Origin of the sequence: Streptomyces massasporeus (assembly GCF_014648995.1) — a bacterium.
Taxonomy (GTDB): Bacteria; Actinomycetota; Actinomycetes; order Streptomycetales; family Streptomycetaceae; genus Streptomyces; species Streptomyces massasporeus.
Genome location: NZ_BMSE01000008.1, coordinates 162,976 through 218,646 on the forward strand (window position 1 = coordinate 162,976; position 55,671 = coordinate 218,646).

Genomic DNA, 55,671 nt, shown 5'->3' on the forward strand with positions numbered 1-55,671 from the left:
GAGATGGGCGGCGACCAGCACGGCCGGATCCTGCGCACGAACGACGCGCTGTGCCGGCTGCTGGGCCGCCCCGCGTCCGCGATGCGCCGCTACTCCTTCTCCGACCTGGTCCACCCCGAGGACATAGGCACCCTGCTGCGTACCTCGGCGGAGGGCGGGCGCGCGGAGCTCCGCCTCGGCCGCCGCGACGGCACGTACGTGTGGGTGTCGCTGCGCAACAGCGTCGTCGCGGACGCCGCCGACGGGCCGCGCTTCCTGCTCACCCACGTCGAGGACATCGAGGAGCGCAAGCGCCGCGAGCTCCAGCTCGCCCACCGCGCCTCGCACGACTCGCTCACCGGCCTGCCGAACTCCGCGGAGCTGCGCTCCCGCCTGTCGTCCCGGCTCTGTCAACGCGCGTCATCCCCGCACGCCGCCGTGGAATCCATCGACGCGGCCTACGGCCATCCCGCCTTCGACGTGGTCGGGCCCGGCTTCGACTTCCGGCAGGGCGCCGAGCCGTACGACGCCTACGACCACCATGTGCACACCGTCGCCCCGGACGGGAATCACGACGACGGCACCAAGGGCCTCGCCGTGCTCTTCTGCGACCTCGACGGCTTCAAGTCGATCAACGACCGGTTCGGGCACAACGCGGGTGACGCGGTTCTCATCGAGGTGGCCCGGCGGCTGAGCGGCGGCGTCCGCGACGGGGACACGGTCGCCCGGCTCGGGGGTGACGAATTCGTCATCCTGGCCGACGGGCTCGGCCGGGCCGACGCGCAGGACCTCGCGGTCCGGCTCCGCAACGAGATCATCCAGCCCATCCGTGCCGAGGGGCGGGCCGTCCGGGTGGGCGCCAGCTTCGGCATCGGATGGGCACACTGTGGAATGACGGCGGACGAAGTGTTGAAATCCGCTGACGAGCGGATGTACGTCGAGAAACGATCTCGTCCCAAACAACACAGACGCGCCGGGTGAAGCCCAGGTCAGTGAGTTGATGCGGTCTGAGTCACCCGTTTGGGTCTCTGGGAGCGGGTAGGCTCGCTTACTCACCCGTGTACCGCATGCACCGCACCTGACTGAGGAGACCAAGGGATGACGCCCGGCAACAACGGCGCGAGCACGCCCGAGGACGACGACCCGTTCGGCTATCTCTACGCCGACGGGCAGGCCAACGGAGCCCAGCCGCCGTCCGGGGGCTACGGCTACCCGAACTCGGTCAACCGGGTGCGAGCGGTCGGCACGCGCCAGTACGGCCAGCAGCCGCAGCACGCCCAGACGGCGCCGTACGGCCAGGTCCCGCAGCAGGGCACCTACAGCCAGCCGAACGCGCACTACGCCGCACCGGAGACGCTGCCCGGCGGTGCCACCACCGCCCAGCAGCAGATACCGACCGGTGGCGGTGGCGGCCGGGGTGGCCGCGGCCCGAACCACAAGGGCCTGCTGATCGGTGCGATCGCGGTGGTGGCCGCGGTCGTCATCGGCATCGGCGTGGCCATGCTGGGCGGCGACAAGGACAAGGACGACGCGTCCGACGAGGTGGGCACCGACCCGACCCAGTCCCAGGAGTCGAAGCCGAGCCCTTCGAAAAGCAAGGGCGGTGGGAGCAAGGTCGACCTGCCGGAGACCGACGCGAAGGCGTTGCGGCTCGGGCCGGGCGTTTCGACCGCGTCGGACTTCAAGGGCTCGAAGGCCGACGGCGGCGTCTATGTGACGGGCTTCAACCATGTCGGAGCCAAGGTGACCTGGACGATCAACGGCATCGAGGAGGCCGGCGACTACCGGCTCTACGCCCGCTACAGCGTTCCGGGAGTCGACGCCAATGCGACGCTGATGGTGAATGGCAAGGCGAACACCCAGCCCATGGGCCTGAAGAATTTCATCGGCTCACCGAAGGGCGACTGGGACAAGGGGTGGCAGACCTCCTGGGCTCCGATCACCCTGACCAAGGGCACCAACACGATCGAGCTCGCCTGCAACGAGGGCAATCAGTGTGACGCAGTTCTCGACCAACTCTGGGTGCAGTAGGACTCGGACAGCTGAACGGTCCGCCGGTACACATCGGCGGACCGTCCCTGTGAGGCTCGGGCTACGCGACACTAACTTCCGTAGACTGCAATCCCGGTGACGGTGCCACGGGTGTCGTCCGAGTAGGTGTGCGGCCTCAGAGTGAGCAGCTTGGTGCCGACTCCGCAGCCGGTGCCGGGGGTGATGTGCCAGAACTCGATGCTGTAAGACGTCTGGTTCGAGACGGACCGGGCAGTCTTGAAGGTATCGCAGCCGGGTGTCACAGACAGGACGGTCCTGGTCCCAGTCCTGTTCTTGCCCGACCATCCGCAGACCTTCCCTTGCGGGCAGGTCTTGGGATCAGCCGCCGCAGCCGGTGTGGCGAAAGCGCCGGACAGCAGTGCACCGACCACAGCCCCCGTCATCAGGCTTTTCTTGAGCATGCTCATATGAGATTCCCCTTGCATCTTTCGGTGCCGGTCATGCACCGAACGAATGATCATCTAATCCTCCCGCTGAGATGGGGGGAGGGGGCGTTTCTCGGCCAAACCGCATGGCAGGCCTACTCAGCGAGGGTGCACAGCTCTTACGACGCCGGCGCCGCGCTGATCATCGACACCCGTCCCAGCAATTCCTCGTACGTCGCCCGGTCGAACTCGCCTGCCACGGGTGCCAGGACCGTCGCCGCGGACAGTGCGGTGGCTCGGGTCAGGCGGGCGGGCCAGGGGAGGCGGTCCACCAGGCCTGACAGCAGGCCAGCTACCGCGGCGTCACCGGCGCCGGTGGGGTTGCCGCGGGTGTGGGCGGGTGGGGTGGCTCGCCAGCGGCCGTCTCGGGTGAGGGCCAGGAGGCCCTGCGGGCCGAGGGACGCCACGACCGCGCCCGCGCCTCGGCGGCGGGCGTCCTGGGTCGCGCGGAGTGGGTCGTGGGAGCCGGTGAGTTCCGCCAGTTCGTCGGCGTTCGGCTTGATGATGTCGGGGCGGGCCGCGACGCCCCGGCGCAGGGGTTCGCCGCTGGTGTCCAGGAGGACCGGGACCGCGAAGGAGCGGGCCGTGCGGACCAGGCCCGCGTACGCGCCCACCGGGACGCCCGGCGGCAGGCTGCCGCACAGGGCCACCGCGGAGGCGGAGGGGAGCAGGTCCTCGTAGGCCTCCTGGAAGGCGGACCACTCCGTGGGCGTGATCATCGGGCCCGGTTCGTTCAGCTGCGTCGTGTCGCCGGTGCGCTCGTCGACCACGGCGACCGTGCGGCGGGTCGCGCCCGACACCGGGACCAGCGCGTCCACCACACCCGGCACCGCCGCGAGCTTCTCCCGCACGACCCGGCCCGTCGCCCCGCCCGTGAACCCCGTCACCGTCACCTCGTGCCCGAGGGCCGCGAGGACCCGGGCCACGTTGACGCCCTTGCCGCCGGGGCGTTCCGTCACCTCGGAGACGCGGTGGGAGGCGTGCGGCCGGAGGGACCGTACGCGGTAGGTGATGTCGAGAGCGGTGTTCAGCGTGACCGTGAGGATCACCGGGCTGGCCTCCCCAGACGCGCTTGTTGCCGTGAACGTTCCCTGATCATGCCAAAGAGACGGCGGTCGGCCCAGTCCTGGAGTCGGCCACCGTCTCTCGACTGCGGGATAGATCAGCCCAGTTGGGGAGGGACCACCCATTCGCCCCGGCGCATGACGCCCTTCAACTCGTACGCGGAGTCCAGGATCAGCAGGTCGGCGTACTTTCCGGGCTCCAGTGAGCCGATCGTGTCGGCCATGCCGAGCAGGCGGGCCGGGTTGGCGGACAGGGCCGTCACCGCGTCCTCGACGGAGAGGCCGTCGACCGTGACTGCCCGCTTGAACGCACGGTCCTGGGTGAGGGTCGAGCCGGCGATCGTGCCGTCATCCACCAACCGGGCCACGCCGTCCGCGACCTCCACCTCCAGGGGGCCCAGCCAGTAGCGGCCGTCGCCGAAACCGGCCGCGTCCATCGCGTCCGTGATGAACGCGACCCGGCCGGCGCCCGCGTGATGGAACGCCAGTTGCAGCGCGGCGGGGTGGAGGTGCGTGCCGTCGTTGATCAGCTCGACCGTGATCCGCTCGTCCTCCAGCAGCGCGGTGATCGGGCCGGGGGAGCGGTGGCCGAGCGGCGGCATCGCGTTGAAGAGGTGCGTGGCGACCGTGGCACCCGCGTCGATGGCCTCCACCGTCTGCTCGTAGGTGGCGTCCGTGTGGCCGATCGCCGCGATCACGCCGTGGTCGGCGAGGAGGCGTACGGAGTCCAGGCCGCCGGGCAGTTCGGTGGCCAGCGTGAGCATCTTCGCCCGGCCCCGGGCCGCGTCGACGAGCTTGCGGACCTCCGCGGGGTGGGGGTCGCGCAGGAGGGCTTCGGAGTGCGCGCCCTTGCGGCAGGGGGAGATGAACGGGCCCTCGAAGTGGACGCCGGCGATCTCGCCCTGCTCGGCGAGTTCGCTCAGCAGGCCCGCGCGGTGGGTGAGGGAGTCCATGTCGCCGGTGACGGTGGAGGCGACCAGGGTGGTCGTGCCGTGCAGGCGGTGGGTGTGGATGCCCTTGAGGATGTCGTCGACCGAGCCGGAGGTGAAGGAGGCTCCGCCGCCGCCGTGGTTGTGCAGGTCGACGAAGCCGGGGATGACGTAGTGGCCGGATGCGTTGATGACCTGGGCGTTTTCCGGTGCCGACCGGGTGATGCGGGTGCCGTCGATGGCTACCTGGCCGTTGTGGACGGTTTCGGTCGGGAGGACCACGGTCGCGCCGGTCAGGACCGTGGGGTGTCCGGCCGTTGCGGGGTGCGGGTGCGTTGGGGCTTGTCGCGCAGTTCCCCGCGCCCCTGAGGCGTCGGTCATCAGGGGGTTACCTCCATGCGGTCGGTGTGGTCGAGGAGATCCCATGCGAGCAGGCCCGCGCCCAGGCATCCGGCTGCGTCACCCAGCGCCGCGGGGACGATCGACGGCTGCTTCTGGAAGGTGATGCGAGCGCGGATCGCTTCCCGCAGGGGTGTGAACAGGGTTTCCCCCGCTTCCGCCAGGCCACCACCGATGATCAGAATGCGGGGATCCAGCAACGTCAGGGCAGTGACCAGGCCGTCGGCCAGGGCGTCGACCGCCTCCTGCCAGACCACCCCGGCCCTCGGGTCTCCGGAGTCCACCGCCTTCGCGCAGTCCGCCGCGTCCGCGTCCGGGTCGCCCGAGGCCGCGGCCCAGGCCTCGCTCACGGCCGCCGCCGAGGCGAAGCGCTCCAGGCAGCCGTGCTGCCCGCACGGGCAGGGGGCCCCGCCGGGGCGTACGACGATGTGGCCGATCTCGCCCGCGAAGCCGTGCGCGCCCGCCTCGACCCGGCCGTCGACGCCGATGGCGCCCGCGATGCCGGTGCCCAGCGCCACGAACAGGAACCGGTCCGCGCCCCGGCCCGCGCCGACCCGCCCCTCGGCGAGGCCGCCGGTGCGCACGTCGTGGCCGAGGACGACCGGCGCGCCGAGCCGCTCCGCCAGCAGGTCGCGCAGCGGGACGTCGCGCCAGCCGAGGTTGGCCGCGTAGACGGCGACGCCGTGCGCCTCGTCGACGATGCCGGGGACGGCCACACCCGCGGCGGACGCGGGCGTGCCGAAGCGCTCGGCGCCGTACGCGCGCAGCTCGGCAGCGAAGTCGAGGATGCCCGCGACGACGGCGTCCGGTCCCTGGGCGCGTCCGGTGGCCCGGCGGGCCCGGTGCAGTACCTCGCCCCCCGGCCCGGCCAGCGCGGCCTTCATTCCGGTGCCGCCCACGTCGAGGGCGATGACATGTCTCACGGAGAACAGTGTGACCCGGGGACCCGCAAGAGGTCTAGTCCACTCACGTGGTGTAGACCTTGTTCCGCATATCGAAATGTTTCGGCGGCGGTGACGCCGGGGTTGGGGAAGAGCAGCGGTGCAGCGTCGGCGGATGGCAGGAACGATCGCGGTGGTGTCCGCACTGGGCATGACGGCGGTCCTCGGCGGCTGCGGCGTCACGGGCGGATCGGCCGACGTGACCCTGAAACTGGTCGCCGCCGACTACGGCGACAGCGCGGCCAACAGCTCGAAGAAGTACTGGGACAAGCTCGTCGAGGAGTACGAGGCCGACCACCCTGACGTCAAGGTCGACGTCAGCGTCTACTCCTGGAACGACGTCGACCGCAAGGTCAGGGAGATGGTCGCCGCCGGTGACCCGCCGGACATGGCGCAGATCGGCGCGTACGCCGACTACGCCGCCCAGGACCAGCTCTACAAGGCCGACGACCTGCTCTCCATACGCACGCAGGCCGACTTCGTGGGGCAGTTGGCCTCCGCGGGCCAGGTGAAGGGCGTGCAGTACGGGCTGCCGTTCGCCGCCTCCACCCGCGTGCTCTTCTACAACAAGACCCTCTTCGCCAAGGCCGGCATCAGCGCGCCCGAGTCCTGGGACGACCTGGCCGCGGACGCCGAGGCGCTCAAGGCGAAGGGCGTGAAGTACCCGTACGCGCTGCCCCTCGGCCCCGAGGAGGCGCAGGCCGAGACCATGCAGTGGATGCTCAGCGGCGGGGGCGGCTACACCGACGGCGTCGACAGCTACGGCCTCGACTCCCCGGAGAACATCGACACCTTCTCCTGGCTGAAGGAGGACCTGGTCGGCAAGGACCTGACCGGGCCGGTCGCGCCCGGCGAGCTGAACCGGGCCGCGGCGTTCGCCGCCTTCGCCAAGGGCCAGGTCGGGATGCTCAACGGCCACCCCTCGCTGATGAAGATCGCCGCGAAGAACGGCGTCAAGTACGGGATGGTGCCCACGCCGGGCAAGGAGGGCCCCAGCAGGTCCACCCTCGGCGTCTCGGACTGGATGACGGCGTTCCGCAAGAACGGCCACCGCGACCAGGTGGGCGACTTCCTCGACTTCGTCTACAGCGAGAAGAACGTGCTGGCCTTCTCCCGCGAGTACGACCTGCTGCCGGTCACCTCCTCCGCGTCCGGCACGATGGCCGCCTCCGACGAGGACCGGCACCTCAGGCCGTTCCTGGAGGAGCTGCTGGCCTCCGAGCTCTACCCGGTCGGCAAAACGTCCTGGGCCGACGTCAGTTCCCAGGTCAAGCAGCAGATCGGCAAGGCCGTCGCGCCCGGCGGCAGCCCCTCGGGCGTACTCGGCCACCTCCAGGCGGCGGCGGTCCGGGCGGAGAGCGCGGAGTAGCTCCGCTGTCGGTGGCAGGCGTTACGGTGCCGTGCATGGACGAGGACACGGGTGAGCAGGGGCTCGGGCGCAGGGAGTGGGACATTCTCGCGCTCGAACGCCGGGGCTTCTCCGGGCCCGGTGCGAAGGAGCGGGCGATACGTGAGGAGCTGGACCTCGCGCCTGTTCGCTACTACCAGCTGCTCAACGCCCTGCTGGATGACGCTCGGGCGTTGGCGCATGATCCTGTGACGGTGAATCGGTTGCGGCGTGTTCGGGAGCGGCGTCGGTCCGAGCGGTGAGGGGCGGGGGGCTTCTCGCCGTCGCGGGGTGCGGGTGCGTCGTGGTTGTTCGCGCAGTTCCCCGCGCCCCTGAGGGAGCGACCCTCTAGCCGATCCGATGCGCCAGCGCGGCCAGCAGCTCCACGACCCCCTCCGGGCCGTCCACCACCAGGTCCGCCCGCTCTCTGAGTTCGGTCACCTCGTCGCTGCCGCTGCACACCAGCAGGCCCGGGGTGCCGGTCGTGCGGAGGGTGTCGACGGCGGAGTAGGCGGGCAGGTCGCCCAGGTCGTCGCCGGCGTAGAGCACCGATCCGGCGTCGATCTCGCGGGCGAACCCGCTCAGGGCGACGCCCTTGTCCATGCCGGGCGGGCGCAGTTCGAGGACCATGCGGCCGGGCTCGACGATCAGGCCGTGCCGGGCCGCCAGGTCGGTGAGCGGCTCGCGCAGGGCGTCGAAGGCGGCCTGCGGGTCGGCGGCCCGGCGGGTGTGCACGGCCACCGCCCGGCCCTTCTCCTCGACCCAGGTCCCGCTGCCGTCGAGCAACCCGGGCAGCTCGGCGCGTACGGCCGCGACGCCGGGGTGCGGCTCGGGCGCGGTGACCTTGCCGCTGCGGGCGTCCCACCGCTCGGCGCCGTAGTGCCCGAGGACGACGAGGTGCTCCAGACCCGGCACGTCCGCGAAGCCGCCGTTGCGCACCGCGACCTCGGCCGGCCGGCCGGTGATCACCGCCACGGCGGCCACCTTCGGCGCGAGGGCGGCCAGCGCGGACAGCGCCCGGGGATGGGCCCGGGCCAGCTCCGGATCGGCCACGATCGGCGCGAGCGTCCCGTCGAAGTCGAGCCCGATCAGTGCCTTGCCGGGCTGCGCGAGGAGGGCGTCGAGGCCGTCCTGCCCGGCCTTCGTGGCGGGGATGGGAAGGCTGCTCATTCGGCCCTCAGCCCCTCAGCGCGTCGAGCTGGTCGACGAACCACTGCGCCGGTGGCAGTGCCGTCGCCGCCGCGGCCAGGCGCTTGCTGCGTTCGGCGCGTTCCTCCGGGCGCATCGACAGGGCCTCGTGCAGGGCCGCCGCCGTGCCCGTGACGTCGTAGGGGTTCACCGTGATCGCGTCCTCGCCCAGCTCCTCGTGCGCCCCGGCCTCCCGCGACAGCACCAGCGCGCAGCCCGCGTCGGAGACCACCGGGACCTCCTTGGCGACGAGGTTCATGCCGTCGCGGATGGGGTTGACGAGGGCCACGTCGGCCAGCCGGTAGGCGGCCAGCGAGCGGGCGAAGTCGTCCTTGAGGTTGAGCAGGACCGGGGTCCACCCGGGCGTCCCGTACTCGGCGTTGATCTCGTCGGCGAGCCGCTGCACCTCGGCCGTGTAGTCCCGGTACACCGCGAGGTCCTGCCGGGAGGGATAGGCGAAGGCGACGTGCACCACCCGCTCGCGCCACTCGGCGTGCGCCTCCAGCAGCCGGCGGTAGGCCAGCAGGCCGCGCACGATGTTCTTGGACAGTTCGGTGCGGTCGACCCGGACGATGGTGCGGCGGCCCTCGCCGATCTCCTGCCGCAGCGCGGCCATCCGCTCCTCGACGTCCGCCTCGTGCGCCCGCTTGCGGAGGAAGTCCGCGTCGGCGCCGAGGCCGTGCACCCCGACCCTGGTGCCGCCGAGCCCGCCCGCGAACCGCTCGGCGCACTCGGTGAACGCCTCCGCCCAGCGCTCGGTGAGGAAGCCGAGGCGGTCCGCGCCGAGCATGCCGCGCAGCACCTGCCCGGCCACGTCGTCCGGCAGCATCCGGAAGTACTCGGGCGGCGCCCACGGCGTGTGCGAGAAGTGCCCGATGCGCAGGTCGGGCCGCAGCTCGCGGAGCATGCCCGGCACCAGCGTCAGGTGGTAGTCCTGCACCACCACCGCCGCGCCCTGCGCCGCCTCCTCGGCCAGCGCCTGAGCGAACGCCCGGTTGTACGCCTCGTAGGACGCCCACTGCCGCCGGAACTCCGCGTCGAAGACCGGCTCCAGCGGCGTCTGGTAGAGCATGTGGTGCACGAACCACAAGACCGAGTTGGCGATGCCGTTGTACGCGTCGGCGTGCACGTCGGCCGGGATGTCCAGCATCCGCACGCCGTCCTCTCCCGCCCGTCGCCCGCCGCCACCCCTCTGCGGAGGGGCCTCCGGCCCCGCCCCTACCATTCCGCGCCGGACCGCCTCCCGGTCGCCGTCGGACAGCGCCGAGCACACCCACAGCGCGTCCGCGTCGGAGCCGATCGCGGAGAGCCCGGAGACCAGCCCGCCGCCGCCCCGTTTGGCCTCCAGCGAACCGTCCTCGCCCACCGTGTACGAGACGGGACCCCGGTTGGAGGCCACCAGCACCTGCGCAGCACCGTTCGTCGAAGCCATAAGCCTCAACCTAGCCCGGCCCCCCAACGCTCAAACGTGCGGATCTGCCGAGTCCGGCCGAAAGCCGCCCCGGTCAGGCCGCTCTCCGCGCCTGGTACTCGGCGATGTCCACCATCGGCGGACGCTCCTCGGTGTCCACGGAGTACGTCCGCGGCTCGAAGCCGTCCTCGCCCCGCTCGAACTGCGTCAGGGACGGCCGGATCAGATGCCCGCGGGCCAGCCGCAGCTGGGCCGTGCGGTAGATCGCGGCGGCCATCCGGCCCAGCGCCTGCCCGTCCTGGTGCCGGTGCTTGCGCACCCCCACGTCCACCTGGGCGAGGGCGTCCAGGCCCGCCAGGTGCAGGGCGTCGACCAGCATGCCCAGCTCCACGCCGTATCCGACGGGGAACGGCAGCTGCTCCAGCAGGGAGCGGCGGGCCGCGTACTCGCCGCCGAGCGGCTGGACGAAGCCGGCCAGCTGCGGCCAGTGCATGTTGAGCAGCGGGCGCGCCATCATCTCGGTGACCCGGCCGCCCTGCCCCGCAGCGCCGGCGAGGGGACGGTCGTACATGGCCTTCACCAGGTCCACGTCCGGGTCCGTGAGCAGCGGGCCGACGATCCCGGAGACGAAGTCGGACGAGAAGTCCCTGAGGTCGGCGTCGACGAAGCAGACGATGTCCCCGCGGGTGACGAGCAGTGAGCGCCACAGCACCTCGCCCTTGCCGGGCACGGCGGGCAGGCGCGGGAGTATCGCGTCCCGGTGCACCACCCGCGCACCCGCGGCGGCGGCCACCTCGGACGTGCGGTCGGTCGAGCCCGAGTCGACGACGACCAGCTCGTCGACGAGCGGCACCTGCCGCATCAGGTCGTGGCGGATGACGGAGGCGATGTCCCCGACCGTCGCCTCCTCGTTCAGCGCGGGCAGCACCACGCTGACCGTCTGGCCCGTGCGCTGCTTCGCGGCGAGCATCTGGTGGAGGGGGCGTTCGTTCGCTGACCAGGAACGGGTGCTCAGCCAGCGCTCGACTTCTTCCAGCACCGTGGCGGCTCCTCTGCGTACTCTCGGCGGGACGGACTGCCCGCCGCGGTAGCGGCTGACAGGTACAGTCATCTCGCGGTTCGGACGACTATCTCAACTGTCCTGGTCGTCGGTTACAGTCTTGAACAAGGCGGATGACCATCGCATGTCCGGGGTCACCCGCCGCCTACAACCACATACAGCTCATCCAGAGGGGCAGAGGGAAACGGCCCGATGAAGCCCCGGCAACCCTCCAGTCGGTACTCGTAGGTCACTGTCGACCACAGGCGCGAGGCTCCCGGCTCGGGAAGGTGCCAAATCCGTCTCACGGCGAGATGCGTCGTGAGGAAGATGAGGAGAAAGGGCCTCGCCTCACATGGCTGCGCAGACTGTTGCAAGCACCACTGAATCCACCGTAGACCTCGGCCCCGCCGCCGCGCTGAGCTGCCGCGAGTGCGGTCACCGCGTGCCCCTCGGCCCGGTCTTCGCGTGCCAGGAGTGTTTCGGCCCGCTGGAGATCGCCTACGACTTCTCGGCCTACGAAACCGAAGAGCTCCGCAAGCGCATCGAAGCGGGACCCGCGAACATCTGGCGCTACGCCCCGCTGCTGCCGGTCCCGGCCGACGTGGCGGACAAGCCGAACATCAACCCCGGCTGGACCAAGCTCGTCAAGGCCGACAACCTCGCGCGCGAGCTGGGCGTCGACGCCGGCAAGCTGTTCGTGAAGGACGACTCCGGCAACCCGACGCACTCCTTCAAGGACCGCGTCGTCGCCCAGGCCCTGGAGGCCGCCCGCGCCTTCGGCTTCACCACGCTCTCCTGCTCCTCCACCGGCAACCTCGCCGGTGCGGTGGGCGCCGCCGCGGCCCGCGCCGGCTTCCGCTCCTGCGTGTTCATCCCGCACGACCTGGAGCAGGGCAAGGTCGTCATGGCCGCGGTCTACGGCGGCGAGCTCGTCGGCATCGAGGGCAACTACGACGACGTGAACCGCTTCTGCTCCGAGCTGATCGGCGACCCGGCGGGTGAGGGCTGGGGCTTCGTCAACGTCAACCTCCGGCCGTACTACGCGGAGGGCTCCAAGACCCTCGCGTACGAGATCTGCGAGCAGCTCGGCTGGCAGCTGCCGGACCAGCTGGTGGTGCCGATCGCCTCCGGCTCGCAGCTGACGAAGATCGACAAGGGTCTTCAGGAGCTGATCAAGCTCGGGCTGGTCGAGGACAAGCCGTACAAGATCTTCGGTGCGCAGGCCGAGGGCTGCTCGCCGGTGTCCGTCGCCTACAAGGCCGGGCACGACGTCGTCCGCCCGCAGAAGCCGAACACCATCGCCAAGTCCCTCGCCATCGGCAACCCGGCGGACGGGCCGTACGTGCTGGACATCGCGCGGCGGACCGGTGGTGCGGTGGAGGACGTGAACGACGAGCAGGTCGTGGACGCGATCAAGTTGCTCGCGCGGACCGAGGGTGTGTTCGCGGAGACCGCCGGTGGTGTGACGGTCGGCGTGACGAAGAAGCTGCTTGAGAACGGGCTGCTCGACCCGTCGAAGTCGATCGTCGTGCTGAACACGGGTGATGGGCTGAAGACGCTGGATGCGGTGGCGGGGACCGGGCTCACGGCGACCATTCGTCCGAGCCTGGAGTCGTTCCGTGAGGCCGGGCTCGTCTGAGCGTCGTTGTTCGCTGCGGGCCCGCGGGGGCTGGTCGCGCAGTTCCCCGCGCCCCTGAGGGCGATACCCAACCGGAGGTTTGAAGGTCATGAGCGTCACCGTTCGCATCCCCACCATCCTGCGTACCTACACCGGTGGTCAGGCTGAGGTGTCCGCCGATGGTGGGACCCTCGGCGAGGTCATCGCTGACCTGGAGAAGAACCACACCGGGATCGCCGCCCGGGTGCTGGACGACCAGGGCAAGCTGCGCCGGTTCGTCAACGTGTACGTCAACGACGACGACGTGCGGTTCGAGCAGGGTCTGGAGACGGCCACGCCGGACGGTGCCGGTGTGTCGATCATTCCCGCCGTCGCCGGCGGCTGAACCGGTCGAGTGGCCCGTTATTACCTTCGGTAACGGCCGTCACTGAGAGTTCATCGAATTGCCCCCTCCGTGAGAGAAGCGGAGGGGGCAATTCTGCGTGATTGAGCGCGGTACAGTTGGGGAACGCGGTCCTGATCCCCTGATCGGAACCCTGAATTCCCGCTGCGAGCCCGACAAGATGTAGCCAAAGTGTGCGCATCTTTTGCGGCTTTTGTTCCCTTTGTGTGGCCCGACTTGCCCTGAATTCGGGCGAATTCTCCCCACATTCCGGACCCGGCGCGTCCAGAATTCTCGTCCGATTGACCTGTTGCAGACGGCAGTTGGACAGATACATTCAGCCGCGGTCGACGCGTTCCGGCGCACGCCCCCAACCGTGGGGGGTGAGGTCTGACCCGGGTTCACGAAGTGTGGATCTGTGCAAGGGCCAGTAATAGGGGAGTTAGGCATGGCTCAGGGCACCGTCAAGTGGTTCAACGCGGAGAAGGGGTACGGCTTCATCGCGGTCGACGGTGGTGCGGATGTTTTCGTCCACTACAGCGCGATTCAGATGGACGGCTACCGCACCCTTGAAGAGGGCCAGCGGGTCGAGTTCGAGATCTCGCAGGGCCAGAAGGGACCGCAGGCCGACATGGTTCGCGTCGCTGCCTGAACGCGCACCACGACCAACGCTCACGCGACCGGTCTTCTCAGAAGGGCCCGTACCCCCCGGGGTGCGGGCCCTTCGGCCTGTTCGAACAGCCTGCGGGACGGTGTTCGCGGGCGGCTGACGCCCCCGCCCGATCCCCGGGAGGCGCTTGCGCCCGCCCGTCACCCGACCACCACCCCTCAACGAGCACTCGCTACGCGAGCGCGCCTTGCACTCTCGGGGGTCGAGTGCTAATCATTGCGTTAGCACTCTGAAGGTGAGAGTGACAACGTAAGGACCGGGTCGGTGAGGCCCGCAGGCCGGGTGGGAAGGAACCACAAGGCTGGCGAGCCGTCCGTCGCGGGCGCGGGCGCGGTCCGAAGTAATCACCCCCAGTCCTGGAGGGACCACTTCACATGGCCAAGATCATCGCGTTCGACGAGGAGGCGCGGCGCGGCCTCGAGCGCGGCATGAACCAGCTCGCGGACGCCGTCAAGGTGACGCTCGGCCCCAAGGGCCGCAACGTCGTCCTCGAGAAGAAGTGGGGCGCGCCCACGATCACCAACGATGGTGTCTCCATCGCCAAGGAGATCGAGCTCGAGGACCCGTACGAGAAGATCGGCGCCGAGCTGGTCAAGGAAGTCGCCAAGAAGACGGACGACGTCGCCGGTGACGGTACGACCACCGCGACCGTTCTCGCCCAGGCCCTGGTCAAGGAGGGTCTGCGCAACGTAGCCGCCGGCGCCAACCCGATGGCCCTCAAGCGCGGTATCGAGCGCGCCGTCGAGGCCGTCTCCGCCGCCCTGCTGGAGCAGGCGAAGGATGTCGAGACCAAGGAGCAGATCGCTTCCACGGCCTCCATCTCCGCCGCCGACACCCAGATCGGCGAGCTCATCGCCGAGGCCATGGACAAGGTCGGCAAGGAAGGCGTCATCACCGTCGAGGAGTCCCAGACCTTCGGTCTGGAGCTGGAGCTCACCGAGGGTATGCGCTTCGACAAGGGCTACATCTCGGCGTACTTCGCCACCGACATGGAGCGTATGGAGGCCGTCCTCGACGACCCGTACATCCTGATCGCGAACTCGAAGATCAGCAACGTCAAGGACCTGCTGCCGCTCCTCGAGAAGGTCATGCAGTCCGGCAAGCCGCTGCTGATCATCGCCGAGGACGTCGAGGGCGAGGCCCTGTCGACCCTGGTCGTCAACAAGATCCGCGGCACCTTCAAGTCCGTCGCCGTCAAGGCCCCGGGCTTCGGCGACCGCCGCAAGGCGATGCTGCAGGACATCGGCATCCTCACCGGCGGCGAGGTGATCTCCGAGGAGGTCGGCCTCAAGCTGGAGAACGCCACGATCGACCTGCTGGGCAAGGCCCGCAAGGTCGTCATCACCAAGGACGAGACCACCATCGTCGACGGCGCCGGCTCCGCCGACCAGGTCGCCGGCCGGGTCAACCAGATCCGCGCCGAGATCGAGAACAGCGACTCGGACTACGACCGCGAGAAGCTGCAGGAGCGCCTGGCGAAGCTCGCCGGCGGTGTCGCGGTCATCAAGGCCGGTGCCGCCACCGAGGTGGAGCTCAAGGAGCGCAAGCACCGCATCGAGGACGCCGTGCGCAACGCCAAGGCGGCCGTCGAGGAGGGCATCGTCGCCGGTGGTGGCGTGGCCCTGCTGCAGGCCTCCTCGGTCTTCGAGAAGCTGGACCTGCAGGGTGACGAGCAGACCGGCGCCAACGCCGTGAAGCTGGCCCTGGAGGCCCCGCTCAAGCAGATCGCCGTCAACGGTGGTCTCGAGGGTGGCGTCATCGTCGAGAAGGTGCGCAACCTGCCCGTCGGTCACGGCCTGAACGCCGCGACCGGTGAGTACGTCGACATGATCGCCGAGGGCATCATCGACCCGGCGAAGGTGACCCGCTCTGCCCTGCAGAACGCCGCCTCCATCGCCGCGCTGTTCCTCACCACCGAGGCCGTCATCGCCGACAAGCCGGAGAAGGCCGCCGCGCCCGCCGGTGGCGGCATGCCGGGCGGTGACATGGACTTCTGATCGACCTCAGGGTTGATCAACGGTCTTACCGAGGGCGGCACTTCCTGTTCCGACAGGGGGTGCCGCCCTCGGGCGTGTCCGGGGGCGCGCCGTCGGGAGGGTCCGGGGTGCGCCCTCTCGCCTGTCCGGGCCCCTCGCGTGTCCGGGATCACAGCGAGGACGGGATGCCGCGGCCGGGCCGGGTGGTTGAACCATGTGTCCTATGCGTATGCACATACCATCCGGTACCCCCAAGGGAGCCCCCCACGTGACTGTCGCCGCCTCCGCATCCCGCGCCGCCGAAATCCTGTCCCGGCCCGTCTCGCTGGGCGGCCTGACCGTTCCGAACCGGATCGCGATGGCGCCGATGACCCGCATGTTCTCCCCGGGCGGCGTGCCCGGCGACGACGTCGTCTCGTACTACGCCCGCCGCGCCGCCGCCGGAGTCGGCCTGATCGTCACCGAGGGCACCTACGTCGGCCACGACTCGGCCGGGCAGAGCGACCGCGTGCCGCGCTTCCACGGCGAGGAGCAGCTCGCGGGCTGGGCGAAGGTCGCCGAGGCGGTGCACGCCGCGGGCGGCACGATCGTGCCCCAGCTGTGGCACATCGGCATGGTCCGCAACCAGGGCGAGCCCCCCGTCGCCGACGCCCCCGCCGTCGGTCCCTCCGGCCTGCGCATCGGCGCGACGGAGCCCACCGGCAAGGCCATGACCCAGGCTGACATCGACGCCGTCATCGGCTCGTTCGCCGAGGCCGCCGCCGCGGCCGAGCGCATCGGTTTCGACGGCGTGGAGATCCACGGCGCCCACGGCTACCTGCTCGACCAGTTCCTCTGGGAGGGCACCAACCGCCGCACCGACGCCTACGGCGGCGACCGGGTCGCCCGCGCCAAGCTCTCGGAGGAGATCGTCGCGGCCGTCCGCGAGACCGTCTCCGCCGACTTCCCCGTCATCTTCCGCTACTCCCAGTGGAAGCAGGAGGCCTACGACGCCCGCCTCGCCGAGACGCCCGAGGAGCTGGAGGCCATCCTGGCCCCGCTCGCGGCGGCCGGTGTCGATGCCTTCCACGCCTCCACCCGCCGTTACTGGGTGCCCGAGTTCGACGACTCGGACCTCAACCTGGCCGGCTGGACCAAGAAGCTGACCGGCAAGCCCACCATCACCGTCGGCTCGGTCGGCCTGAACGGCGACTTCATCAAGGCCTTCCAGGGCCAGGGCGCCGAGATCGGCGACCTCGACAACCTCCTGGACCGTTTCGAGCGCGACGAGTTCGACATGGTCGCCGTCGGCCGCGCGCTGCTCCAGGACCCCGAGTGGGCCCGGAAGGTGCTCGACGGCCGCGTGGAGGAGCTGGCGCCCTACAACCCGGCGTCGCTGAAGTCCCTCAGCTGACCTCCGTCACCTGAGGCCCTGGATCTGCTTGCGTCAGTCAAGGACACTGACTGAGCGCCTGTTCACCGGCACCGGGTGAGGAGATCCAGATGACGACGACCGAGTCCCGCCCGCCGCACGACGGTTCCGCAGGGCAGCCCGGACCGGTGGTGCGCACCACCGCCGGTGCGGTCCGGGGCCGGAGGGAGGCGGGGCTCGCGGTCTTCCGCGGTATCCCGTTCGCGGCGCCCCCGGTGGGCGAGGCCCGCTTCCAGGCCCCACGCCCCGCCCAGCCCTGGGACGGCATACGCGACGCCTACGCCTTCGGCCCGCCGCCCCCGCAGGACCTCGGCAACCTGGGCGGCCCGGGCCTGCTCGATCTTCCCGAGGGCGACGAGTGGCTCACGGTCAACGTCTGGACGCCCGAGCCCGACCCGGCGGCCCGCCGGCCGGTCATGGTGTGGATCTACGGCGGCGCCTACAAGCTCGGCCACTCCGGCAGCCCCGGCTACGACGCCCGGCGCATCGCCGCCGACGGCGACGTGGTGGTCGTGTCCCTCAACTACCGGCTGGGCATGGAGGGTTTCGCGTTCATCGAAGGCGCTCCCGCCAACCGCGCACTGCTCGACCAGGTGGCCGCCCTGGAGTGGGTGCGGGACAACGTCGAGGCGTTCGGCGGCGATCCCGACCAGGTCACGCTCTCCGGGGAGTCCGCGGGCGCCGGCTCGGTCGCCTCACTGCTCTCCATGCCCCGCGCGGCCGGGCTGTTCCGGCGGGCGATCGCCCAGAGCGTGCCGGGGACGTTCTTCTCCGACGCGCTCGCCCGGGACATCGGCACCGCCCTCGCCGCCGAGCTGGGCCTGCGCCCCACCGTCGCCGACCTCTCGACGATCGCCCCGCACCGGCTGACGTCGGCGGGCGAGACGCTGAGCGCCAAGATGCTCCAGCGCATCGACCGCTGGGGCCAGGCGGCGCCCACGGTCACGCCCTTCTCCCCGGTGGTCGACGGCGAGGTGCTGCCGACGAGCCCCTGGCAGGCGCTGAGGTCGGGTTCGGCCAAGGACATCGACCTCCTCGTCGGCCACAACCGCGACGAGTACCGCCTCTTCATCGCCATGTCCGGCCAACTCGGCCAGATCTCCGACGAGCGGGCGGCCTCGGCCCTGAGCCTCTTCGCCCCCGGCGGTGAACAGGCGTACCGCGACGCCTTCCCCGACGCCTCCCCGAGCGAGCTCTACGAACGCGTCCAGACGGACTGGCTGTTCAACATGCCCTCCCTGCACCTGGCCGAGGCGCAGCGCGCGGGCGGCGGCAGCGCGCACGTCTACGAACTGACCTGGCCGGCCCCCGGCAACGGCGCGCTCGGTGCCTGCCACGGCCTGGACATCCCGCTGCTGTTCGGCACGTACGGGGCGGACCTGGGGCTTCTGCTGTTCGCGGGCGCGGAGCCGTCCGCCGAGGCCCTCGCGCTGTCGTCCCGCTTCCGCGCGTCCTGGACGTCCTTCGCGAGGACGGGCGACCCGGGCTGGCCGGCGTACGACGACGCCGAGCGGCTGGTGCAGGTGCTGGACGCGGAGCCGGAGGTGCGGGCGTACCCGGAGGAGCGGTCGCGGCGGCTGTGGGAGGGCTACGAGTTCCTGCCCCTGCCGCTGCTGTGAGTCCGGGCCGCTACAGGTTGCCCATGGGCTCGATGTCCACCCGCACCGGCGTCCCCCACACCCGCAGCACCTCGTAGTCGGTGAACTCGTGGACCAGCCGGTACGCCATGGCGGCCCGGGGAGCCTTGCGCTGGGCGTTGATGAAGAGTTCGGCCTCGCGCCGGTCCCGGCGCGGGGTGCCGCACAGCTGCCAGGCCTGGCCGTTCCACAGCTCCGCCAGCCAGCGCTGCTGGGGCTGGGGACGGTCGCCGCGCACGCCGTAGCGGGACGGTGCGGGTTCGGCCTGCGGCTGCTGCGGGGCGGGTCCGTTGAACTCGTTCCGGCGGGCGGCCCGGCGCCGCGTCTCGCACAGCAGGCACAGATCGGGGGCGGCTTCGTCGACCGGGCCGTTCGGGTGCTCGGGGCAGCGGGTACTGGGCGCGGCCGTGGTGACGCTGTCCTCCAGCAGGTCCAGCGCACGCTTCAGGTCGGCCTTGACCTCGTGCAGCTTGGCGTCCGGGGTGTCGGCGGACAGGGCCTCCCCGTGCTCCCCGAGGAGCCGGAGGGCGCGGCCGAGGGCGGTCAGCTGGGCGTGGTTCATGAGTCCATTGTCCTCAGTCGGCGTAGTCGTGGCGTCGCCGGGACATCGCCGCGCAGATCCCGGCCGCGTGGGCGTGGACCGTGGGGGCGGAAAGGGGTGCGGCGGATTGCGCGGGGGCGCGTTCGCCCCGGCAGGCGCTGCAACGGCCCCCCGGCAGGGTTTCCGGGCGGCCCGGGGCGCCGCAGTTCGCGCACTCCAGGACCCGTAGGGGCGGGCGTGGAGCGGGTGGGGGTGGAAGTTTGCTGGTCAGGCGGTTTCGGACCAGGGCTGCGGCGTGGTGGACGGGCGTCGGCAGGCCGGCTGTGAGTGCACGCAGTACGTCGTCCTCCGAGGCGCCCGTGCGAACCAGTCCGTCACGAGTGGGGCGAGGGTCGCGCAGTCGGTCTGGGAGAGGGACAGGACGGGCGCGGATGCGGTTGAGGGCCGTGCCCAGGGCGCACTGTCCGTAGGGGAGCTGATTGGCCAGCGTCTTTACGGAGATGTCCGCGCTGTCGGGGAGCCGGTCCAGGTAGGCGGCGATGGCGGCTTCGCGGGGTGGGAGGTGGGCGAAGGCGTGGTTCGTGCCGGGGAGTTGGCCGGGGGTCGTACGTTTTCCGTAGCCCGGGTTGGCCATGGGGTGCGCGGACGGGGAGGCAGCACTAAAGTTGGCGTCAGCCATGGGATCGACGTCTTTCGATCTCGATGGTTAAGCCCCCGCAGGTGTTGGTGCACCGGGCGGGGGCTGTTGCTTGTCCAGGAACGTTAGAGGTAGGTGACTGTCCGTGGTAAAACGGATGCGTCGCGTCAACTCGCCGGGTGGGAGGGTGGGTTGAGGCCCTCCACCCAATCCTTGAAAAGAGAGCTCGAAGCCCGGGTCCCGAAGCTCAGGCCGTCTCGTCCTTGAGGTTCTCGACGAAAGCGGACCAGGCGGCGGCCCGGAACACGAGCTTCGGGCCGTGGGGGGTCTTGGAGTCGCGGACGGGGACGACATCCGGGAATGCCTGGGTGACTTCCAGGCAGTTGTCGCCGGTGCCGCCGCTGTAACTGGACTTGTACCACTCAGGCGTGTTCCTCATGGTCGTAATCCTGCGCCATCGCCTCGAGGAGGGCCAGAGACTTCTCAGGCGAGAGCGCCGAGGCCGTGAGGAGCTCGAAGTAGAGCCGGTAGCGTGCGACGGTGGCGGGGTCGTCCTCCAGTTGTCCGGTGTCGACCCCTTCCAGGTAGGCGAGCGGAGGGGCGTCGTCGAAGTCCATCACCCTGACGCACCCCTGCATCCCCGGGTGAGCCCCTGCGTCGAACGGCAGCACCTGAACGATGACGCGGTTCCGGCGGATCAAGCCGATGAGGTGGCGTAGTGCCCCCGCCATCACCGCCGGCCCGCCCGTCGCGCGGCGCAGTGCGGCCTCGTCAATCACCGTCCACAACAGAGGCTGTGTTGGATCGCGGAGGATCCGCGCCCGCTCCATCCGGCCTGTCACCAGCGCCTCGATGGCCTCTTCTGCCGCTGAGGGCTGGTAAGCGCGGCTGACGGCTCGTGCGTAGGCGGGTGTCTGGAGCAGTCCGGGAATCAGCATCGATGTGTACTCCCTGATGGCCGCGGCTTGCGTCTCCACCTCTGCTGCTTCCGCGAAGTGCTCGCGGTACTTCGACTTCGCCGCCGCCCCGCAGTTCCGCTGGAAGAAATCCCCCGTCCCCAACTCCTCGTCCAGCAACCGCGCATACTCCCGCTGCAACCTCCGCGTCCCCGCCTCCAACTGCCCGATGAACGAGCCGCTCACGAACAGCCGTTGGCCCAGGTCCTCCTGGCTGAGGCCGGCCTTCTCGCGGGCGTGGCGGAGTTCGGCGCCCAGGAGGGCCCGAGGGGAGGAGGACGGGTCGAGGTCCCTGGAACCGGGCATGGGCAACTCCCTGTCGTACGGATCGGGTTGTTGGACCGCCGTATCTGGCCAGGTTAGGGACGTGTCGGCCACGCTGTGTGGTGAACCGCAAACTCAGCGTGGAGGTAGGAACGGTGCGTTCGACCGAAGAGATCGTGCAATCGCTGCGGGACGCCCTCGCCGGGGTCGGGGTCGTGCTGCCGTCGCTGGGCGTCGATCCCGTGACCGGCGCGAGCGACGAGCCGTTCGCGCTGGTCGATCTGGGGCGGTGCAACGTGCGGACGGCCGAGCACCTCACCGACGTACTGCGCTCGCTGCCCGTGGGCGAGACGCTGCGGGCGCGCGTGCGGCAGGTCAACCGGGAGTTGAAGTCACGGTGAAGTAATGGCCAACGGTGGATGTACAACCATTCGCCCTTCACCACCGTCGAACAGGCGTATCGCGCATACGCCGGCGTTCGCCCCACCGCACGCCACTCCGGAAATCACATCCTTTCCCCAGAGGAATCCTGTCTTATGACGTTCCGTTGGCTGTGCGGTGTCCTGCGTGTGCGCGGGAAGACCGACCTTCTTCTCGTGTTCCTGTTCGCCGCCGGCTTCGCCGCCCTGCCCGTGTTCGCGCTGCTCCCCTCGCTGTGGGGCTTCGCCGCGGCCTCGGCCGTGACGTACGCCGCGGACGAGGTGCTGCACACCCGCTCCCAGGCCTTCGTGCGGCGGCTGGCCGCGTTGCAGCTGACCCGCACGATGCGGTTCGCCGTGCGGACGGTGATGCTGCTCGCGCTGGCCGAGCGGATGGACGCGCCGGGCGCGGTGCTGGTGGCCGCGCTGGCCGTGTTCGCCGCCCACTTCACCCTGGTGATCCTGTTCACGGCGGTGCACCACGCCATCCGGCGGCGGCGCACGCTGCCGGTGGTGGTGCGCAACCTCGACATGAGCGGGGCGGGCATCCCGAAGTCGCCCCCCGCTCTCCTCTACCGGCGTTTCCTGCGCAAGCTGCTGCACCTGGACCTGCCCGCCCACGCGGGCCTGCTCGCCGCGCTGGTGGCCGGGGCGTGGCAGCCCGCGGGCATCGGTTTCGCGCTCACCGCCGGGCTCGCGGTCGCGGCCGTGGTGGCGCTGCTCGGACAGCTTCGCCGGGCCCGCCGGATGCCGTCGGGGGACGAGGCGATCGCCGAGGTCAACCGGCAACTGGCCGGATACCGGCCGGAGGTGGCGCTGTACTTCAGTTTCGCGGCCGTGTCCCGGGACTTCATGTACCAGGTCAACATGTGGATCGAGACGCTGGAGCAGCTCGACCGGCGGCCGTTGATCATCCTCCGGGAGCGGGCCTCGTTCCGCTTCCTGAGCCGTACGTCGATCCCGGTCCTGTGCGTGCCGAAGGCCGACGACGTGGCACAGCTGGAGCTGCCCGAGCTGCGGGTCGTGCTCTACCCGGGCAACGCGGGCAAGAACGTGCACATGCTGCGCGTCGCCGAGGCCAAGCACGTCTTCATCGGGCACGGCGACAGCGACAAGCTCGCCAGCAGCAACCGGGTGAGCAAGGTGTACGACGAGATCTGGGTGGCCGGGCGGGCCGGGCGCGACCGCTACCAGCGGGTGCGGCACGCGATCAGCGACTCGGCGATCGTCGAGGTGGGCCGCCCGCAGCTGTCACCGATCCGGCTGCACGCCGACCATGTGCCGGGCCCGCTGCCGACCGTGCTGTACGCGCCGACCTGGGAAGGCTGGAGCGACGACGACTGCCACACGTCCCTGATCCCGATGGGCGTGCCGCTGATCGAGAAGTTGCTCGCGGAGAACGTACGGGTCCTCTACAAACCGCATCCCCTCACCGGCAAGCGCTCCCCCGCGGCGGCCGAGGCGGACCGGGCCATCCGGGAGCTGCTGCGCGCCGACAACGAGCGGCGCGGCGCCCAGGAGACCGAGGCGGCGATCGCCGCCGTCCGTCCGCGACTCGCGGAGATCCAGGAGCGGCTCGGTGAACTGTCCGGGCGGCTCGCCGGCGACGACGCCCAGCAGACCCGCGAGGCCCGCCCGTCCGGCCTGGACGGAGAGGCCGAGTGGCACGAGCTGCGCGCCGAGTGGCACCGGCTGTTCTGGGAGAGCCGGGGCCCGCTCGGGCACCAGGTGATCGTCAAGCAACTGCCGACGCTGTACGCGTGCTTCGACCAGGCCGACATCCTCGTCAGCGACGTCTCCTCCGTGGTCGCGGACTTCGTGGCGAGCCTCAAGCCGTATGTCCTGACCAACGCCGGCGACCTGCCCGACGAGGAGTTCCGGGCGGCGTACACCACCGCCGGGGGCGCCTACCTCCTCGACCGGGCCTGCACCCGGCTGCCGGAGATCCTCGACTCGGTGCGCGCCCCGGGGCACGACCCGATGGCACCCGAGCGCCGGGTCCTCAAGGAGTACGTCCTCGGCCCGGACCGCCCCACCTCGATGGAGCGGTTCAACGCGGCGGTCAACGCCCTGGCGGACAAGGCGACGGAAGAACAGGCCGAGCGCCTCGGCGAGGGGCAGCGGGTGATCGCCGAACTCACCGCCTGAGTGGGTGTAGATCCAGTATTCCGGCTGCGACGGCCTCGTGTCACCGTACTCCGGAATGATCTTTTCGGGTCTCATGCGACTTTAGGGTTCTGTCAACCAGCTTGAGCAGCAGAGGAGTTGACTGTGACCCGCGATCTTGCGGCGCTCGGCGGCGAACTGACGGCCATGGCCGCCGCCGACCATGAGATGGCCGTCTCCGGAGCCGCCCACAGTGACGACCCGGCCGAGCAGCTCGCCTGGCGGCGGCTCACCGCCCGGCACGCAGACCGGCTCGGCGAGATCATGGACGAGGTCGGCTGGCCCACCGCCGACCTCGTCGGAGAGGACGCCGCCCGGGCCGCCTGGCTCGTCGCCCAGCACGCCGACCGGCAGCTGGACGTGCAGCGACGGGCCCTGCGGCTGCTGGAACAGGCCGTGGAGGCGGACGCGGCCGGCGCTCGTGAGCTGGCGTTCCTACGGGACCGCACGCTCGTCAACGAGGGGCGGGAGCAGGTCTACGGCACCCAGGTCGCCGGAGTGGGGGACGACGGCAGCCCGATCCCCTGGCCCTGTGCCGAGCCCGACCGTGTGGACGAGCTGCGCGCAGGGGTGGGCATCGAGCCGTTCGCCGAGTACGTCGCTCGGTTCCAGTGAGTTGAGGCCTCGCGCCCGTTGTATATCGTGGCGGGCGCAATCGAACGGGCGGCTGGCAGGGGGATCGCGGACATGGGTGCGTCCGAGGCGGCTGTGGCGGCCGATGGTGCCGGTGAGGCGGCCCCGCGGGCGGGTCTGTCCGGTGGCCGCAAGGCAGTCGGTTCCGTGTCGTGGGCCGTGCTCGTGCCCGCCCTGCTGCTGCTCGGTTCCGCGATCGGGCAGTGGGTGACCTGGCTCGGGGTCGTCGTCGTCATGGCGGTCATCGCGGTCGCCGCGTGGGTCATCGGCGGAGTCTGGCACCGGGCGGGGGCGGCGACGCTCGTCTCCTTCGGCGGGTTCGCGTTGATGCTGTTCGCCGGGCCCGCCGTGTACGAGGCGTACATGACGACGGTGGGAGAGCCCGTCGACGCCGTGGTGACGCGGGTGGCCGACCGGGACCAGCGGCGCGGGCCGGACATGTTCTGCACGGTCCGGGAGCTCGGCGGGGACCGCAGCACGTACGAGGTGTCCCAGCAGGAGAACTGCTTCGGCCAGGCCGAGCCCGGAGACCGCGTCGAGATCCGCGAGGATCCTCTCGGGTTGCTCGACCCGAGGCTGCCCGACAGTCCCGATCAGCGGAACACCACGGAGATCACGCTCGCCGTCACCGCCGGACTGACCCTGCTCCTCGCCGGTGGCACCTTCTACGGCGGTCAGCGCCGTAGGGACCGGTGAGTCAGCCGACCGCAGCCAGGGCCGCCCGCAGGTGACCGTCGGACTCCGTCAGGAGTCTGGCCGCCGTCGGGCCGTCCACGTCGGCCAGGATCGTCAGGATGGCGTTCTTGACCTCGCCGTCCGTGGCGGTCAGGGCCCGCTCGATGTCCTCGTCGGCGGCGCCGGTGGCGAGCGCGACGATGCGGTGGGAGCGGGCGCGGAGCTTGTCGTTCGAGGCGCGGACGTCGACCATCAGGTTCCCGTAGGTCTTGCCCAGCCGGATCATCGTGATCGTCGACAGCATGTTGAGGACGAGCTTCTGCGCCGTGCCGGACTTCAGGCGGGTGGAACCGGTGAGCAGTTCGGGCCCCACGACGATCTCGATGCCGTGGTCGGCGGCGGCCGCGAGCGGGCTGCCGGGGTTGCAGGCGAGGCCGATGGTGAGGCAGCCGCGGGCCCGGGCGTGCTCGACCGCGCCGATGGCGTACGGGGTGCGGCCGGAGGCGGAGATGCCGACCACCGTGTCGTCGGGGGTCAGGGCGAGGGCGCCCAGGTCGGCCCTCGCCAGGTCCCGGGAGTCCTCCGCGCCCTCGACCGAGGTGACCACGGCGTCCGGGCCGCCCGCGATCAGGCCGACGACCCGGGAGGGGTCGGTGTTGAACGTGGGCGGGCACTCCGAGGCGTCCAGGATGCCCAGCCGGCCCGCCGTGCCCGCGCCCGCGTAGACCAGACGCCCGCCCCGGGTCATCCGCTCGGCGACGGCGTCGATCGCGGCGGCGATCTGCGGCAGCCGGGCCGCGACCGCCCCGGCCACGGTGGCGTCCTCGCCGTTCATCAGCCGGGCGATGTCGAGGGTGGGCAGCCGGTCGATGTCCGCGAGCTCCGGCCGGAAGGCCTCGGTGGTCAGGGACTCCAGCTCGGTCCTGAGGTCACGGGGGTGGGAGGTGGAGGTCATGAACGGCTCTTTCCGTGTCTTTCCGGTGCTGGGCGGGGCGGCTGCCTCAGGAACGGTGCCGGTGGGCCAGCGCCTCGTACGACGCCGACAGCGCGGGCGCCGCCTTCTCGTACGTCCGCTGCGCCACCCCCACGAACAGGCAGTCCACCACGAGGAGCTGACCGGTCCGGGACGACATGGCCGCCGGACGCAGCTCGCTCTCGCGTGCGGTGGACGTGGTGAGGATGTGATCGGCGTACTGCGTGACCGGGCCGTTCGGACGGCCGGTGATCGCCACCGTCGTCGCCCCGCGCTCGAAGGCGACCCGCAGGGGCTCGATGACGTCCCCGGTCGACCCGGAGTGCGTGATGGCGATCGCGACGTCGCCCGCGCGCAGCTGCACGGCGTTGGTGACGGCGAGGTGCGGGTCGCTGTGGGCGTGCGCGAGCATGCCTATGCGCAGCAGCTTCTGCGTGAGGTCCTGGGCGACCAGGCCGGACGCCCCGACGCCGTACACATCGGTGCGGCGGGCCGCGGTCAGGGCGGTGACGGCCGCGCCCAGTTGGACGGTGTCGAGGCCGGCGGCGGTGTCGGCGAGGGTCTGCTGCTCGTCGTAGGCGAGCTTGGCGACCACGTCGGCGATCGGGTCGTCCACCGCGATGTCCGTGGTGATCGCGGGGGCGCGGCCCGACTGCTGCTGCGCGGCGAGGCCGGCGAGGGCCAGGCGCAGGTCCCGGTAACCCGGATAGCCCAGCAGGCGGGCGGTGCGTACGACGGTCGCCTCGCTGGTGCCGGTGAGTTCGGCGAGGCCGGTGACCGTGAGGGCCGCGCAGCCGGCCGGGTCGCCCGCGACGGCCTCGGCGACGCGCTGCATGGAACGCGTCATCGACGGGCCCAGGGTGCGGACCTTGGCCGCGAGGGCGGCCGGGGCGGGCGGGGCGCCGCTCGCGCCCGAGGGACCGCCACGCTCGCGGGCGAAAATTTCCTTCACGTCTCGGGTCACGATTGAAAGATATTTTCGGGGCGGCAGCGGGGTCAAGAGTGCGCACAATGGGTGCATGGATCCCATCAGCCCCCTGGAGCAGGCGCTGCACGCCGCGCGCGCCCTCGTGCTGGCCGACCTCGTCGCGGGACGCGTCGCCGAAGCGGATGTCGTCTCTCTGGTCGAGGAGTCCGTCAAGCAGCGGCGGTGGTGGGTCGAGCAGTGGCCCGAGGGTGCCCGGTACGTGGCCGGCCTGGTCGCGCAGGACGTCCAGGACTCCCTGCTGGAGCGGTACGGCCGCTGGCCGCTGTGCCCGGTGTGCGGCGCGGGCGAGCCGCACGCCCTCGATGTGGAGCCGGAGTTGGGGCCCGACCCGCACTGGGTGTGCAGCGAGGCGGGCGTGAAGGTCGCCGCCGTGGGATCGCTGGGCGAGGCCATCGGCGGACCGGCGTCCTCGTGAGGCCCGCGTGACGATCTACATCGACCCGCCGACCTGGCCCGGCCACGGCCGCCTGTGGTCCCACCTCGTCAGCGACGTCTCCTACGAGGAACTGCACACCTTCGCCGCCGGCCTCGGCGTCCCCCGCCGGGCCTTCGAACGCGACCACTACGACATCCCCGACCGCCGGTACGCCGACGCGGTGCGGGCCGGGGCCGTCGAGGTCAGCAGCCGCGAGGTGGTGCGGCTGCTGCACGCGGCGGGGCTGCGGCGGCCCAAGGGACGCTATCCCTCGCCGGGTTCGCGCAGCTCGTAGGCCAGCTGCTCGGGGTCCTCGGCGACCTGGGTGAAACCGGCCCGCGCGAGCACGTTCTGCGAGGGCAGGTTGTCCCGCTCGACGTTCGCGACCACGGTCCGGACCTCCGGCCGGCCCAGCGCCCAGGACGACAGCGCGCGCAGCGCCTCGGTGGCGTAGCCGTGGCCGCGGGCGCCGTCGACCAGGTCGTAGCCGACCTCGACCCGGCCCGCCTCGTCCGGGACGCTGTGGAAGCCCATGGCGCCGATCGCGCGCTCGTCCCCGCGCCGGACCAGCACGTACATGCCCCACTCCGGCCGGTGGACCCCGTCCTCGTACTGCTTGTACACCAGCCCGGCGCCGACCCGGGTGCCCTCGATCGGGCCGCCCTCGATCCACTCGAAACCGCCGTCGCCGACCGTGGACAGATCGATGGCCGCGGCCGGGGTGATGCCCTGGAGCGTGATCCGCTCGGCGTCGATCACCAGGTTGTTGTTCCAGCGCCACTCGGTGAGCGGGGCGCGGCCGGCCGGCTCCCCGCGGCCGGTGGCCCACAGCAGGGTCGGCCACGGGGTCGGTCCCGGCTGGACGTGCGGGAAGATCCGGGTGAGCACGAAGTCGCACAGCTCGGGCGCCGGTTCGTACGGCACGCCCAGCCCCTCGGCGATGTCGTGCGTGTGCAGCAGCACCTCGACCACGCCCATCGCGGCGAACCCCTCGCGGTTCGCGCTGCGGAACGGATACGGATGGAAGGCCCGTACGTGCCGCGGGGCGGTACGGATCGCGGCCGCGAGCAGGGCCCCCGTCGTGCCGATCACCCGCAGTACGTCCGCGTTGCCCGTGTCCTCCTCCATCGACAGCTCGAACGGCGAGTACCCGTCCTGCTCCCGCCCCGCCAGCTGCCCCGCGTACGCGATGAGATCCTCGGCGATGTGCACCGCCGTCCGCCGGCAGTCCCACTCCAGCCGCCCGGCCCGCACCCCTTCCCAGCCCCGGTCGGCGACCGCCCCCAACAGCCCCACGCACTCGGCGACGGCCTGCTCCACCTGTTCCGCACCCGTTGTCCACATGGGGGGCAGGCTACGAGGGGTCGTGGGGCGGGGGCGACAGCATTTCCAGCTCGGCGGTGAGGTTGTAGCGGGCCGTGGCCTCCCACTCGGCGGTGCCGTGGGGCGTTCGGAACAGGCGTGGGAGGTCGAGCAGTTGGCGCAGGATCGTCGCGCGGCCCTCGCGGAAGGCGTCGCTGGGGACGAAGTGGTACTCCTCGCGGACGGCCGTGGTGTAGGCGGCGTACGCCGACGGGGGGGAGGCGAGGATCGCGAGGTCGGCGTCGCACAGGACCTGGCCGTCGGGGTCGTCGTCGGCCGCGTCGTGGGTGACGGTGAGGCGGACCAGGCGGGCCACCTCGGCGGTCTTCGCGTCCGGCACGCCGGCTTCCGCGAGGGCGCGTTCGGCGAGGCGGGCCGAGCGCTCCTCGTTCTCGGAGCGGTCGGGCAGGTAGACCGCGTCGTGGAACCAGGCGGCCAGCCGGACCACGTCCGGGTCGCGCGCGTACCGCTCCAGTTCGTCGACGCGGTCCAGGACCGCCGTGAGGTGCTCGACCGTGTGGTAGCGGCGCTGCGGCTCCTGCCAGCGGGTGAGCAGGGCGTCGGCGTACGGCGCGGGGTCCGGGCCGCCGGCCGGGCCCCGGGCCGCTTCCAGGGTGCGGGCGAAGCGGGTGCGCAGGGAGTCGAGGTCGAACATGGGGGCATTCTCCCGCTGGGCGGGGTCGGGCGCCTAGCGTGGGGGCATGACGACTCCTGCTGATGTTCCTGACGTACGGGACCCCGAGCAGCCCGGGCGGCTGCTGACGATCGAGCGTGAGGCGCTGATCCCGCTGCTGCGGGGCCGGGCCGGGGAGGATTTCGCGCGGCCCGTCGCCGCGTGTCCGGGCTGGACGGTGCGGGACGTGCTGGCGCACTGCTCGGCCGCGCTCACACGGGCGGTGGAGGGCCGGTTCGAGGAGGGCGTGTTCTCGCCCGAGTGCAACGACCGGGACATCGCCGAGCGGGCCGGCTGGAGCGACGCGCAGGTCGTCGACGAGCTGGAGCGGGGGATGGGCGCGGCCGGGCCCGTGATCGCCGGGGCCGGCGGGAAGCTGGACGGTCTCGCCCTCGGGGAGTGGGTGCACGCCGGTGACGTGCGTGAGGCCCTCGGGGAGCCGGGGGCGTACGGCGGGGCCGGGCTGCCGGACGCGCTCGCGCTGCTCGCGCGGATCACCCGCGAGCGGGGGCATGTGGCGCTGCACGCCGACCTCGACGACCTGGACGAACCGCTGCGGCTGGGGGAGAGCGGCGGGGAACGGCCCCCGGGCCGCTTCATCGGGGACGGGCCGACGCTCGTACGGCTGTACACGGGACGGCCGGTCGACGGGGTGCCGGCGTTCGAGCTGGCCGGGGTGGAGGCGAAGGAGCTGAACATCTTCGGCTGACGCGGGCGAAGGGGCCCGGGGGCTTGGGATCCGGCGGGAGTGGGCAGCGTAGTCTTGATTGGACTAGACCTGTCGCAACCGTCAGGCGTCCGTACGCCGACGCCGTGCCGACGAAGGGGCCCCATGAGCAAGCGTGCAGTCCTGGAGGTGATCGCCCTCGGCGTCGAGGACGCGGTCGCCGCCCAGGCGGGAGGCGCGGACCGCCTCGAGCTGGTCAGCGACATGGCGGCCGACGGGCTCACTCCGTCGGCCGCCACCGTCGCCGGGATCCGGCGTGCGGTCGACATCTCCCTGCGGGTGATGATCCGTCTGGCGGACGGGTTCGCGGCCGGGGACGTCGACCGGCTGGTGCGGGTGGCCGGTGAGCTGCGGGAGGCCGGGGCGCAGGAGTTCGTGCTGGGGTTCCTCGACGCCGGGGGTGTGGTCGATCTGGCGGCCGTGGAGCGGGTGGTGGCCGTCCTGGACGGTTGCCCCTGGACCTTCCACCGGGCCATCGACCGGGCCGCGGACCGGGACGCCCTGCGCAAGCAGCTGGACGGGATGCCGGGGTTGGACACGTACCTGACGGCTGGGGCCTCGGGTGGGGTCGACGACGGGCTCGGCGTGCTGCTCGCGGAGGCGGCCCGGCAGGGACAGCCGGGGTACGAGCAGCATCTCCTGGTGGGGGGCGGGCTCCGGCTCGACCACGTGCCGACGCTGCTGACGGCCGGGGTCGACGGCTTCCACATCGGCGGGGCGGCTCGGCCGGAGGGCTGGGAGGCACCGGTGTCGGCGGATGCCGTCGCACGGTGGCGGGCCGCCCTGGACGCCGTCTGAACGTCCCCGGCCCCCGCCCCTACGGGGAAGCAGGGGACGTGCCCGTGCGTTGGGCCGTTGCATGAGCCTGCGCTTCTCACTGATGGGTCCGGTACGAGCCTGGCACGACGAAGAGGAGATCGATCTGGGGCCGCGCCAGCAGCGGGCAGTGCTGGCGGCGTTGCTGCTGAACAACGGCATCCGGCTGAGCAACGACCAGTTGATCGGCATGGTCTGGGACGACCCGACGCCGAGCGCGGTGATGGCGTTGCGGACGTACGTGTACAAGATCCGCAAGACCCTTCCGGAGCTGAACCTGAAGTCCAGGGACGGGGGGTACACGGTCCGCGCGGAGATCGTCGACGATTGCGGCGGAGAGCCCCTGGAAGGCCTCCGGAGTGCCTACTTCGACGCGCAACGGGTGCGGCTCGGCGACTACCGGCTCAAGGCGCGGGAGGACTGCCTCGAACGTGAACTCGACGTGCTGGAGCTGCAGAAGCACGTCGCCGCCTTCCCGCTCAGGGAACGACCGCGCGCTCTCCTGATGCGCGCGCTCTACCTGGAGGGCAGGCAGGGCGAAGCACTCGACCACTTCCACCGGGCGCGCGCACTCCTCGACGAGGAACTCGGCCTCGAACCAGGGCCGGAGCTGCGCGAGGTCCACGCGCGGATCCTCAAGGGCGACCTCACCCCGCCGCGCAGACCGGAGCAACTGCTCCCGGATCTGGTCGACTTCACCGGCCGTGCCGAGGAGATCGCGCTGGCTCTCCGGACGGTGCCGGGCACGGTGGGCATCACCGGTATGCGGGGCAGCGGCAAGACCGCGCTGGCCACCCGGATCGGCCACCTCGTCAAGGGCCGCTTCCCGGACGGTCAGATCTTCGTCAGGGGCGGGGACGTCGCCGGCGAGCTGTTGCGCGCGGTCGGCGTGGAGAACCCCGTCGGCGACAAAGCCGCACTGTGGCGGGAGAAGGCGCGGGGCAAGCGTTTCCTCGTCGTGGTCGACGACGTGCAGGACGCGGCGGCCGTACGCGATCTCGCCACGCCCGGCTCGGCGATGATTCTCACGAGTGTCCGCCGGTTGAACGAGCTGCCGGGGGTGACCTGGCTGAAGACCGCCGGGCTGGCCGAGCGGGAGGCACGGGACTTCTTCCGCAAGGTCCTCGGCCCGGTGCGCGCGGACGCGGAACCCGGGCAGGCCGAGGTGCTGCTGGAACGCCTCTCGCGCCTGCCCGGCCCGATCAGGGTGATGGGCGGCAAGCTCAGCTCGCGTCCGCACTGGACGATCGGGATGGTCCTGCTGCAAATGGAGCGGGAGAGCAAGCTCGACGGCGTGATCCCCTCCGACTGCGCTGCGATGTTCGGCCCGTTGATCGCGGCCGAGGAGCAACTGAGCGATCCGGAACGGCACATGCTCACGTGCTTCGCGCGCCAGGACGCCGAGGTGATCGACAGCCGCCATGCGGCGGACATGTCCGGGGCCGACCCCGGCGAGATCGAGATGGTGCTGGAGTCGCTCACTGGCGTGCATCTGATCGAGCCGCTCGTAATCGGCCGCTACCGGCTGCCGCACTTCGTGCGCCTCTACTTCAGGCTGCGCACACTGGCCCTGACCACCTGATTCATTTCGATGTCCGCGCGATCTGACCAGGCCGTATATCCGGAAGTTATGCTCCGACGATCTGGCGCCGCCACGTTTGCAGACATGTCAACCAACGAACTGCAGGACAAGAAGGCACTCGTCACCGGCGCCACGTCGGGGATCGGCCGCGCGATCGCGGTCAAGCTCGCGGAGGCGGGTGCCACCGTCTACGTGACGGGGCGCAGGGCCGAGCTCGGCAAGGAGACCGTCGAGCTGATCGAGCAGGCGGGCGGGACGGGCCACTTCGTCGTCGCGGACGTCGCGAACATCGACGACGTCCGCAAGCTCGCCGAGGAGGTCGGCGAGGTGGACATCCTGGTGAACAACGCGGGCGTCTTCCCGTTCTCGTCGACCCCTGAGCAGTCGCTCGACAGCTACGAGCAGGTGTTCGACATCAACGTTCGTGCGTCCTACTTCCTGACGGCCGCGCTCGCGCCGGCCATGGTGACCAGGAAGAAGGGCGCGATCGTCAACGTGTCGTCGGTCGCCGCGCAGATCGGCACCCCGGTCGGCTCCGTCTACAACGCCTCCAAGGCCGCGATGGACGCGCTGACCCGGTCGTGGGCCGTCGAGTTCGGCGCGGCGGGCGTTCGTGTCAACTCCGTGGCGCCCGGCCCGATCCGGACCGACATGGCCGTCGACACGGTGGGCGATATGTTCGAGGCGTTCAGCCGGAGCACACCGCTCGGCCGCGCCGGCGAGCCCGAGGAGATCGCCGAAGCCGTGGTGTTCCTGGCCTCCGACAGGGCCGGTTACATCACCGGCGCGGTGCTCACCGCCGACGGCGGCCTGGTCGCGACCTGAGCGCAGGAGCGCCTGCTCGGCGCTGAGGGGCCACGCCCGCGGGCATCACCGCCAGTGATGCCCGCTGTACAGGCCCGATGCTTCAGTGAAGGGTGGTCGACGCCAACTGCGGCGGCAGCCCGGCGGCGTGCGTGACGATCAGGCCCGACACAGCTCGCGTCAGCGCCACATACAGACGTCGCAGGCCCGTCCGTTCGTCCGGTTCGCCGTCGACCACCGCCCGGGGTTCGTCCAGGACCACGTAGTCGTACTCCAGGCCCTTCGCGAGGGACGCCGGGACCAGGGTCAGGCGGGTGTCCTGGGTGGTTTCCTCGCCGGGGCCGAGGTACGGGATCCCGGCCTGCTCGAGGGCCTCGGCCAGCTCCGGGACGCGGGCGTCCGCCGCGATCAGGCCCGTCGAGCCCTCGTGGCGCAGCAGCTCGCCGCACGCCTCGACCACGTCCTTCGGGCCGGAGACCGGCCGGACCTCGAAGTGGCCCGGGTTCTCGCGGATCGACGCCACCGGGGTGAGGCCCGGGGCGATGTGCGGGAGCAGCCGGGAAGCGTAGGTGATGACGTCCGTCGGGACACGGAAACCGGCCGTCAGCTCCTCCACCAGCGCCTCCGGCTTGCCCAGATGCGTCAGCGCCTCCTGCCAGCCCCGGGTCGCCCACGGCGTCGTGCCCTGCGCCAGGTCGCCGAGGACCGTCGCGCTGCCGGTGGTGCAGCGGCGGCCGACCGCCCGGTACTGCATGGGGGAGAGGTCCTGCGCCTCGTCGAGGACGACGTGCCCGAGGGAGTGCGTGCGCTGGATCAGATCCGTCGCCTCGTCGATCAGCACGGCGTCCGCCGCCGACCACTTGGCCGACTTCACGCTGCGCGCCGGCTTCGCCCAGAGGATCGCCTTCTGCTCGTCCTCGTCGAGGATCCCCTCGGCGTGGACGGCGAGGAACTCCGCGTCCGACAGCAGCCGCAGCACCAGCTTCGCCGGGTCGACCGCCGGCCAGACCGCCTTCACCGCCGCCTTGACCGCGCTGTTGCGGGCCACCGCGTCCTGCACCCGGTCGTCCGGCGCTTCACCCGACCGCTCCATCTGCACCAGCACGGCGTGCGCGATGCGCTGCGGCAGGGCCTCGCGGGCGGCGCCGTAGCGGATGTCCCGGTCGAGCAACTCGCGGACGAGCTCCTCCAGTTCGTACGCCGGGATCCGCCAGCGGCGGGAGCCGCGCACGACCACGACCGGCTCGGTCGGCATCGTGACGTGCGCGTAGAGGGCCCGGCGCAGCACCCGCGCCAGCCGGGCGTCGCCCTTGACGACGGCGGCCGTCGCATCGTCCGTGCCCTTGATCTCGACGTGGGCGACGAGGTCGTCGACGGTCGCCTGCTGCACGGCCAACTCGCCCAGTGCGGGCAGCACTTGTTCGATGTAGTGCAGGAAGGACCGGTTCGGCCCGATGACCAGCGTGCCGGTACGCGCGAGCCGCTCGCGGTGGGCGTAGAGGAGGTAGGCGACCCGGTGCAGGCCGACGGCGGTCTTCCCGGTGCCGGGGCCCCCTTGCACGCACACCGTGCCGGACAGGCCGGAGCGGACGATCTCGTCCTGCTCGGGCTGGATCGTCGCGACGATGTCCCGCATCGGGCCGACGCGCGGCCGTTCGATCTCCTGCTGGAGCAGCTTGCTGGTCCGGGAGGCCTCGGCCGGGTCCGACAGGTGCTCGTCCTCGTAGGCCGTGATGTCGCCGCGGGTGTAGCCGAAGCGGCGGCGCAGCGCGACGTCCATCGGGTCCTTCTTGGAGGCCCGGTAGAACGGCTGCGAGACCGGCGCGCGCCAGTCGATGACCATGGGGTCGCCGTCGTGGTCGTGCACGTGCCGGCGTCCGATGTAGAAGCGCTCCCCGTCCGCCCCCTCGGCCTGCTCGGCGCCCGGCGCGTGCAGGTAGTCGAGCCGGCCGAAGAACAGCGGGGTGTCGCTGAGGTCCGCGAGCGCCTTGATGCGCTCCTCGATCTGCCGGGCCAGCACCTCGGCGTTGACCCAGTTCGCGGTGACGTCGGTGATGTCGAGGGCTTCGACGTCCTCGCGCATGGCACGCAGGGCGGAACGGGACGCGGAGAGGTGGGAGCGCTCACGCGAGAGCGGGTCGTCGACGGGCGTGGACAAGGGGGTGCCTCCGGAGGGACCTGCTGAAGAGTGGGCGGTAGATGCCGTCCGGTTTCCGTCCGGTCGGCGGCACTCCGCTAGGGAGGCGGGCAAGAGCGGAGATCTTAGACGAGCGGGGGCACCGGCCGCGAACGGTTTTCCGCCGCCTCCTTTCCCGTCCCCTAGGGGACAGGGCCCTCCTCCCTGAGGGGAGCGGGTCGCCCCACAGGCGTACGCGGACCGCCGCACAGTTCGGTCCGGAGACCGACGCAGTCTTTACGGTCGAAAACGCACCATGGAGACATGAGCGCAGCAACCATCCACCCCGCCCCGGCACCGGGCCGCCCGCCCGGCGCCACCGCCGTGGCCGGCAGTCACAGCCACCGCCTCGGCGATGCCCTGCGCGCCGTCAAGGTCTTCGTGGGCGCCGCCTTCGACGTGGTCGTACTCGGTCAGTACGGAGAGGAAGTCGGCGTGGTCCGCCGCAAGTGAGAAGGCGTGGTCCGCCGCACGTGAGGTGGCCCGGTCCGCCGCGAGCGGGCGGGCCGGCCCCCAGCGTCAGCTCTCCGTCAGCAGCTCGTCCGCGTCCATGATCCGGTACGCGTACCCCTGCTCCGCCAGGAACCGCTGTCGGTGGGCGGCGAAGTCCTGGTCGATCGTGTCGCGGGCGACCACCGAGTAGAAGTGCGCCTGGTGGCCGTCGGCCTTGGGGCGCAGGACCCGGCCGAGGCGCTGGGCCTCCTCCTGCCGGGAGCCGAAGGTGCCCGAGACCTGGATGGCGACCGTCGCCTCCGGCAGGTCGATCGAGAAGTTCGCGACCTTGGACACGACGAGCACGCTGATCTCGCCCTCCCGGAAGGCGTCGAAGAGCTTCTCCCGCTGCGCGTTCGACGTCTCACCCTTGATCACGGGCGCCCCGAGGTGCTCACCCAGCTCGTCGAGCTGGTCGATGTACTGCCCGATGACGAGGATCTGCTGCCCGGCGAAGCGGCGGACGATGGCCTCCGTGACCTTCCGCTTGGTCGCCGTCGTCGCACAGAACCGGTACTTCTCCTCCGCCTCGGCCGTGGCGTACGCGAGCCGCTCGGAGTCCGTCAGATTGACCCGGACCTCCACGCAGTCGGCGGGCGCGATGTAGCCCTGCGCCTCGATCTCCTTCCACGGCGCGTCGAACCGCTTGGGGCCGATCAGGGAGAACACGTCCGACTCCCGGCCGTCCTCGCGCACCAGGGTGGCGGTCAGGCCGAGCCGCCGCCGCGCCTGGAGGTCGGCGGTGAACTTGAAGACCGGCGCGGGCAGCAGATGCACCTCGTCGTAGACGATCAGCCCCCAGTCCCGCGAGTCGAACAGCTCCAGGTGCGGGTAGACGCCCTTCCGCCGGGTCGTCAGCACCTGGTACGTGGCGATCGTGACGGGCCGGATCTCCTTCTTCGTCCCGCTGTACTCGCCGATCTCCTCCTCGGTGAGCGAGGTCCGCTTCACCAGCTCGTGCTTCCACTGCCGGGCGGAGACGGTGTTCGTGACGAGGATGAGGGTGGTCGACTTCGCCTGGGCCATCGAACCGGCCCCGACCAGCGTCTTCCCGGCGCCGCAGGGCAGGACGACGACACCCGACCCGCCGTGCCAGAAGTTCTCCACGGCCTGCTTCTGGTACGGCCGGAGCGCCCAGCCGTCCTCGGCCAGCTCGATCTCGTGCGCCTCGCCGTCGACGTACCCGGCGAGGTCCTCGGCCGGCCAGCCCAGCTTCAGCAGGGTCTGCTTGATCTGCCCGCGCTCGGAGGGATGCACCACGACCGTGTCCGGGTCGATGCGGGCGCCCACCAGGGGCGTGATCCGCTTCGACCGGAGGATCTCCTCCAGCACCGGGCGGTCGGTGGTGGTCAGCACCAGGCCGTGCGCCGGGTGCTTGGACAGCGTGAGGCGTCCGTAGCGGTCCATCGTCTCGGCGATGTCGACGAGCAGCGCGTGCGGCACGGGGTAGCGGCTGTACTGCACGAGCGCGTCCACGACCTGCTCGGCGTCATGACCCGCCGCTCGGGCGTTCCACAGGCCCAGCGGGGTCACGCGGTAGGTGTGGATGTGCTCCGGCGCCCGCTCCAGTTCCGCGAACGGGGCGATGGACCGGCGGCAGTCGTCGGCCTGCTCGTGGTCGACTTCCAGGAGCAGGGTCTTGTCGGACTGGACGATCAGCGGACCATTCACGCGCGGCACCCTTTCTGTGGCCGAAGGACTCGGACGGCTCGACAGCGCGACGCCTCGGCCAAACGTCCAGTGTGCCTGATCGACCGGGTCGGGTGGTGTGATCTGCGCGTCCGGTCGTACTGAATGCCTATTCATCCCAACGTGTGGTGTGAATTCAGTTTTTCCATCGCGGCCCCGAAGAATGGCGAAGGTGCAGAACCCGACGACCACCACGCTCGGATACGCCCTGTTCGCCACCCGCTGGCTCCAGGCCCCGCTGTACTTCGGGCTGGTGGCCGCCCAAGGCGTCTACGTCTACAAGTTCTTCAAGGAGCTGTGGACCTTAATCCTGATGTGCGTGAGCGGGCACGCCACCGAGACGTACGTGATGCTCGCGGTGCTCAAGCTGGTCGACGTCGTCATGATCGCCAACCTGCTGATCATGGTGATCGTCGGCGGCTACGAGACGTTCGTCTCGCGCATCGGCCTCCAGGGCCACCGTGACCAGCCCGAATGGCTCTCACACGTCAACTCCAACGTACTGAAGGTCAAGCTCGCCACGGCGATCGTGGGCATCTCCTCCGTGCACCTGCTCCAGATGTTCGTGGACGTCCACCACACCTCCCACCACGCCCTGCTGTGGGGGACGGTGATCCACATGGCGTTCATCGCCTCGGCGGCGATCCTCGCCTACATGTCGGGCCCGATGGTCGCCCACACGGACCGCGCGCACGCCGACCGTTCACCGGCCACACCGGCAGCCCAGGCCGCCCGCCCACAGGAGCACGAGCGGCAGCAGGAGAAGCCGGACCCCGAGACCCCGGCCGCCGCGCCCGCCCTCCCGCGGCAGAGCGACGCGGACGCCGACGCCGAGGCCCGGATCCGCGCCGCCGGGTTCCCCGCGCGCAAGCTGCTGGAGGACTTCGACGAGCAGCACCCCCGGGGCTTCGACCGGGAGGCCGTGGCGCGGCTCGGCAAGGCGGACTTCGTCACCGCCCGGCGCAACGTCGTCTTCGTCGGCCCGCCCGGCACCGGCAAGACCCACCTGGCCGTCGCCCTGGGCGTCCGCGCCTGCCAGGCCGGGCACCGGGTGCTGTTCGCGACCGCCGCCGAGTGGGCCGCCCGGCTCGCGGACGCCCGGGCCGCCGGCCGGCTCGACGCGGAGCTGACCGCGCTCGACGATCACCCCCTCCTGATCGTCGACGAGGTCGGCTACACGCCCCTCGACCCGGCGACGGCGGGCCTGTTCTTCCAGCTCGTCGCCCACCGCTACGAGCGGGCCTCGCTGATCGTGACCAGCGGCCGGCCGCTCGGCCGCTGGGACGAGGTCTTCGGCCCGTCCGCCCCGGCGCTGACGGACCGGCTCGCCCATCACGCCGACCTCGTGCGGCTGGACGGCGACAGCTACCGGACGCGCCGCGCTACTTCAACGTGGGCAGACTGACGTTCTGGACCAGCGGCCCTTCGACGGTGACCCCCTCGGTGACCAGCGGCTCCACGGCGGCGACCGGCAGGGGCAGCGGCAGCGCGGGGGCCGCGGCGGCGGAGGGCGCGAGCGCCCCCACGAGCACGACGGCACAGAGAGCGGCGGCGGGCAGGTTCTCACGCATGGGAACGGCAGGGCCTTTCGGAGACTGACATCGGGGGGACGGCGACACCGCACCGCCGCGTGCCGGCCCGGGGGACGCCCGGACCGGCACGCGGAGCGCGCGGAAGCGGATCAGATCTGCGGTGTCTCCAGGACGAGGCCGGCGACGTCGATGCTCACCGCGGAGGCCGGGGTGGCGAGCCCGCCGAACGTCATCAGGGCGGCGGTGACGAGGACGGCGGCGACTCGGCGGACAGCGCGCATGGGGGGTTTCCTTTCGGAGCGGCTCACAGGACACCCGGTGGCTGCCCCCGCGCACACGGCGTGACGCGGCACGCCCGGGAAGGTCGCCCGAGCGTGGGACATTCCCGGCGTGGCGTGCATGAACGCCCGCGCGCACCCGAACGGGTGACGCGGCCCGCGCGGGGCCGTCAGCCCTCGTCGTCGGCGAGCTCCGCGACCCCGGTGATCCGGTGCAGCGGATACGTGCGGACCTCGTCCGCGGTGTGGTCGTACGCCGTGACGAAGCCGCCCTCGACGCGGATCGGGGCGATGACCCGCTGGCTGGCGGCGCCCTCGGCGTTGACGTAGCCGATCCACAGGGCCTCGCCGGTGAGGACGGCGGCCTGCATGGTGGCGAGGGTCTCGGCGGCACCGGTGCGGGGCAGCTCGCCGTTGGCCGCCGGGGCCGCGCCGGGCTTGCGCGGGGTGGTGGAGGCGAGGTCGCCGGCCCGGATGGCGCGCAGCGCGGCCGCGAGGAGGGTGTCGTCGGGGACCGGCGGGCCGTCCGGGACCGGCTCGGGCGCGGTGCGCGGCGGGGTGCGGTGGGCCAGGGCGCGGGTGATCAGCACATCGCCCTCGGCGGACTCGGCGGCCGGCGCGAACCCCAACGCCCGCAGGCCTTCCAGGAGCCCGGCCGGATCGGCCTGCGCGGCCAGCACGGTCGGGGCGAGCCGGCGCAGCCCCAGCCCGGCGGCCCGCTTGTCGGCGAGGATCTCGCTGAGCACCGCGTCGTCGTCGCAGCGCACGTACGCCGAGGCCGCGCCGACCCGGAGGTGGCCGTGCCGCCGGGCCACGTCGTCGATCAGGTACGCGAGCGGCTGCGGCACCGGCGTGCGGGAGTGCGCGGCGAGGAAGGCGTGCAGATCGGAGGCGGCCTGCCCGGCGTCCAGCGCCCGCCGCACCGAGCCGGGCGTGAACCGGTAGACCGTCGCCCCGCCCTTGGACTCGACGTCCGCCAGCACGCCCAGCATGTCCGCGAGCGGCCGTTGCAGGGGGCCGGGCGCCACCGCCGTCAGGTCGGCCTGGAGCAGCACGTGGTCCAGCGGCTCGGGCAGCAGCGGCGCGAGCAGCCGGGCCGCGGCGGCGGAGGCCACGGCCTGTTCGGCGGGGGAGAGGGCGGTGAGCGGGGTGGGGCGGTGATGGTGGTGGACGGGCAGCTTGTCCCCCGGCCCGGAGGGTTCCGCTTCCGGGCCCGGCGCGGGAGCCGCGGGCGCGCCCAGCAGGGCCCGGCCCTGCGCCGACAGCGCGCCCCGGCCCGTGACGCCCAGCTGCTCCGCCTCGGACAGCGCCCACTCGGCGAGCCGGCCGCGCAGATCGTCCTCGCGCCGGTCGCCGCGCAGGGGCCGCTCCCACCGCAGCCGGGCCAGCACCGAACCGGCGGCCGGCGCGGCGCCCTCCGGCAGCCCGGCCAGCAGCGCCAGCACCCGGTGCCGTACCTCGGGCGCGGCCGAGCGGTCCAGGCCCGGCCCGAGCGCCGACAACGTACGGTCCTTCGCGTCCCGCCCACCCACCAGACCGGCCGTGCGGGTCGCCGCGAGCCAGGCCGTGACCAGCAGCGACCAGCGCTCGGCGGCCGGGAGTTCCCGCCACTCGTCGTACGCCGGGGTCGCCGCGTACCGCTCGTCGGCCTCGCCGTCCGAGGCGATCAGGCCCGCCGCGTACGCCAGTTCCACCCAGAACGCGGCGACCGGCTCGGGCACGTCCAGCGCGACGGCCGTCCGCTTCAGGTCGCGCACGCTGAGCCCACCGGCCCGCAGCACCGCGGGCCCGCCCTCGTCCCAGTCCTTCAGCAGCTCCTCGACGGTCGCGAGCGCGGTGTACGCCTGTCCGGCCGCCGCGCTGTCCACAACCTGTGGACGGTGAACGGCCGCCGTCTCCACGGCCGGCGGCACGGGCTCGGGCGCCCGGTGCGCCAGGCCCCGCCGCAGATGCAGGGCGACCTCGCGCGGCAGGACGACCGTCCCGGGGGCCGTCGGCAGCAGCAGTCCGCGGTCCAGCAGCCAGCGCAGCCGGGGCGCCGGATCGGCCGTGACCTGCCCGTACGGCGGCCCCCACACCAGGCGTTCCAGCACGTCGAGGGAGTCGGCCGGGGCGTCGGCGAGCAGCGCGGCCATCCGGGCCCGGTCCGTGAACAGCCCGGCCAGGGCGGTCACCGCGGAGACCGAGTCGTGCGTCGACGCCAGTCCGGCGGCCGTGACGATCTCCTGGATCCGGCCCGGCGACATCCCGGCGGTGGCCTCCTGGACCGTCGGGCCGAGTCCGGTCGGCGAGGGGTGCTGCGGCGAGGGCGCCAGCAGCTCACGCGCCGTGCGCACCAGCCGCAGCCGGTCGTCGCCGCCCCACACCAGGGCCTGCTCGCGTAGCAGGTCCACGGCGTGCGGCAGCGCGGCGACGACGGCCGGGTCCGCGTCGTCCCCGGCCATGAGCCCGAGCAGTTCGCCGTACGCCGCCGGGTCCGCCGCCACGGCCAGCGCCTCCGCCGTCTGGAGCGCGAACCGGTCAAGCCGCTCCAGCGCCCGCACGACCGAGGCGCGGGTGCCGGCCCGGGTCGCGAGCTGGGTGAGGTCGGTGGGGACGGGCGTGATGAGATCCGGGCGGCTGCGCAGGAGCGCGCCCAGCGAAGCGTCGCCCCGCGCGCGGAGCGCTTCCGCGAGGGAGCGGGGGGCCGGGGGCCTGTCCTCGGTGCTCATCCGGTCCACGGTAGCGGGTCGGCCCCGGCGGCCGGGCCGACTGTGCGGGGCCGCGGCCGGGGCTCCCTCCCCGAACGCGGGACGGGGTTTTGGCCGCTTCGCGGGCACTCGCGGTACCGTCGTGCGACGGCGTCACGCAACGCACCCGCCCCGGAGGGGACTTCGTGGGGATTGAGAGCGACCAGGTCGTTTACGAGTATCTGAGCCGCGTCGGCGACGTGGCCCAGCAGCGGCAGTTGTCGTCGGCCACCCGTATGCGTCTGGTCGCGGACCTGCGCAACGAGATCGACAAGCGCCGCGCGAAGGCCACCGTCGACTCGCCCGCCGCCGTCCGCCGCATCCTGACCCGCCTGGGCAGCCCCGACGACGTCGTGACCGCGGCGGCGGACGGTACGGGCGGTGAGCCGCACGGCGCCGCCCCCGCCTCCGTCCCCGTGCAGCGCGAGGCCGAGCCGGAGGAGCGGGCGAAGGGCGTCATGCGGCGCGTCGTACCGCGTCCCCGGCCGGCCCGGTCCGCCGGGGAACCGCACCCCGCGCCCTCCGACGGCCCGGCCCCGCCGCACCTGGCCGCCGGGCACGAGCTCGGCGACGGCGCGCTCCAGCCGGACTGGTGGCGGGTCGACAGCAGCCCCTTCGGCGTGGGCGACGAGGTGCCGGGGTTCGTGGGCGGCGTGGAGGTGCCGGACCTGCTGAAGCCGCCGGCGCCGCGCAAGCCGGAGAAGGAGAAGCCGGACGCCGGGGACACCGCCCCGGTCGTCGAGACGGCCGAGGTGACCGAGAAGGGCGGCCGCCGGCTCCCGCGCCTGCCCAGCACGAACTGGAGCAACCCGCTCCTCCTGATCGCCGCGGGCCTCCTCGTCGCCGGTGCCGTGCTCGGCAACTGGTTCGTCCTCCTGCTCGGCTGGCTCATCGCCTACGCCTCCCGCCGCCTGACCCAGACCGAGACGAAGTGGGCGGTCGTCATCCTGCCGAGCCTCTCCGTGGTGGGGGGCCTGGTCTGGCTGTGGGGCCGGATGAACGGCCGCTGGGGCGACCCGATCGCCGAGGGCCACATGAACGCCGCGGTGGCGGAGACCTGGCCGTGGGTGGTCAGGGGCGCGGCGGTGGCGTCGGCCCTGTTCCTGGTGTGGCGCTCACAGCGCTCGCGCTAGGGCCGCCACAGCCGGACGCCTGTCGTTCACACCCTCTGGGCACAATGGCCCATATGGCCTTCATGACCCCGCCCGCGCTCACCGTCGGCTTCGACCTCGACATGACCCTCATCGACTCCCGGCCCGGCATCCGCGCCTGCTACCAGGCGCTGTCGGAGCGCACGGGCACGTACATCGACGCCGACCTGACGGTCACGCGGCTCGGGCCGCCGCTGGCCGAGGAGCTGATCAACTGGTTCCCGGCCGAGGAGGTCGCGGCCATGGCGGACCTGTACCGGGCGATGTACCCGGCCATCGCCATCACCGCGACGCCGGCGATGACCGGTGCCCGGGAGGCCATCGCGGCCGTACGGGAGGCCGGCGGACGCGCGATAGTCGTCACCGCCAAGTACGAGCCCAACGCCAAGTTGCACCTCGCCCACCTGGGCATCGAGCCCGACGCCGTCATCGGCGACCTGTGGGCCGAGCAGAAGGCGGAGGCCCTGCGCGAGCACGACGCGGGCGTCTACGTCGGCGACCACGTCGGGGACGTCCGCGGCGCCCGGACCGCCGGGGCGCTCTCGGTCGCCGTGGCCACCGGGCCGTGCCCCGAAGAGGAACTGCGCGCGGCGGGCGCGGACGTCGTCCTCGCCGATCTGACCGAATTCCCGCGGTGGCTTTCGGACTACCGTCCCGCGCGCGCCTGACGGCGGCCCGCCGCCACGGAACGCAGCACTCCCGCACCGGCCATCAAAAATCCGACGGCCATGAGCATGCTCAATCCGAACATGTACGTCGGAAAGGGAGTCGTCCCGAGGAACAGCGGGGCGACCGTGACCAGTGTGGCCAGCGCACCGATGAAGAAGACGACGGCTCCGGCACGGACCAGGCGGTCGCCGGGAGCGGCGGAATTCGTTTGGGTTTTGTCACGCACCCGACCAGGGTAGTTCCCAGCGCGAAGGAACAACCGGGTGACGTCTTGTCACCGGCTGCAAGAGCATTAGCCTGGGTACCGGCGGGTCCGTACGACCCGCCCGAGTGCTATCAAGAGCCGTTTCCAGAAGCAGTTTTCCGACGAGTACGAGGACGAGGACAGACGTGCCTACCGGCAAGGTCAAGTGGTTCAACAGCGAGAAGGGCTTCGGCTTTCTCTCCCGCGACGACGGCGGTGACGTCTTCGTCCATTCCTCGGTCCTCCCCGCCGGAGTCGAGACGCTCAAGCCGGGTCAGCGCGTGGAGTTCGGCGTCGTCGCCGGGCAGCGCGGCGACCAGGCGCTGTCCCTGACGATTCTGGACCCGACCCCGTCCGTCGCCGCCGCGACCCGCAAGAAGCCGGACGAGCTGGCCTCCATCGTCCAGGACCTGACGACCCTCCTGGAGAACATCACGCCGATGCTGGAGCGCGGCCGCTACCCCGAGAAGACCGCCGGCAAGAAGATCGCCGGCCTGCTGCGCGCGGTCGCCGACCAGCTGGACGTCTGAGGCCCGAGGAAGGGGACTCAGGGAAAGCGCAGCGCGTCCGGGCCGAGGGGCGGTACGAGTCCCTCGGCCGCCGCACGTGTCAGCAGCCCGCGCACGGCCGCGTAGCCGTCCTCGCCGAGGTCCGCGGTGAACTCGTTGACGTACAGCCCGATGTGCTGGTCGGCGACGGCCGGGTCCATCTCCTGGGCGTGCTCCATGACGTACGGCCGGGACGCCTCGGGATCGTCCCAGGCGGCGCGCACGGACGTGCGGATCGAGTCGGCCAGCAGCCGCAGCTTCTGCTCGCCCAGCGACCGCTTGGCGATGATCGCGCCCAGCGGGATCGGCAGCCCCGTGGTGTGCTCCCAGTGCTCGCCCATGTCGGCGAGCTTGTGCAGCCCGTAGTTCCGGTACGTGAAGCGCGCCTCGTGGATCACGAGCCCCGCGTCGACCTTGCCGTCCCGCACGGCCGGCATGATCTCGTGGAACGGCATGACGACGATCTCGCCGACCCCGTCCGCCACGGTGTCCGCGGCCCACAGCCGGAACAGCAGGTAGGCGGTCGACCTCTCACTGGGCACCGCGACGGTCCGCCCGGTGAGGTCGACATCGGCCTCCCGCGTCAGCACCAGCGGCCCGCAGCCCCGCCCCAGCGCGCCCCCGCAGGGCAGCAGCGCGTAGTCGTCGAGGACGTAGGGCAGCACGGCGTACGACACCTTCAGCACGTCGAACTCGCCGCGCTCGGCCATGCCGTTGGTGATATCGATGTCGGCGAAGGTGACGTCGAGGGCGGGGGCGCCGGGGACGCGGTCGTGGGCGAGGGCGTCGAAGACGAACGTGTCGTTCGGGCAGGGCGAGTACGCGATCTGCAGCTCAACTGTCATGCCGGTTCCAACTCTCCAGTACGGGCGCGAGCTTCCCGAACCCCTCGGTCAAGGCTGCCAGAGCGTCGCCGATCCGCCATGCGGCGCGGTCACGCGGCCCGACGGGATTGGAGATCGCCCGGATCTCCAGCACGGGCACCCCCTGCGCGGCGGCGGCCTCGGCGACGCCGAAGCCCTCCATGGCCTCGGCGAGGGCGGTGGGGTGCCGCTCCCGCAGCGCGGCGGCCCGGACGGCCGTCCCGGTCACGGTCGACACCGTGAGCACGGCCCCGGCCCTCGCCCCGGCGCTCTCGGCGACCCGCCGGACGAGACCCGCCGGCGGCTCGTGCCTGACGGTCCCGAACCCGAGCTCGGTCACCGGCAGGAACCCGTCCTCGGTCTCGGCCCCCAGATCGGCCGCGACGATCTCGTCGGCGACCACGAGCGACCCCACGGGCGCCTCGGGCTGGAACCCGCCCCCGATCCCGGCCGACACGACCAGGCCGTAGGGCGTGCCCCTCAGGGCGGCGGCGGTGAGCGCGGAGGCGGTGGAGGCGGCGGCGAGCGCGGGTCCGACACCGGCGGCGATCACCTCGAGCGAGCGCCCGTCACCGCCGTGGGCAGTCGTTCCGCTGGGGCGGAACGGGTGGGCACGGCCGACAGCGCCGAGCACCGCGTCATCGGGCCCCAGGGACGACATCCCGAGGCCCGCAGCCACCGCGTCCCTCTCCACGGAGACTGCGGTGGCCACAAGAATCCGGCCGAGCCCAGCGGCAGCGATCAGGCGTCCTTCTTGAGCTTGAAGTTCCAGAGCCCCGAGGTGTCCTTGTCGCCTTCCTTGATGGAGACCAGCGTCGAGTTGCCCTGCGCGCCGTACTGGGCGTTGAAGAACACGCTGCCCGGAATCGTGCGGTAGGTCTTCGTGCTGGAGTCGGTCAGCGGCTGACCGTTCATCAGGATCGTCCAGCCGTTGTCGGCGATCTCGGGGTCGACACCGAAGCGCACCGTCTCGTCGGGGTCGACGGAGATGCTCTTGATGCCCTTGTCCTTCAGGCACCCGGCGAGATCGGACGGCTTCAGGGCGTCGCCCTCGCCGCCGCAGGTGGCCTCGGAGTTCACCGAGTCGCTGCCCACGGTGACCGTGGCCATCGGCGTCGGCTTGTCACAGGCCGACAGGACGAGCAGTCCGGCGGATACGACGCCGGCGACGGCGACGGCGCGGCGGCGTCGCACAACGGATTGCAACGTGTTCATGGGCGAAGGCTATAGGGCGCGCGGGTCGCACCGCCCACGCGGGGTACGGCTCCCCCGGAGATCCATCAGAAGGGCCCTACCGGAGATCCACCAGAAGTCGGCCCTACGCGACACGCGCCCGCCCCGAGCCCCCGCGCCGGGACGAGCCGATCAGCCCCCGCACGGTCGTCAGCCACCCGACGCCGACGATCGCGGCGCCCACCGCAAGCCCGGCCGGTCCGTTGAGCGGCATCACGATGCCGATCGCCCCGCCCAGCACCCACGACATCTGCAGCAGCGTCTCGGAACGGGCGAAGGCCGACGTACGGACGCTCTCGGGCACGTCCCGCTGGATCAGCGCGTCCAGCGACAGCTTGGCCAGGGCCTGCGCGAACCCGGCGATCGCGGCCAGACCGGCCACCAGCACCGCGCCGAAGAACGCCGCCGCCGTGATCGCCGCGCCCGCCACGCACGCCACGACCGTCACGATGATGATCTCCGGCGCCCGGGACCGCAGCCACGCCCCGACGGCCGTGCCGAGCGCGTTGCCCACCCCCGCCGACACGCCCACTATCCCCAGCGACACGGCGGCGCTCTGGCCGGAGACCGGGTGCTCGCGCAGCAGGAACGCCAGGAAGAAGATCAGGAACCCGGTCAGGCAGCGGATGGCGGCGTTGGCGGCCAGGGCGTGGGTGACGGCCGGGCCGACCGTGCGCAGCCCGGGGCGCTTGACGGGCTGCCGGTGCGGGCCGTGCAGGTGCTGCTCGTCCGCCGCCAGCAGTGCGCGGTCCTCGCCCTTGGCGGAGTCGACCTTCGGCGGCAGCCTGAACGACAGGAATGTTCCCGCCACGAAGATCACGAAGGCGCCGATGAGGGGCCAGCGCGGTCCGATCTGCTGGAGCCCGGCGCCGACCGGCGCGGCGATGCCGGTGGCGAGGAGCCCGCCGAGGGTGACGCGCGAGTTGGCCTTCACCAGGGAGAAACGCGGTGGCAGCAGCCGGGGCACGACGGCGCTTCTGACCACGCCGTACGCCTTCGAGGACACCAGGACGCCCAGCGCGGCCGGATACAGCTCCAGGCCCCCGGTGACGACCGCGCCGGACAGGACGATCGCGAGCAGCGCCCGGGCGAGCATCGCGCAGGCCATCGCCGCGCGGCGGCCGTGCGGGACGCGGTCGAGGAGGGGGCCGACCACCGGCGCGAGGAGGGTGAAGGGCGCCATGGTGATGGCGAGGTACAGCGCGACCCGGCCCCGGGCCTCGTCGGTCGGCACGGAGAAGAACACGGTCGACGCGAGGGCGACGGTGATCATCATGTCTCCGGCGCCGTTCACGCCGTGCAGTTCGATCAGCTTGCCGAGGCCGGACTCGCCGGCGCCGTGCGCGTGGGTGGCCTTGCGGATGCCGCGGGCCGTGCCGGTCACGGGGAAGTGCAGGGCACGGCCGACCGCACGGAAGGAGCCGCCCAGACGGCCCGGTCCGTTCAGTCGGCTGCTTCCCTTGCCCCCTTTCGACCCACCGGTCCCGGTGGCGCCCGGGGGTGTCTTCGCGGCTGCCACGACGTCATAGTGCCCCGATAAGGCTGTGGGTAGTGCCATTACCGCTTGTATAGGGCCTGTGGGGTGACTGTCCGGGGGGCGGTCCGGGGTCGGGTGGGCGGTGCAACAGGACCGTCGGTGTACGCGAAGTGGGGCGGAAGGGTAGCGTGCGTATCTCAGCCATCCCGCAAAATGGATGAAGGATGTCGACGCGGTCCCCCGGTCCGCTCCGTCCGCCCCCGCGCTGGGAGTGGCGCACTCGTGAGACGGCGTATGGAGAGAAGCGATACCTGTGAGCGCAGCGACAACGCGAAGCCGCACCCCTGACCGTCTGTGCGCCGAGGCCGTCGACCTCGCCCGCGCCGCAGCCGAGGAGGCCGCCGCGCCGGGCATCGTCGGCGAGCACGTGGGGCTGGTCTCCGAGGGGGACCGCGTCGTCACGCACTTCTTCCAGTGCCTGGAGCTCGGGTACCGGGGCTGGCGCTGGGCCGTGACGGTGGCCCGGGCGTCCCGGGCGAAGATCGTCACGGTGGACGAGGCCGCGCTGCTGCCCGGCCCGGACGCGGTGCTGGCGCCCGAGTGGGTGCCGTGGAGCGAGCGGCTGCGGCCCGGCGACATGGGGCCGGGCGACCTGCTGCCCACCGACGCCGAGGACCTGCGGCTGGAGCCGGGCTACACGGGCGAGGACGAGCCGGCGCCGAACGTTCCCGTGTCGCACGAGATGGCCGACCTCGTGGAGGCGGAGGACGCGGACCTCACCACGGGCCCCTCGTCCGGCTTCACGGTCGCCCCCCTGCGCGGTTCGATCCCGGCGATCGCCGAGGAACTGGGCATGCGCCGGGCCCGCGTCCTGTCCCGCTACGGCCTGCACACCGCGGCCGACCGCTGGGAGGAGGCGTTCGGCCCCAAGACGCCCATGGCCCAGTCGGCTCCCGCCGCCTGCGTCAGCTGCGGCTTCCTCGTCCCCATCGGCGGCTCCCTCGGCCAGGCCTTCGGCGCCTGCGCCAACGAGTTCTCCCCGGCCGACGGCCGCCTGGTCTCCCTCGCCTACGGCTGCGGCGGCCACTCCGAGGCCGCGGTCATGCCCCGCCCGCCCCAGCCGCCCGCCCCGGTCATCGACGAGACCCGCGTCGACCCGTTCCCCCTGCGCCCGTCCTCGGACTCCGGCTCGGTGACCCCGACGGCGGACGCGGACACGGAGGAACTGGGCCACTCGTAGCCGGGCGCGGCCTGCCCGGCCCGGGGTGCTGTGCGCGGCCGAGTCGTTGGCGTGCGGTTTGGCTCCGGGCCCTCAGCCCGGCGTCGTTGGCGTGCGGTTTGGCTCCGGGTTCTGTGCCTGGCTGAGCGACCGGTGGTCGGCCCGGCACGGGGTGTGCTGCCGAGTCGGTGGCGGTCGGCCTGGCTACAGTGCCTGCGCCCGGTCGTGCCACCGGCGGTCTGCCTGGCTACGGGCTCGCGGCAGTCCGTGCCACCCGCGGTCCGCCTGGCTACAGTGCCTGCGCCCGGTCGTGCCACCGGCGGTCCGACCGGGTAGGGGTTCCCGCCCGGCCGAGCCGCCGGTCGTGGGCCCGGCACGGGGTCCCTTGCGCTGCTGAGTCATCGGGGGCCGCTCGGACCCAGTGCCGTGCGCCGCTGCGTCGTCGAGGGCGCGCTCGAACGGGGGCCTGTGCCGTCGAGTCGACGGCACTCCGCCCGGAGAGGGCGACCCCGCGTCCCGGTGGCCCGCGCCGGGCGGGCGCACGGTGGGTGCTTCTCAGGCGGTACCTTCGTCCTCACGTCCACGAGGAGAAGGAACGGAACGTGAGCAGCAAGTTCGTGCGGCCCGCCGCCGAGGGGGCCGATCCGTTCGGTACCGCCCGCCTGCGGCGCGGTGTCCTCGACGCCTGGGCCACCAGCCCCGCCCGGTTCCGCGAGGACGCCAACGCCGAGGAGGACCTGGTCCTCGGCGGTTACCGTGACCGGCTCGTCGTGGAGCTCGCCCAGAACGCCGCCGACGCGGCGGCCCGGGCCGCAGTGCCGGGACGGCTCCGGCTCACCCTGCGCGACGGGGTGCTCGTCGCCGCCAACACCGGCGCCCCACTGGACGCCGCCGGAGTGGAGTCCCTGTCCACGCTGCGCGCCTCGGCCAAGAGGGACCCGCGCGACACGTCCTCCGTGGGTCGGTTCGGTGTCGGCTTCGCCGCCGTCCTCTCCGTCACCGACGAGCCCGCCGTCGTCGGCCGGCACGGCGGTGTGCGCTGGTCGCTCGCCGAGGCCAGGGCACTGGCCGCCGAGACCGCCCGGCACAGCCCCGGCCTCGGGGACGAGGTGCGGCGCCGGGACGGACACGTACCGTTGCTGCGCCTCCCGTACGCCGCCGAGGGCACCGCACCCGCCCCGTACGACACCGCCGTCATCCTGCCGCTGCGGGACGCGGCCGCCGCCGACCTCGCCGAGCGGCTGCTGCGGGCCGTCGACGACGCCCTGCTGCTCACCCTCCCCGGACTCGAAGAGCTCGTCGTCGAGATCAACGGGGAGAACCCGCGGACCCTCACCCGCCGTACCGACGGTGCCTTCACCGTCGTCGACGACTCCGTCCACGGCGTCACCCACTGGCGCACCGCGGCTGCCCACGGCCCCCTCACCCCCGACCTCCTCACCGACCGGCCCGTCGAGGAGCGGCTGCGGCCCCACTGGTCCGTCACCTGGGCCGTCCCCGTGGACAGCGACGGCAGCCCCGCCCGGCCCCGCACCAGCGCGGTCGTGCACGCCCCCACCCCGAGCGACGAACCGCTCGGCGTCCCCGCGCTGCTCATCGCCTCGTTCCCGCTGGACTCCACCCGCCGGCACGCCGCCCCCGGCCCGCTGACCGACTTCCTCGTCCAGCGCGCCGCCGACGCCTACACCGAACTCCTCGGCGACTGGCGGCCGGTGACCTCCGGGATCATCGGCCTGGTGCCCGGCCCGCTCGGCAAGGGCGAGCTGGACGGCGCCCTGCGCCAGGCGATCCTGGACCGGCTGCCGCGGACCTCCTTCCTGCCGCCCGCGCTGCCCCCGCGCGAGGGCGACGACCTGCCCGAGGCCCTGCGGCCCCGGGACGCCGAGATCGTCGAGGGCGCGGGCGCGGACACCGTGCGGGTGCTCGCCGAGGTGCTGCCCACGCTGCTGCCCGCCGGGCTGGAGCGCCGCGCCGAGCTGCGGACCCTGGGCGTCGCCCGCGTCCCGCTGACCGACGCGATCGACCGCCTCGCCGGGCTGGAGAAGGAACCCGGCTGGTGGCGGCGGCTCTACGACAGCCTGGCCGGGATCGACCCGGACCGCTTGTCGGGACTCCCGGTCCCGCTCGCCGACGGCCGGACGACCATCGGGCCCCGGCAGATCCTGCTGCCCGGCGCGGAGGCCGCCGGGATCGACCCCGAGGTGCTGGCCCGGCTCGGACTGAAGGTCGCCCACCCGGACGCCGCCCACCCGATCCTGGAGAAGCTCGGCGCGCTGCCCGCGACACCCCGGGCCGTCCTCACCACCCCGCAGGTCCGGGCCGCCGTCGCCGCGTCCCTGGACGACGAGGGCGCCGTGAACTGGGAGGAGGACATCCTCGACGCCGACGAACTGGCCGACACCGTGCTCGCGCTCGTGCGGGACGCCGGCCTGGAGCCCGGTGACGAGCCCTGGCTCGGCGCGCTCGCCCTGCCCGACGAGGACGGCGAACCGGCCCCGGCCTGCGAACTCGTCTACCCCGGCAGCCCCTTCGCCCAGGTCATGCGCGAGGGTGAACTCGCCGCCGTGGACGCCGAGCTGGCCGGCAAGTGGGGCGAACAGCCGCTGGCCGCCTGCGGTGTCCTGGTGAACTTCGCGATCGTCCGCGCCACCGACGTCGTCCTCGACCCGGACGAACTGGAGCCCCGCGAGGGGGACTTCGCCGAGCCCGACGACGCGGGCCTGCTGGACGCCGTCGACGTGTGGTGCGAGGACATCCTCGACCGCTTCCCGGACAGCCCGGTGCCGCCGGTCGCCACCGAGATCGTCGCCGTACGGGATCTGGACCTCGTCGACGAGGGCAAGTGGGCGCAGGCGCTGACGCTGCTGTCCCGGCCGCCGCTCAGGGACGCCATCGTGCAGCCCGTGCGGATCCTGCTGCCGGACGGGACGCACGAGGTCGTCCGGCCGTACACCGCCTGGTGGCTGCGCGGGAACCCGGTGCTCGACGGCCGCCGCCCGGCCGGCCTGCGGGCCGCCGGCGGCGATGCGCTGCTGCGCGGGCTCTACGACGAGGCCGACGCGACCGGGTTCGAGGACGAGCAGGTGCTGCGGGCGCTGGGCGTGCGGACGTCCGTCGCCGCGCTGCTGGACGAGCCCGGCGGCGCCGCCGAGCTGCTGGAGCGGCTCGCCGACCCCGAGCGCGAGGTGACGGGCGCTCAGCTGCACGCCCTGTACGGGTCGTTGGCCGAGCTGGACCCCGAGCAGGTGACCCTGCCGGACGACCTGCGGGCCGTCACCGACGGCCGGGTGGAGGTCGTGGACGCGGCCGACGCCGTGGTGTGCGACTCGCCCGACCTGCTGCCGTTCACCGAGGGCGTCCCGCTGCTTCCCGTACGGCCGTCCCGCGCCGCCGATCTGGCCGAACTGTTCCAGGTGCGGCGGCTGAGCGAGTCCGTCACCGGGGAGGTCACCTCCGAGGGCGCCGAGCACGACGTGCCCGAGCCGGTGCGGGTGCTGCTCGGCCGGAGCACCCCGTCCTTCTACGTCGAGCACGAGGAACTCGTCGTCGACGGCGTGGAGATCGACTGGCGGCTCACCGACGACGGTGTCCTGCACGCCGCCACCCTGGAGGGCGTCGCCGCGGGGCTCGCCTGGGCGGCGGGGCAGTGGCCGCGGCGGTTCGAGGTGGCGGCGCTCCTGGAGGACCCGTCCCGGACCGAGGAACTGGCGCGGGACCGGTGGTTCGACTGAGCCGGCGGTGACGTGCGACCGAGTCGACGGCGACGTGCGATCGCTCGTGAAAAATTCCGCACACATTTTTCACTCGTCGTACAACCATACGCATGGCTGAGGAATCTGATCACGTGAGTCAACAGACTCCACGATCACTTGGGCCCCGAGAGCCGACGACGAGCACCGGGGCCCCTCTCCACCTGGAGAACGCATGCGTATCCGAGCCACCGTGGCCGCCGTCACCGGCGCCCTGGCCCTCTCCGCCCTCGCCGTGCCGGCCGCGCAGGCCGCGGAGCCGAAGGTTCCCGCGGACATCGCCGCCGCCAGCGAGGTCGTCCACGCCGACTCCGGCCGTTCGGCCTTCGTCGGTGCCGTGGACGGCGCGCCGATCGCGCTGAACGCGACCTTCTCCTCGGTCAAGGTCAACAACGGCAAGAACATCGCCGTCGGCACCACCAACGTGGTCAAGGTCCCCGTGTCCTTCACGCTGACCCACGGCAAGGAAGTGAACATCCACGCCGCGGACTTCTTCGCGGGCGTCGAGCTGTACCGCGGTGCCTCGTTCGAGGACTCGGTCTTCTTCTTCGACAGCAACGACGCGACCTGCACGGACTCGTCCGCGACCGTCGCGAGCTGCAAGGCCACCGTCGCCATCGACCCGTTCGCGCTGCTGAACGAGGACGCCGGCTCCTGGAAGGCGGCCGCGTTCGCGGTCGCGTTCAACGGCGAGGACCCCGAGAACCCGAACCTGGACAACGTCGGTGTCGCGGTGAAGGACCCGACGAACTCCTTCAAGCTCCAGCGCTACTCGAAGCTGACGGTCAACGCCTCGCCCGAGCCGGTGAAGAAGGGCAAGACCATCACGGTCACCGGCAAGCTGTCCCGCGCCAACTGGGACGACAACAAGTACCACGGCTACACCAACCAGTCGGTGAAGCTGCAGTACCGCAAGAAGAGCTCCAGCACCTACACCACGGTGAAGACCATCAAGTCCAACTCCACGGGCGAGCTGAAGACCACCGTCAAGGCCTCGGCGGACGGCTACTTCCGCTATTCCTTCGCGGGCACCACGACCACCCCGGCGGTCAACGCCACGGGTGACTTCGTCGACGTGAAGTAATCCCGCCCCAGCGGCTACGACACCGCCGGTCCCGGAGCCATGCCGGGGCCGGCGGCATCGTCCGTGCACCGGGCATATGCCATGCGTGCGTCAAACGTTGCGGACGAGACGGCAAAACCCGGGCCCTGCCCTACAACCCCGCCCGGGGCCGGTGGATCTGATCGCGTGAGTCAACAGACTCCGCGATCACTTCTCCCCCTGGGGAAACACATGCACATGCGAGCCACCGTGGCCGCCGTCGCCGGCGCCCTGGCCCTCTCCGCCCTCGTCGTCCCGGCCGCGCAGGCCGCTGACGTCCCGTCCGGCAAGCAGGCCTTCAGCTCCGCCACCGCCGACGCGGCCACGGGCACCACCGCGTCGACCCTCGACGTCACCTTCTCCGACGTGAAGGTGAACAGCGGCAAGAACATAGTCGTCGGCACCACCAACGTGGTGAGCGTGCCGGTCACCTTCACCGTGACCCACCCCGCGGACCTCGACACCGGCTCCGACACCTTCGCCACCGGCCCGCTGATCTACCACGGCTCCTCGCTCGACGCCGCGGACAACGTCCTGATCAGCGACGACCCTGCCACTTGCACCGCCGCCTCGACGACGGTCCTCACCTGCAAGGGCGTCATCGCCGTCCACCCCGCCGACGGCGACCTGTTCAACTCCGACGCCGGTACCTGGGGCGCCGGCGCCCTCGCCGTCACCAGCGACGACGCCGAGAAGATGCAGGGCGGCCTGGGCACCACCAGGGTGCAGCGCTACTCCAAGCTGACCGTCAACGCCGGCCCCGAGCCCGTCACCAAGGGCAAGACCGTCACCTCCACCGGCAAGCTGTCCCGCGCCAACTGGGAGGACAACGCCTACCACGGCTACACCAACCAGCCGGTCAAGCTCCAGTTCCGCAAGGCGGGCAGCAGCACGTACACCACGGTCAAGACGGTGACGTCCGACCAGTACGGCAACGTGAAGGCCACGGCCACCGCCCAGTACGACGGCTACTGGCGCTTCAGCTTCGCCGGCACGACGACCACCCCGGCCGTCAACGCCACGGGCGACTACGTCGACGTCCGGTAGGGCCGAGGCCCCCTAAGCGGGCACGCGGCGGTCGATCCACCTCCACAGGAGTTCCAGGGCGGCCGCCGCCACCGCCGCGATGCCGACCGCGATCCAGGGCATCGTCATCCCCACCAGCTTCAGCGCGAAGAAGTGCTGCAGCCACGGCACGACCAGCACCAGCAGGAACGCCCCCGCCATGGCGGCGACCAGGGCGATCCGCCACCACGTATAGGGCCTGGCGATGATCGCCAGCACCCACATCGAGATCAGGAACAGCGTGAGCGTCGCCGCGCTGGTCTCCGCGTCCAGCGCCCCCGCACCCGTGTAGTGCTCCCGGGCGATCAGATAC

53 protein-coding genes, 2 pseudogenes and 1 riboswitch (2 of these 56 cut by a window edge) are annotated in these 55,671 nt (G+C 72.0%); of the genes and pseudogenes, 29 read left to right on the plus strand and 26 right to left on the minus strand.

Annotation, left to right across the window (positions count from 1 at the left end; genetic code table 11):
• Nucleotides 1-960, plus strand: partial view of a diguanylate cyclase CdgB gene (gene cdgB / locus IE153_RS19685; protein ID WP_189591025.1) — the 3' portion only. The gene continues 699 nt to the left of window position 1, outside the view; the window shows 960 of its 1,659 coding nt (coding positions 700-1,659); the start codon falls outside the window, past its left edge; its stop codon occupies nucleotides 958-960.
• 117 nt (nucleotides 961-1,077) lie between these two features.
• Complete coding sequence (locus IE153_RS19690; protein ID WP_189591027.1) at nucleotides 1,078-2,010, plus strand: carbohydrate-binding protein; 933 nt, start codon at nucleotides 1,078-1,080, stop codon at nucleotides 2,008-2,010.
• Between the two features lie 71 nt (nucleotides 2,011-2,081).
• Here IE153_RS19690 and IE153_RS19695 read toward each other — a convergent pair whose 3' ends face one another.
• The 4 genes from IE153_RS19695 to IE153_RS19710 all read right to left on the minus strand — a co-directional run bounded on the left by IE153_RS19695 (nucleotide 2,082) and on the right by IE153_RS19710 (nucleotide 5,771).
• The gene (locus IE153_RS19695; RefSeq protein WP_189591029.1) at nucleotides 2,082-2,438 is read right to left on the minus strand and encodes a peptidase inhibitor family I36 protein; all 357 of its coding nucleotides are present in this window, start codon (nucleotides 2,436-2,438) and stop codon (nucleotides 2,082-2,084) included.
• A 137-nt stretch (nucleotides 2,439-2,575) separates the two neighbouring features.
• Nucleotides 2,576-3,505 carry a 1-phosphofructokinase family hexose kinase gene (locus IE153_RS19700; protein WP_189591030.1) on the minus strand — a complete coding sequence of 310 codons (930 nt, stop codon included), beginning with the start codon at nucleotides 3,503-3,505 and terminating at the stop codon, nucleotides 2,576-2,578.
• 113 nt (nucleotides 3,506-3,618) lie between these two features.
• A complete protein-coding gene (gene nagA / locus IE153_RS19705; protein ID WP_229829062.1) occupies nucleotides 3,619-4,830 on the minus strand; it encodes an N-acetylglucosamine-6-phosphate deacetylase in 1,212 nt (403 codons plus the stop codon).
• Entirely contained in the window at nucleotides 4,830-5,771 is a 942-nt protein-coding gene (locus IE153_RS19710) for an ROK family protein (protein ID WP_189591032.1), read from the minus strand. The genes nagA and IE153_RS19710 overlap by 1 nt, the downstream gene beginning before the upstream one ends.
• 133 nt (nucleotides 5,772-5,904) lie before the next feature.
• Between IE153_RS19710 and IE153_RS19715 the strand changes: the two genes are divergently transcribed.
• Nucleotides 5,905-7,158, plus strand: coding sequence for an ABC transporter substrate-binding protein (locus IE153_RS19715; protein WP_189591033.1), 1,254 nt, complete (start codon nucleotides 5,905-5,907; stop codon nucleotides 7,156-7,158).
• A gap of 35 nt (nucleotides 7,159-7,193) precedes the next feature.
• On the plus strand, nucleotides 7,194-7,439 hold the full coding sequence (locus IE153_RS19720; RefSeq protein WP_189591035.1) for a DUF3263 domain-containing protein: 246 nt from the start codon (nucleotides 7,194-7,196) through the stop codon (nucleotides 7,437-7,439).
• 85 nt (nucleotides 7,440-7,524) lie between these two features.
• Here the strand turns inward: IE153_RS19720 and otsB are convergent, their stop codons facing one another.
• From otsB to IE153_RS19735, 3 genes are all read right to left on the minus strand, one after another.
• Nucleotides 7,525-8,346, minus strand: coding sequence for a trehalose-phosphatase (gene otsB, locus IE153_RS19725; RefSeq protein WP_189591044.1), 822 nt, complete (start codon nucleotides 8,344-8,346; stop codon nucleotides 7,525-7,527).
• Between the two features lie 7 nt (nucleotides 8,347-8,353).
• Entirely contained in the window at nucleotides 8,354-9,796 is a 1,443-nt protein-coding gene (locus IE153_RS19730) for an alpha,alpha-trehalose-phosphate synthase (UDP-forming) (protein WP_189591045.1), read from the minus strand.
• Nucleotides 9,797-9,869: 73 nt separating this feature from the next.
• Nucleotides 9,870-10,814: a glucosyl-3-phosphoglycerate synthase gene (locus tag IE153_RS19735; RefSeq protein WP_189591048.1), complete on the minus strand. Its 945-nt coding sequence runs from the start codon at nucleotides 10,812-10,814 to the stop codon at nucleotides 9,870-9,872.
• 180 nt (nucleotides 10,815-10,994) lie between these two features.
• Nucleotides 10,995-11,151: riboswitch (SAM riboswitch) on the plus strand.
• Nucleotides 11,152-11,169: 18 nt separating this feature from the next.
• Between IE153_RS19735 and thrC the strand changes: the two genes are divergently transcribed.
• From thrC to IE153_RS19765, 6 genes are all read left to right on the plus strand, one after another.
• Nucleotides 11,170-12,456, plus strand: coding sequence for a threonine synthase (thrC, locus tag IE153_RS19740; protein WP_189591049.1), 1,287 nt, complete (start codon nucleotides 11,170-11,172; stop codon nucleotides 12,454-12,456).
• A gap of 88 nt (nucleotides 12,457-12,544) precedes the next feature.
• Nucleotides 12,545-12,820, plus strand: a complete 276-nt coding sequence (locus IE153_RS19745) for a MoaD/ThiS family protein (RefSeq protein WP_031135858.1) — start codon at nucleotides 12,545-12,547, stop codon at nucleotides 12,818-12,820.
• Nucleotides 12,821-13,265: 445 nt separating this feature from the next.
• Entirely contained in the window at nucleotides 13,266-13,469 is a 204-nt protein-coding gene (locus IE153_RS19750; protein WP_003949956.1) for a cold-shock protein, read from the plus strand.
• 392 nt (nucleotides 13,470-13,861) lie between these two features.
• A complete protein-coding gene (gene groL / locus IE153_RS19755; protein ID WP_189591052.1) occupies nucleotides 13,862-15,484 on the plus strand; it encodes a chaperonin GroEL in 1,623 nt (540 codons plus the stop codon).
• 247 nt (nucleotides 15,485-15,731) lie between these two features.
• On the plus strand, nucleotides 15,732-16,856 hold the full coding sequence (locus IE153_RS19760; RefSeq protein WP_189591054.1) for an NADH:flavin oxidoreductase: 1,125 nt from the start codon (nucleotides 15,732-15,734) through the stop codon (nucleotides 16,854-16,856).
• Nucleotides 16,857-16,945: 89 nt separating this feature from the next.
• Nucleotides 16,946-18,493, plus strand: a complete 1,548-nt coding sequence (locus tag IE153_RS19765) for a carboxylesterase/lipase family protein (RefSeq protein ID WP_189591056.1) — start codon at nucleotides 16,946-16,948, stop codon at nucleotides 18,491-18,493.
• 10 nt (nucleotides 18,494-18,503) lie between these two features.
• Here IE153_RS19765 and IE153_RS19770 read toward each other — a convergent pair whose 3' ends face one another.
• From IE153_RS19770 to IE153_RS19780, 4 genes and pseudogenes are all read right to left on the minus strand, one after another.
• Entirely contained in the window at nucleotides 18,504-19,073 is a 570-nt protein-coding gene (locus IE153_RS19770) for a hypothetical protein (protein ID WP_189591058.1), read from the minus strand.
• 13 nt (nucleotides 19,074-19,086) lie between these two features.
• Nucleotides 19,087-19,686, minus strand: a pseudogene (locus IE153_RS41680) (hypothetical protein).
• A gap of 250 nt (nucleotides 19,687-19,936) precedes the next feature.
• Nucleotides 19,937-20,128 (minus strand): DUF397 domain-containing protein, encoded by a 192-nt coding sequence (locus IE153_RS19775; RefSeq protein WP_189591060.1) that lies wholly within the window; start codon nucleotides 20,126-20,128, stop codon nucleotides 19,937-19,939.
• On the minus strand, nucleotides 20,112-20,951 hold the full coding sequence (locus IE153_RS19780) for a helix-turn-helix domain-containing protein (protein ID WP_189591264.1): 840 nt from the start codon (nucleotides 20,949-20,951) through the stop codon (nucleotides 20,112-20,114). Before IE153_RS19780 ends, IE153_RS19775 begins: the two co-directional genes overlap by 17 nt.
• Before the next feature lie 113 nt (nucleotides 20,952-21,064).
• Here IE153_RS19780 and IE153_RS19785 point away from each other — a divergent pair.
• From IE153_RS19785 to IE153_RS19800, 4 genes and pseudogenes are all read left to right on the plus strand, one after another.
• Nucleotides 21,065-21,256: pseudogene (locus IE153_RS19785) on the plus strand (hypothetical protein); the annotation flags it as partial.
• Nucleotides 21,257-21,445: 189 nt separating this feature from the next.
• Complete coding sequence (locus IE153_RS19790) at nucleotides 21,446-23,476, plus strand: hypothetical protein (protein WP_189591064.1); 2,031 nt, start codon at nucleotides 21,446-21,448, stop codon at nucleotides 23,474-23,476.
• 123 nt (nucleotides 23,477-23,599) lie between these two features.
• Complete coding sequence (locus IE153_RS19795; protein WP_189591066.1) at nucleotides 23,600-24,109, plus strand: DUF6624 domain-containing protein; 510 nt, start codon at nucleotides 23,600-23,602, stop codon at nucleotides 24,107-24,109.
• A 72-nt stretch (nucleotides 24,110-24,181) separates the two neighbouring features.
• Nucleotides 24,182-24,823 carry a hypothetical protein gene (locus tag IE153_RS19800; protein ID WP_189591068.1) on the plus strand — a complete coding sequence of 214 codons (642 nt, stop codon included), beginning with the start codon at nucleotides 24,182-24,184 and terminating at the stop codon, nucleotides 24,821-24,823.
• A 1-nt stretch (nucleotide 24,824) separates the two neighbouring features.
• On the opposite strand, the gene murQ is transcribed toward IE153_RS19800, so the two are convergent.
• Both murQ and IE153_RS19810 read right to left on the minus strand, forming a co-directional pair.
• Nucleotides 24,825-25,757, minus strand: a complete 933-nt coding sequence (gene murQ / locus IE153_RS19805; protein ID WP_189591070.1) for an N-acetylmuramic acid 6-phosphate etherase — start codon at nucleotides 25,755-25,757, stop codon at nucleotides 24,825-24,827.
• A gap of 46 nt (nucleotides 25,758-25,803) precedes the next feature.
• Nucleotides 25,804-26,739, minus strand: a complete 936-nt coding sequence (locus IE153_RS19810) for a MurR/RpiR family transcriptional regulator (RefSeq protein WP_097217351.1) — start codon at nucleotides 26,737-26,739, stop codon at nucleotides 25,804-25,806.
• Nucleotides 26,740-26,794: 55 nt separating this feature from the next.
• On the opposite strand from IE153_RS19810, the gene IE153_RS19815 reads away from it, so the two are divergent.
• A complete protein-coding gene (locus tag IE153_RS19815) occupies nucleotides 26,795-27,178 on the plus strand; it encodes a DUF8819 family protein (protein ID WP_189591072.1) in 384 nt (127 codons plus the stop codon).
• Nucleotides 27,179-27,185: 7 nt separating this feature from the next.
• Nucleotides 27,186-27,473, plus strand: a complete 288-nt coding sequence (locus tag IE153_RS19820) for a DUF4031 domain-containing protein (protein WP_097217349.1) — start codon at nucleotides 27,186-27,188, stop codon at nucleotides 27,471-27,473.
• On the opposite strand, the gene IE153_RS19825 is transcribed toward IE153_RS19820, so the two are convergent.
• Together IE153_RS19825 and IE153_RS19830 are read right to left on the minus strand one after the other, a co-directional pair.
• A complete protein-coding gene (locus IE153_RS19825; RefSeq protein ID WP_438817926.1) occupies nucleotides 27,443-28,522 on the minus strand; it encodes a GNAT family N-acetyltransferase in 1,080 nt (359 codons plus the stop codon). The two genes, IE153_RS19820 and IE153_RS19825, sit on opposite strands and share 31 nt — an antisense overlap.
• 10 nt (nucleotides 28,523-28,532) lie before the next feature.
• Complete coding sequence (locus IE153_RS19830) at nucleotides 28,533-29,195, minus strand: HD domain-containing protein (protein ID WP_189591074.1); 663 nt, start codon at nucleotides 29,193-29,195, stop codon at nucleotides 28,533-28,535.
• A 46-nt stretch (nucleotides 29,196-29,241) separates the two neighbouring features.
• Here IE153_RS19830 and IE153_RS19835 point away from each other — a divergent pair, with 46 nt between their 5' ends.
• The 4 genes from IE153_RS19835 to IE153_RS19850 all read left to right on the plus strand — a co-directional run bounded on the left by IE153_RS19835 (nucleotide 29,242) and on the right by IE153_RS19850 (nucleotide 33,163).
• Nucleotides 29,242-29,922 carry a maleylpyruvate isomerase family mycothiol-dependent enzyme gene (locus tag IE153_RS19835; protein WP_189591075.1) on the plus strand — a complete coding sequence of 227 codons (681 nt, stop codon included), beginning with the start codon at nucleotides 29,242-29,244 and terminating at the stop codon, nucleotides 29,920-29,922.
• A gap of 123 nt (nucleotides 29,923-30,045) precedes the next feature.
• Nucleotides 30,046-30,738: a copper homeostasis protein CutC gene (locus IE153_RS19840; RefSeq protein WP_189591077.1), complete on the plus strand. Its 693-nt coding sequence runs from the start codon at nucleotides 30,046-30,048 to the stop codon at nucleotides 30,736-30,738.
• A gap of 82 nt (nucleotides 30,739-30,820) precedes the next feature.
• Nucleotides 30,821-32,338, plus strand: coding sequence for an AfsR/SARP family transcriptional regulator (locus IE153_RS19845; protein WP_189591078.1), 1,518 nt, complete (start codon nucleotides 30,821-30,823; stop codon nucleotides 32,336-32,338).
• Nucleotides 32,339-32,422: 84 nt separating this feature from the next.
• On the plus strand, nucleotides 32,423-33,163 hold the full coding sequence (locus IE153_RS19850) for an SDR family NAD(P)-dependent oxidoreductase (RefSeq protein ID WP_189591080.1): 741 nt from the start codon (nucleotides 32,423-32,425) through the stop codon (nucleotides 33,161-33,163).
• 82 nt (nucleotides 33,164-33,245) lie between these two features.
• On the opposite strand, the gene IE153_RS19855 is transcribed toward IE153_RS19850, so the two are convergent.
• Nucleotides 33,246-35,300 carry a HelD family protein gene (locus IE153_RS19855; protein WP_189591081.1) on the minus strand — a complete coding sequence of 685 codons (2,055 nt, stop codon included), beginning with the start codon at nucleotides 35,298-35,300 and terminating at the stop codon, nucleotides 33,246-33,248.
• 282 nt (nucleotides 35,301-35,582) lie between these two features.
• Here IE153_RS19855 and IE153_RS19860 point away from each other — a divergent pair, with 282 nt between their 5' ends.
• Entirely contained in the window at nucleotides 35,583-35,771 is a 189-nt protein-coding gene (locus IE153_RS19860) for a hypothetical protein (RefSeq protein WP_031111032.1), read from the plus strand.
• 66 nt (nucleotides 35,772-35,837) lie between these two features.
• Here IE153_RS19860 and IE153_RS19865 read toward each other — a convergent pair whose 3' ends face one another.
• The gene (locus IE153_RS19865) at nucleotides 35,838-37,481 is read right to left on the minus strand and encodes a DNA repair helicase XPB (protein WP_189591082.1); all 1,644 of its coding nucleotides are present in this window, start codon (nucleotides 37,479-37,481) and stop codon (nucleotides 35,838-35,840) included.
• A gap of 181 nt (nucleotides 37,482-37,662) precedes the next feature.
• On the opposite strand from IE153_RS19865, the gene istB reads away from it, so the two are divergent.
• Nucleotides 37,663-38,904, plus strand: a complete 1,242-nt coding sequence (gene istB, locus IE153_RS19870) for an IS21-like element helper ATPase IstB (protein WP_189591083.1) — start codon at nucleotides 37,663-37,665, stop codon at nucleotides 38,902-38,904.
• On the opposite strand, the gene IE153_RS19875 is transcribed toward istB, so the two are convergent.
• The 3 genes from IE153_RS19875 to IE153_RS19880 all read right to left on the minus strand — a co-directional run bounded on the left by IE153_RS19875 (nucleotide 38,882) and on the right by IE153_RS19880 (nucleotide 42,020).
• Complete coding sequence (locus IE153_RS19875) at nucleotides 38,882-39,070, minus strand: hypothetical protein (protein ID WP_189591084.1); 189 nt, start codon at nucleotides 39,068-39,070, stop codon at nucleotides 38,882-38,884. The two genes, istB and IE153_RS19875, sit on opposite strands and share 23 nt — an antisense overlap.
• Before the next feature lie 110 nt (nucleotides 39,071-39,180).
• The gene (locus IE153_RS42385) at nucleotides 39,181-39,312 is read right to left on the minus strand and encodes a hypothetical protein (RefSeq protein WP_257027809.1); all 132 of its coding nucleotides are present in this window, start codon (nucleotides 39,310-39,312) and stop codon (nucleotides 39,181-39,183) included.
• A gap of 167 nt (nucleotides 39,313-39,479) precedes the next feature.
• Nucleotides 39,480-42,020 (minus strand): helicase C-terminal domain-containing protein, encoded by a 2,541-nt coding sequence (locus IE153_RS19880; protein ID WP_189591085.1) that lies wholly within the window; start codon nucleotides 42,018-42,020, stop codon nucleotides 39,480-39,482.
• Nucleotides 42,021-42,184: 164 nt separating this feature from the next.
• Here IE153_RS19880 and IE153_RS19885 point away from each other — a divergent pair, with 164 nt between their 5' ends.
• Nucleotides 42,185-43,171 (plus strand): hypothetical protein, encoded by a 987-nt coding sequence (locus IE153_RS19885; protein WP_189591086.1) that lies wholly within the window; start codon nucleotides 42,185-42,187, stop codon nucleotides 43,169-43,171.
• A gap of 53 nt (nucleotides 43,172-43,224) precedes the next feature.
• Nucleotides 43,225-43,857 carry an HAD family hydrolase gene (locus IE153_RS19890; protein ID WP_189591088.1) on the plus strand — a complete coding sequence of 211 codons (633 nt, stop codon included), beginning with the start codon at nucleotides 43,225-43,227 and terminating at the stop codon, nucleotides 43,855-43,857.
• On the opposite strand, the gene IE153_RS19895 is transcribed toward IE153_RS19890, so the two are convergent.
• Nucleotides 43,836-44,084 (minus strand): hypothetical protein, encoded by a 249-nt coding sequence (locus tag IE153_RS19895; protein ID WP_031110609.1) that lies wholly within the window; start codon nucleotides 44,082-44,084, stop codon nucleotides 43,836-43,838. The genes IE153_RS19890 and IE153_RS19895 overlap by 22 nt on opposite strands.
• Nucleotides 44,085-44,248: 164 nt before the next feature.
• Between IE153_RS19895 and IE153_RS42580 the strand changes: the two genes are divergently transcribed.
• Nucleotides 44,249-44,632 carry a cold-shock protein gene (locus IE153_RS42580; RefSeq protein ID WP_010035896.1) on the plus strand — a complete coding sequence of 128 codons (384 nt, stop codon included), beginning with the start codon at nucleotides 44,249-44,251 and terminating at the stop codon, nucleotides 44,630-44,632.
• A gap of 17 nt (nucleotides 44,633-44,649) precedes the next feature.
• Here IE153_RS42580 and IE153_RS19905 read toward each other — a convergent pair whose 3' ends face one another.
• The 4 genes from IE153_RS19905 to IE153_RS19920 all read right to left on the minus strand — a co-directional run bounded on the left by IE153_RS19905 (nucleotide 44,650) and on the right by IE153_RS19920 (nucleotide 48,265).
• A complete protein-coding gene (locus tag IE153_RS19905; protein WP_189591090.1) occupies nucleotides 44,650-45,495 on the minus strand; it encodes a 1,4-dihydroxy-6-naphtoate synthase in 846 nt (281 codons plus the stop codon).
• Entirely contained in the window at nucleotides 45,485-46,174 is a 690-nt protein-coding gene (locus tag IE153_RS19910; RefSeq protein WP_229829070.1) for a futalosine hydrolase, read from the minus strand. Before IE153_RS19910 ends, IE153_RS19905 begins: the two co-directional genes overlap by 11 nt.
• 80 nt (nucleotides 46,175-46,254) lie before the next feature.
• Nucleotides 46,255-46,728 carry a DUF2771 domain-containing protein gene (locus IE153_RS19915; protein WP_189591091.1) on the minus strand — a complete coding sequence of 158 codons (474 nt, stop codon included), beginning with the start codon at nucleotides 46,726-46,728 and terminating at the stop codon, nucleotides 46,255-46,257.
• Between the two features lie 103 nt (nucleotides 46,729-46,831).
• Complete coding sequence (locus tag IE153_RS19920; RefSeq protein WP_189591093.1) at nucleotides 46,832-48,265, minus strand: MFS transporter; 1,434 nt, start codon at nucleotides 48,263-48,265, stop codon at nucleotides 46,832-46,834.
• 271 nt (nucleotides 48,266-48,536) lie between these two features.
• Here IE153_RS19920 and IE153_RS19925 point away from each other — a divergent pair, with 271 nt between their 5' ends.
• The 4 genes from IE153_RS19925 to IE153_RS19940 all read left to right on the plus strand — a co-directional run bounded on the left by IE153_RS19925 (nucleotide 48,537) and on the right by IE153_RS19940 (nucleotide 55,340).
• Nucleotides 48,537-49,463, plus strand: coding sequence for a DUF3027 domain-containing protein (locus IE153_RS19925; protein ID WP_189591095.1), 927 nt, complete (start codon nucleotides 48,537-48,539; stop codon nucleotides 49,461-49,463).
• A 581-nt stretch (nucleotides 49,464-50,044) separates the two neighbouring features.
• Entirely contained in the window at nucleotides 50,045-53,173 is a 3,129-nt protein-coding gene (locus IE153_RS19930; protein WP_189591097.1) for a sacsin N-terminal ATP-binding-like domain-containing protein, read from the plus strand.
• Nucleotides 53,174-53,366: 193 nt separating this feature from the next.
• Nucleotides 53,367-54,275, plus strand: coding sequence for a hypothetical protein (locus IE153_RS19935; protein WP_189591099.1), 909 nt, complete (start codon nucleotides 53,367-53,369; stop codon nucleotides 54,273-54,275).
• 210 nt (nucleotides 54,276-54,485) lie between these two features.
• Nucleotides 54,486-55,340: a hypothetical protein gene (locus IE153_RS19940; protein ID WP_189591101.1), complete on the plus strand. Its 855-nt coding sequence runs from the start codon at nucleotides 54,486-54,488 to the stop codon at nucleotides 55,338-55,340.
• Between the two features lie 12 nt (nucleotides 55,341-55,352).
• Here the strand turns inward: IE153_RS19940 and IE153_RS19945 are convergent, their stop codons facing one another.
• Nucleotides 55,353-55,671, minus strand: the 3' end of a protein-coding gene (locus IE153_RS19945) for an HAD-IC family P-type ATPase (RefSeq protein ID WP_189591103.1). 2,075 nt of this gene lie beyond the right edge of the window; 319 of the gene's 2,394 nt are visible here — the last part of the coding sequence; the start codon falls outside the window, past its right edge — the gene reads right to left on this strand; its stop codon occupies nucleotides 55,353-55,355.

Coding starts and splice junctions, on each gene's coding strand:
- IE153_RS19825 (WP_438817926.1), bottom strand. CDS start 28,522: ATGTGGACAACGGGTGCGGAACAGGTGGAGCAGGCCGTCGCCGAGTGC.
- IE153_RS19840 (WP_189591077.1), top strand. CDS start 30,046: ATGAGCAAGCGTGCAGTCCTGGAGGTGATCGCCCTCGGCGTCGAGGAC.
- IE153_RS19715 (WP_189591033.1), top strand. CDS start 5,905: ATGGCAGGAACGATCGCGGTGGTGTCCGCACTGGGCATGACGGCGGTC.
- IE153_RS19750 (WP_003949956.1), top strand. CDS start 13,266: ATGGCTCAGGGCACCGTCAAGTGGTTCAACGCGGAGAAGGGGTACGGC.
- IE153_RS19775 (WP_189591060.1), bottom strand. CDS start 20,128: ATGAGGAACACGCCTGAGTGGTACAAGTCCAGTTACAGCGGCGGCACC.
- IE153_RS19875 (WP_189591084.1), bottom strand. CDS start 39,070: ATGCGTGAGAACCTGCCCGCCGCCGCTCTCTGTGCCGTCGTGCTCGTG.
- thrC (WP_189591049.1), top strand. CDS start 11,170: ATGGCTGCGCAGACTGTTGCAAGCACCACTGAATCCACCGTAGACCTC.
- IE153_RS19860 (WP_031111032.1), top strand. CDS start 35,583: ATGAGCGCAGCAACCATCCACCCCGCCCCGGCACCGGGCCGCCCGCCC.
- IE153_RS19845 (WP_189591078.1), top strand. CDS start 30,821: ATGGGTCCGGTACGAGCCTGGCACGACGAAGAGGAGATCGATCTGGGG.
- istB (WP_189591083.1), top strand. CDS start 37,663: ATGGCGAAGGTGCAGAACCCGACGACCACCACGCTCGGATACGCCCTG.
- IE153_RS19910 (WP_229829070.1), bottom strand. CDS start 46,174: ATGTCGTCCCTGGGGCCCGATGACGCGGTGCTCGGCGCTGTCGGCCGT.
- IE153_RS19850 (WP_189591080.1), top strand. CDS start 32,423: ATGTCAACCAACGAACTGCAGGACAAGAAGGCACTCGTCACCGGCGCC.
- IE153_RS19905 (WP_189591090.1), bottom strand. CDS start 45,495: ATGACAGTTGAGCTGCAGATCGCGTACTCGCCCTGCCCGAACGACACG.
- IE153_RS19695 (WP_189591029.1), bottom strand. CDS start 2,438: ATGAGCATGCTCAAGAAAAGCCTGATGACGGGGGCTGTGGTCGGTGCA.
- IE153_RS19915 (WP_189591091.1), bottom strand. CDS start 46,728: ATGAACACGTTGCAATCCGTTGTGCGACGCCGCCGCGCCGTCGCCGTC.
- IE153_RS19940 (WP_189591101.1), top strand. CDS start 54,486: ATGCACATGCGAGCCACCGTGGCCGCCGTCGCCGGCGCCCTGGCCCTC.
- IE153_RS19880 (WP_189591085.1), bottom strand. CDS start 42,020: ATGAGCACCGAGGACAGGCCCCCGGCCCCCCGCTCCCTCGCGGAAGCG.
- IE153_RS19770 (WP_189591058.1), bottom strand. CDS start 19,073: ATGAACCACGCCCAGCTGACCGCCCTCGGCCGCGCCCTCCGGCTCCTC.
- nagA (WP_229829062.1), bottom strand. CDS start 4,830: ATGACCGACGCCTCAGGGGCGCGGGGAACTGCGCGACAAGCCCCAACG.
- IE153_RS19835 (WP_189591075.1), top strand. CDS start 29,242: ATGACGACTCCTGCTGATGTTCCTGACGTACGGGACCCCGAGCAGCCC.
- groL (WP_189591052.1), top strand. CDS start 13,862: ATGGCCAAGATCATCGCGTTCGACGAGGAGGCGCGGCGCGGCCTCGAG.
- IE153_RS19935 (WP_189591099.1), top strand. CDS start 53,367: ATGCGTATCCGAGCCACCGTGGCCGCCGTCACCGGCGCCCTGGCCCTC.
- IE153_RS19780 (WP_189591264.1), bottom strand. CDS start 20,951: ATGCCCGGTTCCAGGGACCTCGACCCGTCCTCCTCCCCTCGGGCCCTC.
- IE153_RS19765 (WP_189591056.1), top strand. CDS start 16,946: ATGACGACGACCGAGTCCCGCCCGCCGCACGACGGTTCCGCAGGGCAG.
- IE153_RS19720 (WP_189591035.1), top strand. CDS start 7,194: ATGGACGAGGACACGGGTGAGCAGGGGCTCGGGCGCAGGGAGTGGGAC.
- murQ (WP_189591070.1), bottom strand. CDS start 25,757: ATGACCTCCACCTCCCACCCCCGTGACCTCAGGACCGAGCTGGAGTCC.
- IE153_RS42385 (WP_257027809.1), bottom strand. CDS start 39,312: ATGCGCGCTGTCCGCCGAGTCGCCGCCGTCCTCGTCACCGCCGCCCTG.
- IE153_RS19790 (WP_189591064.1), top strand. CDS start 21,446: ATGACGTTCCGTTGGCTGTGCGGTGTCCTGCGTGTGCGCGGGAAGACC.
- IE153_RS19830 (WP_189591074.1), bottom strand. CDS start 29,195: ATGTTCGACCTCGACTCCCTGCGCACCCGCTTCGCCCGCACCCTGGAA.
- IE153_RS19890 (WP_189591088.1), top strand. CDS start 43,225: ATGGCCTTCATGACCCCGCCCGCGCTCACCGTCGGCTTCGACCTCGAC.
- IE153_RS19745 (WP_031135858.1), top strand. CDS start 12,545: ATGAGCGTCACCGTTCGCATCCCCACCATCCTGCGTACCTACACCGGT.
- IE153_RS19800 (WP_189591068.1), top strand. CDS start 24,182: ATGGGTGCGTCCGAGGCGGCTGTGGCGGCCGATGGTGCCGGTGAGGCG.
- IE153_RS19730 (WP_189591045.1), bottom strand. CDS start 9,796: ATGGCTTCGACGAACGGTGCTGCGCAGGTGCTGGTGGCCTCCAACCGG.
- IE153_RS19815 (WP_189591072.1), top strand. CDS start 26,795: ATGGATCCCATCAGCCCCCTGGAGCAGGCGCTGCACGCCGCGCGCGCC.
- IE153_RS19690 (WP_189591027.1), top strand. CDS start 1,078: ATGACGCCCGGCAACAACGGCGCGAGCACGCCCGAGGACGACGACCCG.
- otsB (WP_189591044.1), bottom strand. CDS start 8,346: ATGAGCAGCCTTCCCATCCCCGCCACGAAGGCCGGGCAGGACGGCCTC.